The organism is Kitasatospora sp. NPDC101157 (genome assembly GCF_044768255.1).
Lineage (GTDB): Bacteria > Actinomycetota > Actinomycetes > Streptomycetales > Streptomycetaceae > Kitasatospora.
In genome coordinates, this window is sequence record NZ_JBIWPL010000008.1 from 113,727 (window position 1) to 169,933 (window position 56,207).

The window sequence follows — 56,207 nt, forward strand, 5'->3', positions numbered from 1 at the left end:
CGATCACGAGCGTCCTCATGCCCGCACCACCTTGACCAGGGCCGCCCGGGCGCGCTGCAGCGGGGTGGGCGGCAGACCGTCCCGGGTGGCGCCCTTGGCGAAGTGGCGCTCGACGTAGTACTGGCCGACGGACAGCACGGTGGTGACCACCAGGTACCAGAGGGTGGCGACCATCAGCATCGGGATGACCTGGTAGGACTGCAGGTAGACCAGCTGCACCGAGTAGAGCAGGTCGGAGACGGCCAGCACGCTGACGATGCTGGTGCCCTTGAGCGCGCCGATCAGCATGTTCCCGGCGGTCGGCACGATCGCGCGCATCGCCTGCGGCACCACGATCCGGCGCAGCACCCGCCACCGGCCGAGCCCGAGCGCGGCGGCCGCCTCCAGCTGCCCGCGGTCGACGGAGAGGATGCCGCCGCGGATCACCTCGGCGGCGTACGCGGTCTCCAGCAGGGTGAGCCCGATGACGGCGGTCAGGGTGGGGCCGATCAGGTTGACGGTCCTCACCGTGACGAACTCGGGACCGAAGGGGATGCCGAGGCCGAGGGTCGGGTAGAGCGCGCCGATGTTGAAGAAGAAGAGCAGCTGCACCAGCGGCGGGGTGGAACGGAAGATCCAGATGTAGCCCCAGGCGATCGTGCGCAGCACGGGGTTGGCGGACAGCCGCATGGTGGCGAGGACGGTGCCGAACACGAAGCCGAGGGCGAGGGTGGCGGCCGTCAGCCACAGGGTCAGGCTCAGGCCGTCGAGGACGGACCGGGCGGTGAACCAGTCGGCGACCACGCCCCACTGGAAGGCCTTGTTGCGGATCACCGAGCTGACCGCCATCGCGGCCAGCAGCAGGGCGACGGCCGCGGCGACCCACTGGCCGGGCTTTCGGCGGGCGACGATCCGGGCTTCGGGGGCCGGGGCCGGCGGTGGGGCCTTGCTGGGGGAGGGGGCGGGCAGGACGTCCTGCGGGGTGGCCATGGCGGCGGCTCCTGGGCGGAGTGCGGGCGGGGGGAGAGGTACGGGGGTGATCACGTACGGGCCCTCGGGCGCCGGCCCGCGTCCCTCAACACGGCCGGTGCGATGCACTGCACTCCGCGTCGATCGTACGCATGCGCGATCGACGGCTGTCAAGGGCGATCGGGACCGTCAGGGCGCTTCGGAAAAGCGACAGGAGATCGCAACAGTGCGGCAATGATGGGTGGTTGACGTACCGCTCGGCCGACTGCTCAACTTGAGGCCATGTACGCCGAGCAGCCCCTGGTCACCCGCGACCACATCGACTTCGGTCGGGTGTGGTCCGCGGCGTGTCGCGGCTGACCCGACAGCGGGCCGCCCGTCCGGCCTGACCTCCCGGCGGGGAGTCCTCCCTCGGTGCGCCCCCGCCCGCATCGCCCTGACGATGCGTCAGTTCCCCGCTGTCGCCGATGACTTCGCACTGCGCTCCGGCAGTTCCCTCCCTCGTTTCCCGCACCGCCCCCTGCCCTGCGGCCCGCCCGCCGCCGAGGCCGCCTCCGGCCTGCCCGCCGGACCCAGCCCACCCCGAAAGGTTCCGCCATGCCCGTCGAATTCCTCGGCATCGCCGCCACCGCCGACGGTTCGGAGACCCACCCGCGCACCACCGCCGCCTTCGACCGCGACTACACCCTGCGGCTGGCCCGGGCGCACGAGGACCACGGCTGGGACCGGGTGCTCTTCGCGTACGGCTCCGGCGCCCCGGAGCCCGCCGCCGCGGCGGCCTTCCTCGCCTCGCACCTCGACAAGCTGCAGATCCTGCTCGCGCACCGGCCGAACGTCTCCTACCCGACCTTCGCCGCCAAGACCTTCGCGACCCTCGACCGGATCAGCGACGGCCGGCTGACCGTCCACTTCATCACCGGCGGCACCGACCACGAGCAGCAGCGCGAGGGTGACTTCCTCACCAAGGACCAGCGCTACGAGCGTACCCGCGAGTACATCGGCATCGTGAAGAAGGCCTGGACCAGCCGGGAGCCCTTCGACCACGAGGGGGCGCACTACCGCTTCAACGACTTCGTCTCCGACGTCTTCCCCGTCCAGCAGCCGCGTCCGGCGGTCTCCTTCGGCGGCTCCTCGGACGCCGCCTACGCGGCCGGCGGCGCCGAGGCCGACATCTACTGCCTGTGGGGCGAGCCGCTGGCCCGCACCGCCGAGCAGATCGAGCGGGTGAAGGAGGCGGCGCGGGCCGCCGGACGGACCGACGTGCCGCGCATCCAGGTGGCGTTCCGGCCGATCATCGCGCCGACCGAGGAGCTGGCCTGGGAGAAGGCCCACCGCACGGTGGCCACCATCCGGTCCCGCCGGGAGAGCGGGGCGCTCGCACCCCGGCGCCGCCCGGTGACGTCCACCCCTGGGGCTGCGGGACCTGAAAACGTCGGCTCCCAGCGGCTCATCGAGATCGCCGAGGCCGGCGAGCGCTACGACCGCGCGCTGTGGACCCCGACCGCCGCGGCCACCGGCGGGGCGGGCAACTCCAACGCGCTGGTCGGCACCCCGGAGACGGTCGCCCAGGCGCTGCTGGACTACTACGACCTCGGCGTGGACATCCTCTCCGCGCGCGGCTACGACCTGCTGGGCGACGCGATCGACTTCGGTCGCTACGTCATCCCGATCGTCCGCGAGGAGGTCGCCAAGCGGGACGCCGCCAAGGCGGCCGAGCGGGCGGAACAGGACCGCCACCAGCTGATCGCGGTCCAGGCGTGAGGGACGGACGGCCGGGGGAGTTCCGCCGGGTCGCCCTGGACGACCCGCTGGTCGAACCGCTGCTGCGCGAACTCACCCACGAGTACGTCAGCCGCTACGGCCCCGGCGGCCACCAGGAGATGACCCGCTACCCGGCCGAGGCCTTCGCCGAGCCGCACGGCGTGCTGCTCCTCCTGCTGGAGGACGGCGAACCGGTGGCCGGCGGCGCCTACATGCGCCACGACGCGCGCACCGCCGAGGTGAAGCGGATGTGGACGCACTCCGCGCACCGCCGCCGAGGCCTGGCCCGCCGGGTGCTGGCCGAGCTGGAGCGCTCCGCCGCGGCCGCCGGCTACCGCCGGATCTTCCTCACCACCGGCCCCCGCCAGCCCGAGGCCAAGGGCCTCTACCTGGCCGCCGGCTACACCCCGCTGTTCGACGTCACCGCCGATCCGCTGACCATCGGCCCGCTCCCCTTCGAGAAGCCGCTGCCGGTTCTGGCTCCGACCCACTGAAAGGCCCCCCGTGAGAACCACCACCGTCCGCCGCCGCCTCCTCGCGGCCACCGCCCTGCTGCCGGTCCTGGCGCTGGCCGCGTGCGGCTCGGACCCGAAGATCGCGGGCGCGGCCGGGGCGAGCGGGCCCGCCGCCACCGCCACCGAGGACGTCGTCTCCGGTCTGGGCCGGTCGGAGGCGGCGGCCGCGCTGCTGCCCGAGGAGGTCCGCACGTCCGGTGTGCTGAAGTTCGGTTCGTCCATCGGTGCCCCGCCCAGCGCCTTCTACTCGGACCAGGCGAGCAAGAAGGCGGTCGGGGTGGACATCGACTTCACCGATGCCGTCGCCAAGCTGCTCGGCCTGACCGTGCAGCGCGAGGACGCCGCCTTCGAGACCATCCTGCCCGCCCTGGGCAGCGGCAAGTACGACGTCGGCACCGGCAACTTCGGGGTCACCACCGCCCGCCTGAAGACCGTCGACTTCGTCACCTACATCGACGACGGCCAGGGTTTCGCGGTGAAGAAGGACAACACGGCCGTCCAGCCGGTCACCGACCTGGCCCAGCTCTGCGGGCTGACCATCGGCACCGGCGCCGGCACCACCTTCGAGACCACCCTCAACAGCAAGAAGGGCGTCTGCGCCGACGCGGGGAAGAAGCCGTACGAGGTCAAGGCGTTCAGCGAGGGCGGCGCGCTGCTGACCGGCCTCCAGCAGGGCCGGGTGGACGTCGAGATGTCCACCATCAACGGCCTGCGCCACCAGGCCTCGCAGGAGGCCGCCGGGGTGCGCTTCCTCAACGAGTTCCACCGGCTGGACGTCGGCTTCGCCTTCAAGAAGGGCTCCCCGCTCACCCCGGCCTTCCAGGCGGCGGTCAACCAGCTGATCAAGGACGGGACGTACGAGCGGATCCTCCGGAAGTGGGGGCTCACCGACTCGGCGATCAAGGAGTCGCAGATCAGTCCGCCCGAGCACCCGTGAGCGCCGGGCCCGTCGAAGGAGTCCTCCGATGACCGTCAGTACACAAGCACCACCGGTCCCGGCGGGACCGGCCGGGGACCAGGGCCCCGGCCCGGCCCCCGGACCCGCCGCCGGCCTCGACCCCGCCGAGCTGGACGGCCTGCGGACCGTCCGCGCCCGGCACCCGTGGCGCTGGGCGGCCGGGATCGCCGCCCTCGTCGTCCTGGTCCAGTTCCTCCACGGCCTGGCCACCAACCCGGCCTGGGACTGGGCCACCTTCCGGCTCTACTTCACCGCCGACACCATCCTCCAGGCGATCGGCCGCACCCTCGAACTCACCGCCTACGGCACCGTGCTGGGCTTCGCGCTCGGCGCCGTGGTGGCCGCGATGCGGCTGTCCCGCAGCGCGATCCTGCGGACCCTCGCCTGGGCGTACGTCTGGGTGTTCCGCTCGATCCCGCTGATCGTCCAGCTGGTGTTCTGGTTCAACCTCTCCTACCTCTACAAGCGGTTCGGCTTCGGCATCCCGTTCGGCCCGACCTTCGGCGACTTCGAGACGGTCGGGGTGCTGGGCGCGCTCGGCGCCGCGGTGCTCGGCCTCGGGCTGCACCAGGCCGCGTTCGCCGCCGAGATCATCCGCGGCGGCGTCATCGCGGTGGACGCCGGCCAGCGCGAGGCCGCCGCCGCACTGGGCATCCCGCGCGGGCGGCAGGCGTGGCGGATCGTACTGCCGCAGGCGATGCGGAGCATCCTGCCGGCCGCCGCCAACGAGGTGATCTCGCTGCTCAAGGGCACCTCGGTGGTCTACGTGATGGCCATCGGCGAGCTCTTCTACCAGGCCCAGGTGATCTACGGCCGGACCGGCCGGGTGGTGCCGCTGCTGATGGTCGCCACGGTCTGGTACGTGGTGCTGACCACGGTTCTGTCGATCGGCCAGTACTACGTCGAGCGCTACTTCTCCCGCGGCGCCCGGCGCACCCCGCCGCCCACCCCGCTGCAGCGCCTCCGGGCGTTCCTGCGGAGCCTGCCCACCCGTACCTCCGGAGGGACCCCGTGACGACACTCACCGAGCCGCAGACCACCGACGGGCCGCGGACCGCCCCGATGGTGCAGGTCCGTGGCCTGCACAAGAGCTTCGGCCGGCTGGACGTGCTGCGCGGGGTCGACCTGGACGTCCCGGCCGGCTCGGTCACCGTGGTGCTGGGCCCGTCCGGCTCCGGCAAGTCCACCCTGCTGCGGGCGATCAACCACCTGGAGAAGCTCGACCGCGGGTACGTCGCCATCGACGGCGAGCTGATCGGCTACCGGCGCTCCGGCGACCGGCTGTACGAGCTCAGGGAGCGCGAGGTGCTGCGCCAGCGCACCGGTATCGGCTTCGTGTTCCAGAACTTCAACCTCTTCCCGCACCTGACCGTGCTGGAGAACCTGGTCGAGGCGCCGATCGCCGCGCTCGGCCGCCCCCGGGCCGAGGCCAGGGCGACGGCGCTGGCCCTGCTGGAGCGGGTCGGGCTGGCCGACAAGGCCGCCGCCTACCCCCGGCAGCTGTCCGGCGGGCAGCAGCAGCGGGTGGCGATCGCCCGGGCGCTGGCCCTGGAGCCCAAGGTGCTGCTGTTCGACGAGCCCACCTCGGCGCTCGACCCCGAACTGGTCGGCGAGGTGCTGGACGTCATCAAGGACCTCGCCCGCAGCGGCACCACGATGATCGTGGTCACCCACGAGATCGGCTTCGCCCGCGAGGTCGCCGACACCGTGGTCTTCATGGACGGCGGTGTGGTGGTCGAGCAGGGCCCGCCCGCCGAGGTCCTCGACCGCCCCCAGCAGGAGCGCACCCGGTCCTTCCTGGCCAAGGTCCTCTAGCCAGGGCCTGTCCGGCAGGCCCTGGCCCCAACCCCCCTTCACACCGAGCAGGAGTTCCGCCATGTCCCTACCCCGTCGCGCCCTCGTGACCGCCGCCGGCGCGCTCGCCGCCGCCCTCGTCCTGGCCGGCTGCGGCAGCGGGGCCACGGGCGCCTCGGCGGACCTCGCCCCGGCCAAGGGCAGCACCGCGCCGAACGGCACCGTGGTGAACCTGTCGCCCCAGCAGAACCGGGTGACCACCCCCAAGGTCGACGCGATCGCCGCGCTGGTGCCGGAGGAGATCAGGAAGAGAGGCACCCTGAAGGTCGTCGACTCCATCGGCACCACCCCGCCGCTGGACTTCTACGCCAACGACGACAGGACCATCATCGGCGTCGAGCCGGACATCGCCTCGCTGATCGGCAACGTGCTCGGGCTCAAGGTCGAGTTCAACCCGGTGTCCTGGGAGAACATCTTCGTCGGCCTGGACAGCGGCAAGTACGACGCCGGCCTGTCCAACATCACGGTCACCGAGGAGCGCAAGGAGAAGTACGACTTCGCCACCTACCGGCTGGACGTCCTCGGCTTCGAGGCGAAGAAGGGCAGCGGGATCAAGGTGACCGGCCCCAAGGACCTGGCCGGCCGCTCGGTCGGCGTCGCCACCGGGACCAACCAGGAGAAGCTGCTGATCGCCTGGAGCGAGGAGGACGTCCGCAACGGCCTCAAGCCGATCGACATCAAGTACTTCTCCGGCACCGAGTACTACCTGGCGCTCTCCTCCGGCCGGATCGACGTCTACACCGGCCCCAACCCCAGCCTGGCCTTCCACGCCGTGCAGACCGGCGAGACCGAGGTGGTCGGCACCTACTCGGGCGGCGGAGCGGACGTCCTCGGCAAGATCGCGGCGACCACCCACAAGGACAACGGGCTGGTCAAGGCGCTCAACGAGGCCCTCAACGAGGTGATCAGGAACGGGACGTACGGGCAGGTGCTCAAGCGCTGGGGCCTGGAGAGCGAGGCGGTGCAGGCCTCCGAGATCAACCCGGTCGGCCTGCCCAAGCCGAAGCCGTAGCTCTCGTTCACCCGTTCGTCCCCGGCCGCCGCTATGGTGACCCCTCCGACCCTCCGGCGGCGAACGCCGTTCGGGTGCGGTCGAGTTGGGGGAGGGCATGCACAAGGGCGAGGTGCTCGGCGGTCGCTTCCGGCTGGACGAGTGGCTGGGCAGGGGCGGCTTCGGCGTGGTCTGGCGGGCGGTCGACACCGTGCTGGACCGGCCGGTGGCGGTGAAGCTGCTGCTGGCCGAGCACGCCGCCGACCGGGAGGCGGTCGGGCGGTTCGTCCGCGAGGCCAAGCTGGCGGGCAACCTGTCCCACCCGCACATCGTCACGGTGCACGACTACGGCCGGGTCGGCGACGCCACCGGGGAGATCCACTACCTGGTGATGGAGCTGGTCCGCGGCCGCCCGCTGTCCGCGGTCCTCAAGGACGGACTGCCGGACCACGGGCGGGCGCTGGCCTGGATGGCGCAGGTCTGCGAGGCGCTGGACGCCGCGCACCGCAGCGGGGTCGTGCACCGGGACATCAAGCCCGAGAACGTGATGATCACGGACAGCGGGGACCGCGCCAAGGTGCTGGACTTCGGCATCGCCCGGCTGCTCACCCAGTCCACCGGGCTCACCTCGACCGGCAGCGTGGTCGGCACCGTCCCGTACCTGGCACCCGAGTGCTGGTCCGGCGGCACCGTGGACGGCCGGGCCGACCTCTACGCCTTCGGCGTCATGCTGTACGAGGTCAGCACCGGCCGACGCCCGTTCCGCGCGGACTCGCCGTACGAGTACATGCACAAGCACATGGACGAGATCCCGCCCCGGGTGCGCGGCAAGGACCCGCGGCTGGCCGAGCTGGTCGCCCAGCTGCTCGCCAAGCGGCCCGCGGACCGGCCCGCCGACGCCGCGGAGGTGCTGGAGCGGCTGCGCCGGATCCGGCCCGGGATGCTGCGGCCGGACGACCCCAGCCCGGAACAGCTGCGCCGCCGGGCCGACCTGGCCTGGCAGCAGGGCGCCGAGGGCCGGCCCGGGCAGGCCGTGGAGATCCTTACGCAGCTGGTCCCCGACTTCGCCCGGATCTGCGGACCGGCCGACCCGCGCACCCTGCGCACCTGCCACGACCTGGCCCTCTGGCTGGCCCGGGACGGCAGCCGGGCCGCCGCCGTGGCGCTGCTGGAGGCGTTGACCGAGGAGCCCGGCACGGCCGGGGAGGCCCGGGCCGACCTGCGGCGGGACCTCGCGCACTGGCGGCGGGAGGCCGACCGGCTCGGCCCGGGCACGGCGCGGGCGGCGCTAAGCGCCCGGGCGCTGCTCGGCGGCGGCAGTGGCGGGCCCGGCGGGCCCGGCGGCCCCGACGGCGGCCGGGGCGGCAGCGGCGGCGGCGCGCAGCGCGGCTGAGGCGCCCGCGGCGATCGGGTCGCCGTGCCCGAAGACCACCGTCTCCACCGGCAGCGCGGCCAGCCGGTGGAAGGCGGCGAGGGCCCGGGCCGGGTCGGTGTGGAACACCCCGGGCCGGGTCTGCCCCTGGACGTTGGACACGACGTCACCGGTGAACAGCACCCCGGGCCCGGGCAGGTGCAGCGCGATGCTGCCGTCGGTGTGGCCGGGGACGTGCAGGACCACCGCGCCGCCGCCGATGTCCAGCACGTCCCCCTCCTCGACCTCGCGGTGCACCGGGCAGGGCTCGGCGGGCGGGATCGGCGGCAGCCCGTCCCACAGCTGTTGCTCGAAGGGGCTGAGCACCGGCGGCGCCGCCGGCTGCTCGCGCCGGATCACCGGCGCCTCCAGCCGGTGCGCCACCACCTCCGCGCTCCAGCGGCGGGCCAGCTCGGCGGCGGAGCCGGTGTGGTCCTCGTGGTGGTGGGTGAGCACGATCCGGCGCACCGACCCCGGCGCCAGGCCGATGCTGCGGACGGCCTGCTCGATCCAGTCCGCCGATCCGGCCACGCCGGTGTCGATCAGGGTCGGTCCGTGGTCGTCCCGCCAGAGGTAGGCGGTGCCGAACTCCAGGGTGATCATGTGCAATTCGTCGCGTACCCGGGTGATCTCCATGTCCCCGATCCTGCGCACCGCGGCGCCCCGGCACACCGGCGTTCGCCCTGGGCGTGCGGACTTCGCCCCTGGCAGACCGGTCTTGCCGGCGCGCCTGTCAACCGTACGGGCCGCCGATTCGGGGCCCCGCGCCGTTGTGCGATTTGATGGGAATCCGCCCATCGGGACGGTCTGGCCCGCCGGCCGGGCCGTTGATATACCTCGTTGCCAGACTCGGGAGCGGTGTCCGCGCCGCCCCGGTGAGCTGCGACGAAAGGCTGGTGACGGATCGATGAAGCTCCTCCGCGTCGGACCCCCGGGCGCCGAGCGCCCGGTCGTGCTGGACGAGGACGGCACCGCGTACGACCTCTCCGGGCGGGCCCGCGACCTCGACGGGGTCTTCCTGGCCGGGCTGGACACCGCCGCGCTGGCGCGCGAGGTGGCGGCCGGCGTGCTGCCGGTGGTGGACCTGGACGGCCTGCGGGTGGGTGCGCCGGTGCCCCGGCCGGGCAAGGTGGTCGGCATCGGGCTCAACTACCGCGACCACGCGGCCGAGGCCGGGGCCGCGATCCCGGCCGAGCCGGTGATCTTCCTCAAGCCGAGCTCCACCGTGGTCGGCCCGTACGACGAGGTGCTGGTGCCGCGCGGCGGCGAGAAGACCGACTACGAGGCCGAGCTGGCGATCGTGATCGGCCGCACCGCCCGCTACCTGGACTCGCACACCGAGGCCGCCGGGGTGATCGCCGGCTACACGATCGCCAACGACGTCACCGAGCGGGCCTTCCAGTTCGAGCGCGGCGGCCAGTGGGACAAGGGCAAGTCGGCGGAGACCTTCACCCCGCTCGGGCCCTGGCTGGTCACCGCCGACGAGGTGGCCGATCCGCAGGCGCTGGGGCTGCGGCTCTGGGTCAACGGCGAGCAGCGGCAGGACGGGAACACCGCGGAGATGATCTTCCCGGTGCTCGAACTCGTCCGCTACGCCAGTCGGTTCATGGTGCTGGAGCCCGGTGACGTGATCATCACCGGCACCCCGGCCGGGGTCACCCTGGGCCGCCCCGGCACGCCGTTCCTCGCCCCGGGCGACGTCGTCGAGATCGAGATCGACGGCCTCGGCCGCCAGCGCCAGGTGCTGGGCAAGGCGTAGCGGCGCGGGCCCGGCCGTCCGGGCCGCCCCGACCCTTGGCACGGGGGTCGGGAGGGCCGTCAGCGCGCCTCCAGCACCGCCCGCAGCAGCTCGGCCCGGTCCGCCCGGGGCCCCTCCAGGGCGAGCAGCCCCGCCAGCACCTCCGCCGTCTGCGGATCGTGCAGCGCCGTCGCGGCCGCCATCGCCGTGAACTGGTCGACCAGCCAGTCCCGCAGGCCGTCCACCGGCAGCGTGCGCCCCTCGTCCAGCCAGCTCAGCGACGCCCCCTCGACCACCGCGATCCACGAGCGCACCAGCAGCGTCAGCCGCGGTCCGGCCTCCCGCACCCCCAGGTGCCGCAGGGTCCGCTTGAGCGCCGCCCGCCGGACGTCGTCCACGATCGCCGAGGTCCGGGCCGTCTCCACCACCGAACCGCCGCGCAGCAGCGCCGAGTAGCCCGCGTCGTGCTCGGCCACGAAGGCGAAGTAGCCGTCCAGCGCGGCCGCCAGCTGTTCGGACGGCCGCCCGGTCGGCGGTACGGCGAACCGGCTGGTCAGCTCGTCCGCCGCGGTGCGCAGCGCGGCCTCGTACAACTGCTGCTTGCCGCCCGCGAAGTAGCGGTAGACCAGGGGCCGGGAGGCGCCGGCGGCCTCGGCGACGTCGTCCAGGCCGACCTCCTCGGGCGGCCGGGAGGCGAACAGCTCCAGGGCGACCGCGATCAGCTGCTCGCGCCGCTGTTCGACCGGCAGTCGCCGGTAGCCGGCGCGGCGCCGGCGCGGTGCGGGGGCGGTCGCCGCGGGGGCCGGGTCGGCTGCCGTGGTGGGGCGGGCTTCCATGGAGCCTCAGCGTAACGGGCGTCGGACCGATCGGGGCCGTCGCGCACCGGATCTTTCCGAACGGGTGTTTGCGCCGCCCGGCGGGCCGTCCGGCAGGTGCCCACCCGCCGTCAGTTCGCCGACCGCAGCAGGTCAACGCCCGCTGCCGGGGGCTTGCAATCGGCCCGGGCAACGCGATGATGTCCGGATGGCTGAAGAACTGATCAACTCCGGCGGCGACACCCCGCGCCGCATCGCCGACGGTTACGTCCAGGCCCTCGCCGACCTCGACCCGCTGACCGCGGTCTACCTCGGCCTCAACCCGGAGGACGACCGGCTGCCCGACCTGTCCCCGGCCGGGGCCGAGGCGATCGCCGACCTCGCCCGCCGCACCCTGGCCCGGCTGGACGAGGCGGAGCGGGCCGGCACCGCCGAGGACGAGGCCGAGCGCCGCTGCGCCCGGCTGCTGCGCGAGCGGCTGACCGCCGAACTCGCCGTCCACGACGCGGGGGAGGACTACCGCGCGGTGCGCAACCTGGGCTCCCCGGTGCACAACACCCGCGAGGCCTTCACCCTGATGGCGACCGCCACCGAGGAGGACTGGCGGCTGATCGGCCGTCGACTGGCCCGGTTCCCGCTGGCGTTGGAGCAGTACCGGCAGACCCTGGCCGAGGGCGTCGAGCGCGGCCTGCTGTCCGGCCCGCGCCAGGTGGAGACGGTGGTCGGCCAGTTCGGCGAGTGGCTGGCGGGGGAGACCCCCGGCGGCTGGTTCGGCGAGTTCGTCCAGGCCGCGCCGGAGGGCGTGCGCGGAGAGCTGTCCGGGCACGCGGTGGCCGCCGCCGAGGCGCTGGCCGCGCTGCGCGACTGGATGCGCGACGTGTACGGCCCGGCCGCCGCCGGCACCCCGGACACCGCCGGCCGCGAGCGCTACGGCCGCTGGGTGCGCTACTGGACGGGCGCCGACCTGGACCTGGACGAGGCCTACGCATGGGCCTGGACCGAGTTCCACGACCTGTACGCGCAGATGGAGGCCGAGGCCGAGAAGGTCCGCCCGGGCGCCGGCCCGATGGCGGCGATGAAGTGGCTGGAGTCGGACGGCCCGGCGATCGAGGGCGCCGACGCCGCCCGGGAGTACCTCCAGGGCCTGATGGACCAGGCCGTCCGGGACCTCCAGGGCACCCACTTCGACCTGGCCGAGCCGGTCACCCGGGTCGAGTCGCGGCTCGCCCCGCCCGGCAGCGCCGCCGCGCCGTACTACACCCAGCCCTCGCTGGACTTCAGCCGCCCGGGCCGGACCTGGCTGCCGGTGCTCGGCGAGGAGCGCTTCCCGGTCTGGGACCTCGTCTCGACCTGGTACCACGAGGGCGTCCCGGGCCACCACCTGCAGCTCGCGCAGTGGGTGTACGTCGCCGACCGGCTCTCCAGCTACCAGGTCAGCCTCGGTGGGGTGAGCGCCAACATGGAGGGCTGGGCGCTGTACGCCGAGCGCCTGATGGACGAGCTCGGCTACCTGACCGACCCCGGCCACCGGCTGGGCTTCCTGAACGCCCAGATGATGCGGGCGCTGCGGGTCATCGTCGACATCGGCATGCACGTCGGCCTGGACTTCCCGGCGGACTCCCCGTACCGGCCGGGCGAGCCGGTGACCCCGGAGCACGCGCGGGAGTTCTTCGGCCGTTACTGCGGGCTGTCCGCCGACTTCCTGGACAGCGAGCTGGTCCGCTACCTGGGCATGCCCGGCCAGGCGATCGGCTACAAGCTGGGCGAGCGGGCCTGGCTGCGCGGACGGGCGGCGGCGCGGGCGGCGCACGAGGCGCGCGGCGAGGAGTTCGACCTCAAGGCCTGGCACATGGCGGCGCTCTCGCAGGGCTCGCTGGGGCTGGACGACCTGGTCGCGGAGCTGTCGGCGCTCTGACGGGCGGGTGCGGGACCAGGGCTCCGGGACTCGGTCGCGAGTCCCGGAGCCCTGGTCCTTCTGTCCAAGCACTTCTCGCCGGTGGTCTCCGGCATCTCCTTCCTGCCCATGACGGCCGCTGCTGAGTTCGACCGGTGTCGCGGCCCGGCTGACGACCGGGGTGCCGTCCCGGAACCTGATCGCCCCGGGCCTGGTGCTCGCCGCGGGCGGCACGGCCTGGCTGACCCGGATGACGGTGGACAGCCCGTGGGCCGCCATGGTGCTGCCGGCCGTGCTGCTGATCGGCTTCGGCACGGGCCTGGTGTTCATGCCGGCGATGAGCCCGGCCACCCCCAGGGTCGCCCCGACCGAGGCCGGCGCGGCCCCGGCCCGACCGAGGGCAGGTGGTTGAAAGTTTGCAGCAAGGCCTTGCAGTCAACCTCCGGCGCCTGCTTGACTCCTGGCCACCGTCCAGGGATCAAGGAGGCGCCGTCGTGCCGCAGCAGTCCGAGTCAGCGGAAGCGGAGTTCGACCTGCTCGTGGTGGGGGGTGTGGGCGTGGACACCGTCGTCCGGGTGGAACGGCTGGAGGTACCGCCCGGCGACTCGCTGTTCGTCGAGCCGGTGCGCGACTACGTCGGCCACACCGGCTACGGCGTCGCCCTCGGCGCCCACCGCCTCGGGCTGCGCACCGCCCTGCTGGACTTCCTCGGCGACGACCCGCAGGGCGACCTCGTCCGCGCCGCCCACCGCCGCGACGGCCTGCACTTCGCCCACCTGACCAGCCCGTACGGCACCCCTCGCGGGGTCAACCTGGTGGACGCGGCCGGCCGCCGGTTCTCCTTCTACGACGGCCGCCACCCCGCCGACCTGAGGCTGCCGCGCGACTTCCACCTCCCGTACGTCGAGCGCAGCCGGCACGTCCACCTGTCCGTCACCGGCGTCAACCGGGACATGTACGCCGACCTCCACCGGCTCGGCCGCACCTCCTCCACCGACCTGCACGACTGGGACGGCGAGAACCCGCACCACCGCGACTACGCGCTCAACTCCGACCTGGTGTTCCTCTCGGTGGCCGGCTGCCGCGGCCGGCACGAGGCGGTGATGCGCTCGATCCTCGCCGAGGGCCGGGCCGCCGTCGTGGTCGCCACCGCGGGCGCCGAGGGCTGCCACCTGCTCACCCGCGAGGACGGCGTGCCGCACCACCTGCCCGCCGTCGACCCGGGTCGCCCGGTGGTGGACACCAACGGCGCCGGGGACGCCTTCGTCACCGGGTTCCTGTACGCCTGGTTCCGCGGCCACGCGCCGCTGGACTGCGCCCGGGCCGGTTCGGCCGCCGGTGCCTTCGCCTGCACCTCCGCCGGGACGCACACCGCCTTTGTCGAGGCGTCCGTTCTCGATACCCTCCTGGGGCGTGCCTGACAATTCGCGCTCCGGCGGGAAACGGCGGACACGCCCCTGGGACACGTCCGATCCGGTGGGCGCTTTCTCATCGAGCTCCAAGCCTGCGGTCACGACCTTTCCAGGCTGAGGCGTCATAGTCATTGACCGAACGGGACGCCACCGAACACGGCAGGAGACACAGGCATGGGGCAGCACCGCCGCCGGAGTTCACGCCGCCACCGTCTGCTCGCCCCCTCGCTGTTCACCGCGCTGTCCGCGCTCGTGGTGGGCACGGTGGTGGCCGGGACCCACGGGTTCAACCTGTCCGACGCCTCCGCCGCCGGGAAGGAGGCCCGCAGCACCCGGGCCGTCGCCCCGGCGACCTCCCCGGCCGCCACCACGGCGGCGCCCGCCTCGCCCGCCCCGGCCGCGGACACCACCCCGAGCACCACCCCGAGCGCCACTCCGACCCCGGCCCCGACCCCGAGCGCCACCCCGGCCCCCACCGACAGCATCCCGGCCACCGCCCCCGCCGCTCCCGACGCGCACGGCGTCGTCCTGGGCGCGACCGCCCCCGCCCCTGCCGACAACCGGGAGACCGCCACCGTCGGCGCCCTGTTCAGCGGTTCCGTCGGGCCCGGAAACCACTTCTGCACCGCCAGCGTGCTGCACAGCGCCACCGGCAACCTGCTGCTGACCGCCGCGCACTGCCTCACCAGCACCGACGGCGTGACCTTCGCCCCCGGCTACCGGAACGGCTCCGCCCCGTACGGCACCTGGCAGGTGACGGCGATCCACACCGCGTCCGGCTGGTCCCAGAAGGGCGACGTGGACGAGGACTTCGCGATCCTGGAGACCGCCCCCAGCAACGGCCGCAAGGTCGAGGACGTGGTCGGCGGCAACAAGCTGGGCACCGACGAGCCCTTCGGCGCCACCGTCCGGCTCTACGGCTACCCGGCCGACGCCGAGGCGCCCAACCTCTGCACCAACACCACCGCCCAGCAGAGCGCCTACCAGCGCGTCATCCAGTGCCCGTCCTACCCGGCCGGCACCAGCGGCGGCCCGTGGATCAACACCGCCACCGGCGACGTGGTCGGCGCCATCGGCGGCTACCAGCAGGGCGGCGACACCGACGACACCTCGTACAGCGCCTACTTCGACCACACCATCGCCGAGCTCTACGACGAGGCCGAGGCCGCCGCCTCCTGAGCCGCCCGGACCCCGGCCCCGCCCTCTCCCCGGGCGGGGTCCGCCCGACCGGCCCCGCACCGCGCCCGGACATGACGAAGGCCCAGATCCGTGGATCAACTCCACTGATCTGGGCCTCAGTTGCACTTCCTGCGAAGTGCCCCCGGTAGGATTCGAACCTACGCACCCGCCTCCGGAGGGCGGTGCTCTATCCCCTGAGCTACGGGGGCCTGCTGGCCTGTCGGTCACTCGCGCGTTCCGACGTGATGAACACTACCAGGCTTCGAGGGCGGTCCGTGCACGGGTTTCCGGAAAGATCGTCGGGGCGGCCCCCGGCGGCCCGGTGGGCGGAAGTGTCCAAAGGCCGGACGGGGTGGTGGGGCCGCCGATACCCTCGGTGAGGTGTCGGGAGTGTCCGGGCGGGTCCTCGTGGTGGACGACAGCGAGGTGATCCGTCAGCTGATCAGGGTCAACCTGGAGCTCGAAGGCTTCGAGGTGGTGACCGCGGCCGACGGCGCCGAGTGCCTGGAGGTCATCCGCCGGGTGAAGCCCGACGTGGTGACGCTGGACGTGGTGATGCCGCGGCTGGACGGCCTGCGGACGGCGGCCCGGCTGCGCGCGACCCCGGCCACCAGCGGGCTGCCGATCGCGATCGTGAGCGCCTGCACCCCGGCGGACCTCGACCTGGGCGAGGCGGTCGGCGTGGACGGCTACCTCGGCAAGCCCTTCGATCCCGCCGACCTGGTCGCCCTGGTCCGGCGGCTGATGCGGGCGGAGGAGCGGCCCGCCGGGTTTCGCCCTGAGCGAACAGAACGTACGGATCGCGGCTGACACCCCAGGGTGGGCGGTGCCGGGGGCCCTCCGGACGTCTCAACCGGTAAACCGAGTGGCGGGCGGGCACCCCGTCTCGCCTACGCTTGGCGTCGTGACCCCCGCAGACCTTTCCCAGGCAATCCAGGCCGCAGTGAGCTCCGCCGTCGAGGCGGGCGAGCTGGCCGTCGCCGTGCCCGAGCACGTGACGGTCGAGCGGCCCAAGAACCGGGACCACGGCGACTACGCGACGAACGTGGCCCTCCAGCTCGCGAAGGCGGCCGGCAAGCCGCCGCGAGCCGTTGCCGAGGTCCTGGCCGGGCGCCTGCGAGGGATCACCGGCGTCGCCCAGGTCGACATCGCCGGTCCGGGCTTCCTGAACATCACCCTGGACACCGCCACCGCCGGTGCGCTCGCCCGCACCATCGTCGAGGCGGGCGAGGCCTACGGCCGCAACGAGGCCCTCAAGGGCCTGCGGATCAACCTGGAGTTCGTCTCCGCCAACCCGACCGGCCCGATCCACATCGGCGGCGTCCGCTGGGCCGCCGTCGGCGACTCGCTGGCGCGCGTGCTGCGGGCCTCCGGCGCCGACGTCACCACCGAGTACTACCTCAACGACGCCGGCGTGCAGATCACCAAGTTCGCCGCCTCCCTGCAGGCCGCCGCGAACGGCCGCGAGGTGCCCGAGGGCGGCTACGTCGGCGAGTACATCGTCGACATCGCCAAGACGCTCACCGACGCCGTCCCGGGCGTGCTCGACCTGCCCGAGGCCGAGCAGCTGGAGGTCTTCCGCACCGAGGGCCTCAAGCTCATGGTCGCCGAGATCAAGCGCTCGATGGACGAGTTCGGCACCCACTTCGACGTGTGGTTCTCGGAGAAGACGCTGCACGACTCCGGCGCCGTCGAGAAGGCCATCGACCGGCTGCGCGAGCAGGGCCACGTCTTCGAGCAGGACGGCGCGGTCTTCCTGCGCACCACCGACTTCGGCGACGACAAGGACCGCGTCCTGATCAAGGCCGACGGCGACAAGACCTACTTCGCCGCCGACGCCGCGTACTACCTGTCCAAGCGGGACCGCGGCGCCGAGGTCGCGCTGTACATGCTGGGCGCCGACCACCACGGCTACGTCAACCGCCTCAAGGCCATCGCGGCCTGCGCCGGCGACGACATGAACCGCAACATCGAGGTGAAGATCGGCCAGTTCGTGAAGATGCTTCGCGACGGCGAAGAGGTCCGCATGTCCAAGCGGGCCGGCAACATCATCACGATCGACGACGTGGTCGAGTGGATCGGCGTGGACGCCGCCCGCTACACCCTGGCGCGCTCCTCCACGGACTCGACGATCACGCTGGACATCAACATCCTGACCAGCCAGACCAACGAGAACCGGGTCTACTACGTCCAGTACGCCCACTCGCGGATGTGCGCGGTCCAGCGCAACGCCGACGAGCAGGGCATCACGCGCGGTGCGGCCGAGGACTTCAAGCCGGAGCTGCTGGCCACCGAGTGGGAGTCCGACCTGCTCGGCCACCTCGGTGAGTTCCCGCGCGTGCTGGCCGCGGCCGGCGAGCTGCGCGAGCCGCACCGGGTCGCCGTGTACCTGGAGGACCTGGCCGCCAAGTACCACCGCTTCTACGACAACTGCCGCATCCTGCCCCGGGGTGACGAGGACGTCACGGACCTCACGCGCGCCCGGCTGTGGCTGGCCGACGCGACGCGCACGGTCGTCGCCAACGGCCTCACGCTCCTGGGCGTGACGGCGCCCGAGCGGATGTAGGAACCACCCCCAAGCGCACAGCGGGGGGCGGCTGACGGTCAACGGGGACCGTCGCCGCCCCTCGCCATAGGTCTCGAAGGACTGGCACAACGATGAGTCGCTCCGCACATCCCGCAGGCCCCCGCCACGGCGACGTCCTGCCCGAGGGCCACTACCAGGCCCCGCCGGCCGACCTGAACGCGCTCGACCCCAAGGTCTGGTCGCGCACCGTCACCCGTGACGCCGAGGGCGTGGCCACCGTCGGTGGGGTCGACGTCAAGCGGCTGGCGGCCGAGTTCGGCACCCCGGCCTACGTGCTCGACGAGGAGGACTTCCGCGCCCGGGCCCGCGCCTGGCGGGACGCCTTCGGCACCGACGCGGACGTCTACTACGCCGGAAAGGCCTTCCTCTCCAAGGCGATCGTGCGCTGGCTGCACGAGGAGGGCCTCAACCTCGACGTGTGCAGCGTCGGTGAGCTCGCGGTGGCGCTGGCCGCCGGGATGCCGCCGGAGCGGATCGCGCTGCACGGCAACAACAAGTCGGTCGACGAGCTGGAACACGCGGTGAAGACCGGGGTCGGGCACATCGTGGTCGACTCCTACGAGGAGATCGAGCGGCTGGCCGCGATCGCCGCCCGCCAGGGCGTCCGCCAGCAGGTGCTGATCCGGGTCACCGTCGGCGTCGAGGCGCACACCCACGAGTTCATCGCCACGGCGCACGAGGACCAGAAGTTCGGCCTCTCGCTGAACGGCGGGGCCGCCGCCGAGGCGGTGCGCCGGGTGCTCGGCCACGACAGCCTGGAACTGCGCGGCATCCACTCGCACATCGGCTCGCAGATCTTCGACATGGCCGGCTTCGAGGTGGCCGCCCGCCGGGTGGTCGGCCTGCTGGCCGGGATCCGGGACGAGCACGGCGTCGAGCTGCCCGAGATCGACCTCGGCGGCGGCCTCGGCATCGCCTACACCAGCGAGGACGACCCGCGCGAGCCCGCCGAGATCGCCGCGGCGCTGGCCGAGATCGTCCGCCGCGAGTGCGCCGCCGCCGACCTCAGCGCCCCCCGGCTGAGCGTGGAGCCGGGCCGGGCGATCGTCGGCCCGACCGCGTTCACCCTGTACGAGGTCGGCACGGTCAAGCCGCTGGAGGGCCTGCGCACCTACGTCAGCGTGGACGGCGGGATGTCCGACAACATCCGCACCGCGCTGTACGACGCCGAGTACTCGGTGGCCCTGGTGTCGCGCACCAGCGACGCCGAGCCGATGCTGGTCCGGGTCGTCGGCAAGCACTGCGAGTCCGGCGACATCGTCGTCCGGGACGCCTTCCTGCCCTCCGACCTGGCCCCGGGCGACCTGATCGCGGTGCCCGCCACCGGCGCCTACTGCCGCTCGATGGCGAGCAACTACAACCACGCCCTCAGGCCCCCCGTGCTCGCCGTCAGGGAGGGTGCGGCACGGGTGATCGTCCGGCGCGAGACGGAGGAGGATCTCCTGCGCCTGGATATCGGATGACGAAATTCTCGTCTCAGATCATGGAACGACCGTAGATCCGTGCGGAAAGTCCCCGAGACTGGTACGGACCGAAGTTCCCGGCGGCACCGGAAAACCGCCGGAAATACCGAAGCACGAAGAATGCAGAGCGGAGTCGGATGATGCGTACGCGCCCGCTGAAGGTGGCGTTGCTGGGTTGTGGTGTGGTGGGCTCCGAGGTGGCGCGCATCATGACGACGACGGCCGACGACCTCGCCGCTCGCATCGGTGCCCCGGTCGAGCTCGCCGGGATCGCGGTCCGCCGGGCCGGCCGGGTGCGCCCCGGGGTGCCCGAGCACCTGATCACCACCGACGCCGAGGCCCTGGTCAACCGGGGCGACATCGACGTCGTGGTCGAGGTGGTGGGCGGGATCGAGCCCTCCAAATCGCTGCTGCTGTCGGCCTTCAAGCAGGGCGCCTCGGTGGTCAGCGCCAACAAGGCGCTGCTCGCCCAGGACGGCACCGAGCTGCACGCGGCCGCCGCCGCGGCCGGCGTGGACCTGTACTACGAGGCCGCGGTCGCGGGCGCGATCCCGCTGCTGCGCCCGCTGCGCGAATCCCTCGCCGGGGACAAGGTCAACCGGGTGCTGGGCATCGTCAACGGCACCACCAACTTCATCCTCGACAAGATGGACACCACCGGCGCCGGCTACTCGGAGGCGCTGGAGGAGGCCACCGCGCTCGGCTACGCCGAGGCCGACCCGACCGCGGACGTGGAGGGCTTCGACGCCGCCGCCAAGGCCGCGATCCTGGCCGGCATCGCCTTCCACACCAAGGTCACCGCGGCGGACGTCTACCGCGAGGGCATCACCGAGGTCACCGCCGCCGACATCGCCTCCGCGAAGGCGATGGGCTGCGTGGTCAAGCTGCTCGCGATCTGCGAGCGGGCCGCCGACGGCGGGTCCGTCACCGCGCGCGTCCACCCGGCGATGATCCCGCTCTCGCACCCGCTGGCCTCTGTCCGCGAGGCGTACAACGCGGTGTTCGTCGAGGCCGAGGCGGCCGGCCGGCTGATGTTCTACGGCCCGGGTGCGGGCGGCTCGCCGACCGCCTCCGCGGTGCTGGGCGACCTGGTCGCGGTGTGCCGCAACAAGCTGGCCGGGGCCACCGGTCCCGGTGACTCGCTGTACACCCAGCTGCCCGCCAAGCCGATGGACGAGGTCGTCACCCGCTACCACGTCAGCCTGGACGTGGACGACCGGGCCGGCGTGCTCGCCCAGGTCGCGTCCGTCTTCGCCGAGCACGGCGTCTCCATCGACACCGTGCGCCAGCAGGGCCGCGACGGCGACGCCTCGCTCGTCGTGGTCACCCACCGTGCCACCGACGCCGCGCTGTCGGCGACGGTCGACAAGCTCCGCGCGCTGGACAGCGTGCGGGACGTGGCCAGCATCATGCGGGTCGAAGGGGAATAAGGAACCAGCCATGAACGCCGTTGCCGAGAACGTCGTCCGAGGCGCGCACACCCACCAGTGGCGCGGCCTGATCGAGGAGTACCGGGACCGCCTGCCGGTCACCGCGGCCACCCCGGTGGTCACCCTGCTGGAGGGCGGCACGCCCCTGGTACCCGCCCAGGTGCTCTCCGAGCGCACCGGCTGCGAGGTCTACCTCAAGGTCGAGGGCGCCAACCCGACCGGCTCCTTCAAGGACCGCGGGATGACGATGGCCATCTCCAAGGCCAAGGAGGAGGGCGCGCAGGCCGTCATCTGCGCGTCCACCGGCAACACTTCGGCCTCCGCCGCCGCCTACGCGGTGCGGGCCGGGATGGTCTCCGCGGTGCTCGTGCCCCAGGGCAAGATCGCGCTGGGCAAGATGGGCCAGGCACTGGTGCACGGCGCGAAGATCCTGCAGGTCGACGGCAACTTCGACGACTGCCTGACGCTGGCCCGCGAACTGTCCGAGAAGTACCCGGTCGCCCTGGTCAACTCGGTGAACCCGGTGCGGATCGAGGGCCAGAAGACCGCGGCCTTCGAGATCGTCGACATGCTCGGCGACGCCCCGGACATCCACGTCCTGCCGGTCGGCAACGCGGGCAACATCACCGCGTACTGGAAGGGGTACCGGGAGTACGCGACCGACGGGATGGCCGCGCGCACCCCGCGGATGTGGGGCTTCCAGGCCTCCGGCTCGGCCCCGATCGTGGACGGCGCTCCCGTCCTCAAGCCGCAGACCATCGCCACCGCGATCCGCATCGGCAACCCGGCCTCCTGGGACTTCGCGCTCGCCGCGCGGGACGAGTCCGGCGGCCTCATCGACAAGGTGACCGACCGTCAGATCCTCTCCGCCTACCGGCTGTTGGCCGCGCAGGAGGGCGTCTTCGTGGAGCCCGCCTCGGCCGCCTCGGTGGCCGGTCTGCTGGCCAAGGCGGAGGCCGGCCTGGTCGACCCGGGTCAGCGGATCGTCTGCACGGTGACCGGCAACGGCCTCAAGGACCCGGACTGGGCGGTGGCCGGCGCGCCGCAGCCGCAGGTCGTCCCGATCGACCCGGAGGCCGCGGCCCGGCGGCTCGGACTCCTCGACTGACGGCGGGGCCGACGCTCCGACGGGCCGACCCTTTCGGGGGTCGGCCCGTCGAAGTTCTCCGGTGACTCCTTTGTGTCAATTCCGGTTCGCATTCCGATGCGATTCCGCTGCTCCCTTTGACCGGGAGGGGTGCGCATTCCGGCCAGAAGCGGCAACACACCAGATCGAAGGCCCACGGGGTGTACCACTGGGGAACCTCTCTTCGATACTCTGGGTTCGGCCGTGTGGCACATGCCCCGGGCCCGTCCCGCACGGGCCGCGCCGACGACTGTGACCGCCAGGCCCGAGGGGCCCGCGGTCCTTTCCCCCACCTCGCACCGACGACGCGCGACGCGCCGCCCGATTTCCCCAGGAGAGTCCACCGCATGGCCGGTCCCGCGTTCCGTGCCGCCGCCGTCCGGGTCAGGGTTCCCGCGACCAGCGCCAACCTCGGCCCGGGCTTCGACGCCTTCGGGCTCGCGCTGGGTCTGTACGACGACGTGGTCGTCCGGGTCGCCGACTCCGGGCTCGCCGTCGACATCGCCGGCGAGGGCGCCGAGACGCTGCCCCGGGACGAGCGCCACCTGCTGGTCCGCTCGATGAGGGCCGCGTTCGACCGGCTCGGCGGCCAGCCGCGAGGCCTGGAAGTGGTCTGCGCCAACCGGATACCGCACGGCCGCGGCCTGGGTTCCTCCTCGGCCGCCATCTGCGCCGGAATCGTGGCCGCCCGCGCGGTCACCATCGGCGGCCCGTCCGCGCTGGACGACGACGCGCTGCTGGCCCTCGCCTCCGAGCTTGAGGGCCACCCCGACAACGTCGCGGCCTGCCTGCGCGGCAACTTCACCATCGCCTGGACCGACGAGGAGTCGGCCAGGGCCGTCGCCCTGGAGCCGTCCGAGCAGGTCGTCCCGGTGGTGTTCGTCCCGGCCGGCGAGGTGCTCACCGAGACCGCCCGCGGCCTGCTGCCGAAGACCGTCCCGCTGGCCGACGCCGCCGTCAACGCGGGCCGTTCCGCCCTGCTCGTCGAGGCCCTGACCCGGCGCCCCGAACTGCTGCTCGCCGCCACCGAGGACCGGCTGCACCAGGACTACCGTGCCTCCGCGATGCCGGACAGCGCCGCACTGGTCGGCGCGCTGCGCGCGGAGGGCGTTCCCGCGGTCATCTCCGGGGCCGGCCCGACCGTGCTGGCGCTCACCGACGAGGCGGGCGTCGACAAGGTGCTGTCCTTCGCCGGGCACCACGGCCACGGCGGCGACCCGGCGTTCGCCGCGCACCGGCTGGGCGTCGACCGCACCGGGGCCACCGTGCTCCCGCTGGACGTCTGAGCAGCTGGTTTGGCCCTGCGGCGAGCCGGGCCGTCCGGACACGATTGGCAGGCCCGAGGTCGGGGAATGTCTGAGGGGGTCGGTAGTGTTAATCTCATTGCTGCACCATGTGCCCTCCGGGGCTCGGTGCGCCGCGTCCCGATCCCAGCACTCCACTGCCGTGGAGCCGCCGCGATGTCCGGGGCGACGATTCTCCGGGAGCCCACCGCAGCGCGTACGCAGCCTGCCTGCGCGACATGCGGCCGCATCCCGAAGCCGTGACGGCACCTGACTCCCACCCGCGGCCTCCCACCTGGAGGCCAGGACGGGCGGAGCGAAGGTCACCGTCACGCGACGGGGGCCCGGGATTCGCAGGCAGCGTTGGCGGCAACGCCCTCTGGGGAGGTCGACACACGACCGGCCCACGCGCCACTCAGCACCACCGTGCTTCATGCACCGCACCTCGCAGCTCTCCCTCGACCGGCTCCCGCCATTCGAGGGACCACCGCCTCGGACCGACGCAGTCGAGCGTTGGTCAGGACAGCACAACCGGTCGCCGAGCCAGACAGGCCGACGTCCGCTCCAGGGAAGGACCCTTAGTGAGCGACTCCACCGATCTGATGGGCGCGCGCCCGGACGCCGAAGCGTCGGACGCGGCCGCCGCCCCCGCCGCCCCGCGCCGCCGCCGCAATGCCGCCGCGGGCCTGGACGGCATGGTTCTCGCCGAGCTGCAGAAGCTCGCCGCGGACCTGGGCATCACCGGTACCGGGCGCATGCGCAAGAGCCAGCTGATCGAGACCATCAAGGAGAAGAGCGGCGGGGACCCGCTGCTCGCCGCCGGTGGCGCCCCGGCCGCCAAGCGCACCGCCGCCAAGGCCGAGGCCGAGGCCCCGGCCGAGAAGCCGGCCCGTCGCAGCAAGGCCGCCGCCGCCGCTGCCGCGGCCCCGGCCGCCGAGGCCCAGATCGAGATTCCGGTCCAGGCCGCCGCCGAGACCGCCGCGCCGGCCCGTGCCGAGCGCACCCGCCGCCGCGCCACCTCGGCCGCCGGCGCCCCCACCGCCCCGGCCGCCGAGGCCGCCGCCGAGGCCGCCACCGTCGCGGTGGCCGAGCCCAAGCAGGCCGAGCGTCCGGCCGAGACCCGCGGCTTCGAGGGCCGCGAGGAGGGTCGCGAGACCCGTCGTGACCGCCGCGAGCGCCGTGACCGCCGCGAGACGGGCGAGCGCACCGAGCGCACTGAGCGCACCGACCGCCAGGACGGTGCCGAGACCCAGGCCGGGCAGGACGGCGAGGGGCGCGAGTCGCGCCGCGACCGCCGCAACCGCCGCGAGCGCGCCGACCGCCAGGGCGGTCAGCAGGGTCAGCAGCAGGGCCAGGGCGACGGCCAGCAGCGCCGCGAGGGCGGCCAGCAGGCCCAGCAGCCGCAGGCCCAGCAGGGAGGCTACGACGACGACGAGTTCGGCGAGGGCCGTCGGGGCCGTCGGGGCCGCTACCGTGACCGCCGGGGCCGCCGCGGCCGCGAGGGCTTCGAGACCGGCGCCGTCGAGCCGCAGATCGGCGAGGACGACGTCCTCATCCCGGTCGCGGGCATCCTCGACATCCTCGACAACTACGCGTTCGTCCGCACCTCCGGCTACCTGCCGGGCCAGAACGACGTCTACGTCTCGCTCGCCCAGGTCCGCAAGAACGGCCTGCGCAAGGGGGACGCCATCACCGGCGCGGTGCGCCAGCCGCGCGAGGGCGAGCGCCGCGAGAAGTTCAACGCCATGGTGCGGCTGGACTCCGTCAACGGCATGGACCCGGAGACCGGCCGCGGCCGCCCCGAGTTCAACAAGCTCACCCCGCTCTACCCGCAGGAGCGGCTGCGCCTGGAGACCGACCCGGGCGTGCTGACCACCCGGATCATCGACCTGGTGTCGCCGATCGGCAAGGGCCAGCGCGGTCTGATCGTGGCGCCGCCGAAGACCGGCAAGACCATGGTGCTGCAGGCGGTCGCGAACGCGATCACCCACAACAACCCCGAGTGCCACCTGATGGTCGTCCTGGTCGACGAGCGTCCGGAAGAGGTCACCGACATGCAGCGGTCGGTGAAGGGCGAGGTCATCTCCTCGACCTTCGACCGCCCGGCCGAGGACCACACCACCGTCGCGGAGCTGGCCATCGAGCGCGCCAAGCGCCTGGTGGAGCTGGGCCACGACGTGGTCATCCTGCTGGACTCGATCACCCGACTGGGCCGCGCCTACAACCTGGCGGCGCCGGCCTCCGGCCGCATCCTGTCCGGTGGTGTCGACTCGACCGCGCTGTACCCGCCGAAGAAGTTCTTCGGTGCCGCGCGCAACATCGAGAACGGCGGCTCGCTGACCATCCTCGCCACCGCGCTGGTCGAGACCGGCTCGCGCATGGACGAGGTGATCTTCGAGGAGTTCAAGGGCACCGGCAACATGGAGCTCAAGCTCGACCGGAAGCTCTCGGACAAGCGCATCTTCCCGGCCGTCGACGTGGACGCCTCCAGCACCCGCAAGGAGGAGATCCTGCTCGGCAGCGAGGAGTTGGCCATCGTCTGGAAGCTGCGCCGGGTGCTGCACGCGCTCGACTCGCAGCAGGCGATCGAGCTGCTCCTGGACAAGATGAAGCAGACCAAGAGCAACGCCGAGTTCCTGATGCAGATCGCCAAGACCACCCCCGGCTCCGGCGACTGACCGCGGCCCGACGGCTGATCGAGCACGGAACCCCGGATCGCGCGAGCGGTCCGGGGTTCCGTGCGTCCGGGCCGCTTTGTTCCAGAGTTGGGACAACTTGGGAGTATTTGATCTTCTTGTCCGATTTACTCTGGACCGTATGGCCGAGCACAAGAGGGTCCCCAGTCGCCGCCGCAAGGTCCTGCGGGTGGCCGCCTGCGCGTTCGTCGCGCTCGTCGTCCTCGGCGGCGGGGCGGCCGGGTGGGCGTACCTGAAGCTCAACGGCAACATCAAGAGCGTCGACATCGACTCCCGACTCGGCGACGCCCGGCCCCCGGCCGCCACCGACGGCTCCTTCAACATCCTGGTGCTGGGCTCCGACTCGCGCGCCGGCGAGAACGGCGACCTGGCCGGCGGGGCCACCGGCGACACCGCCCGTTCCGACACCGCGATGGTGGTGCACGTCAACCAGGCCCACTCCGGGGCCACGATCGTCTCGATCCCGCGCGACACCCTGGTCGACCGCCCGCAGTGCACCGACGGCGCCGGCAAGGCCGTCCCGGGCGCCAAGCGCGCCATGTACAACAGCGCCTTCGAGAGCGGCGGCGCGGCCTGCGCGGTCAAGGCCACCGAGCAGCTCACCGGGCTGCGGATGGACCACTACCTCCAGGTCGACTTCGCCGGCTTCGCCCGGGTCGTGGACGCGATAGGCGGGGCCACCGTGACCACCGCGGTGGCCATCCACGACAAGGACAGCGGGCTCGACCTGACCGCCGGGGAGCACCACCTCGACGGGCAGCAGGCACTGGCCTTCGTGCGCACCCGGCACGGCGTCGGCGACGGCAGCGACCTCGGCCGCATCGAACTGCAGAAGCAGATGGTCAAGTCGCTGCTCCGGCAGGCCGGCGGGATCGGGCTGTTCTCCGACCCGGTCAGGCTGTGGTCGATCGGCGACACCATGACGAAGAGCGTCACCACCGACTCCGCCCTCGGCTCGGTGAACTCCCTGGTGGGACTGGTGCAGGAACTCAAGGGGATCGGACCGGACCAGCTGACCATGGTCACCCTGCCGGTGACGACGGCCCCCACCGACGCCAACCGGGTGGTCGAGCAGCAGCCGCAGGCCGGAAGCGTCTGGGCGGCGCTCAGGGCCGACCAGCCGGTCCCGCAGGCCGTCCTGTCCGCCCAGCCGGAGAACCCGGCCCAGGCGGCCCCCACGGCGCCCGCCGACACCGCGCCCGCCGCGAAGGCCGCCCCGCGGCCCACCGCCAGGGCCTCCGCCGCCCACTGAACCGCCCACTGAACCGCCCACTGCACCGCCCGCCGGGCGGCACCCGGAATATCCCGGAACGGGACCCGGTTTGGGAAGATGCGGCCGGTCCTGGCAGACTGGTCCGTCGGTCCCGGTTCACGTGCGGCACTCCCAGCCGCCGACCCGGTGCCCTCCCGAAAACTAGGAGAACCCCTTGAAGCCCAACGTTCACCCGGAGTACGTGGTCACGAAGGTGACCTGCACCTGCGGCGCCGAGTTCACCACCCGCTCGACCGAGACCAGTGGCGAGATCCGCGCCGAGGTCTGCTCGCAGTGCCACCCCTTCTACACCGGCAAGCAGAAGATCCTCGACACGGGTGGCCGCGTGGCCCGCTTCGAGAAGCGCTTCGGCAAGCAGCACAGCGCGAAGGCCTAGCGCTCATTCGGCGCCGGTTCCCGGTGCCCCCGTACTCGTTGTCGGGGGCGCCGGGAACCGGCGCCGTTCGCGTCCCAGCGAGCGTTCCGCGGTTCCACCGTTCCGATCCCCCCCACACGTACCGATTCCCCGGGAAGAAGGCCACCCCATGTTCGAGGCAGTCGAAGAGCTCCTCGTCGAGCACGCCGACCTCGAAACGAGGCTGGCCGACCCGTCCGTCCACGCCGACCAGGCCAACGCCCGCAAGCTGGCCAAGCGGTACGCCGAGCTGACCCCGATCACCCGGGTCTACCGGCAGTGGCGACAGGCCGGCGAGGACATCGAGGCCGCGCGCGAACTCGCCGCGGAGGACCCGGAGTTCATCTCCGAGGTGAAGGACTCCGAAGCGCGCCGCGACGAGCTGACCGAGGAACTGCGGCTGCTGCTGGTCCCGCGCGACCCGAGCGACGACAAGGACGTCATCCTGGAGATCAAGGCGGGCGAGGGCGGCGAGGAGTCCGCGCTGTTCGCCGGCGACCTGCTCCGGATGTACCTGCGCTACGCCGAGCGGGTCGGCTGGAAGACCGAGATCATCGACTCCAACGAGTCCGACCTCGGCGGCTACAAGGACGTCTCGGTCGCGGTGAAGACCAAGGGCAACTCGGAGCCCGGCCAGGGCGTCTGGGCCCGGCTGAAGTACGAGGGCGGCGTGCACCGCGTGCAGCGTGTCCCCGCCACCGAGTCGCAGGGCCGCATCCACACCTCCGCGGCGGGCGTGCTGGTCACCCCCGAGGCGGAGGAGGTCGAGGTCGAGATCCTCGCCAACGACCTGCGCATCGACGTCTACCGCTCCTCCGGCCCCGGCGGCCAGTCGGTCAACACCACCGACTCCGCGGTCCGGATCACCCACCTGCCGACCGGTATCGTGGCGTCCTGCCAGAACGAGAAGAGCCAGCTGCAGAACAAGGAGCAGGCGATGCGCATCCTGCGTTCGCGGCTGCTGGCCGCCGCGCAGGAGGAGGCCGAGCGCGAGGCCTCGGACGCGCGTCGCAGCCAGGTCCGCACGGTGGACCGCTCCGAGCGCATCCGGACGTACAACTACCCGGAGAACCGCATCTCGGACCACCGCACGGGGTTCAAGGCGTACAACCTGGACCAGGTCCTGGACGGCGAGCTGAACGCCGTGATCCAGTCCTGCGTCGACAAGGACGCGGCGGCCAAGCTCGCCGCGGCCCAAGAGAACTGAGACCGGCGCGCCCCAGCCCGACGCAAGCCTGAAGCCGGAGCGCAGAAACAAGAGGTCGTACGGATGAACCTGCTGCTCGCCGAGGTGGCGCAGGCCACCCAGCGGTTGGCCGCGGCCGGCGTGCCGTCGCCGCGCTTCGACGCGGAGGAACTCGCCGCCTACGTCCACCACGTCAAGCGCAGCCAGCTGCACACGGTGAAGGACGCCGACTTCGACGCCCGCTACTGGGAGGCGGTCTCCCGCCGCGAGGCGCGCGAGCCGCTGCAGCACATCACCGGGCGGGCGTTCTTCCGCTACCTCGAACTGGAGGTCGGCCCCGGGGTGTTCGTGCCCCGGCCGGAGACCGAGTCGGTCGTCGAGTGGGCGATAGACGCGGTGCGCGACATGGACGTCGCCGAGCCGCTGGTGGTCGACCTGTGCTCCGGCTCCGGCGCCATCGCGCTCGCCCTGGCCCAGGAACTGCCGCGCTCCACCGTGCACGCCTTCGAACTCGACGAGGGGGCGCTGGAGTACACCCGGCGCAACATCGAGGCCAGCCCGGACCGGGCCAGGGTCACCCTGCACGCCGGGGACGCCACCCGGGCCTTCGAGGACGACCGCTCCTGGGACGGCCGCTTCGACCTGGTCATCTCCAACCCGCCGTACATCCCGCTCACCGAGTGGGAGTACGTCGCGCCCGAGGCCCGCGACCACGACCCGCAGATGTCCCTGTTCTCCGGCGAGGACGGCCTGGACACCATCCGCGGCATCGAGCGGGTCGCCGCCCGACTGCTGCGCCCGGGCGGCGCGGTGGTGATCGAGCACGCCGACCAGCAGGGCGGCCAGGTGCCGTGGATCTTCAACGAGGAGCGCGGCTGGACGGACACCGCCGACCACCGCGACCTGAACAACCGGCCGCGCTTCACGACCGCCCGAAGGGTCGGGTCGTGAACATTCGAGCGCAGTACGACCGCCCGAAGGGTCGGGTCGTGAACATTCGAGCGCAGTACGACCGCCCGAAGGGTCGGGTCGTGAGCACCGAGCACCGCACGACCGCCCGAAGGGTCGGGTCGTGAGCACCGAGCACCGCACGACCGCCCGAAGGGTCGGGTCGTGAGCACCGAGCACCGCACGACCGCCCGCCAGGCCGCGCTGTGACGGCCGCCGTGATCGTCATGAGCCATTTCGGAAGGGGACCGTACCGATGAGCCGCCGCTACGACTGTGCCGACGCCGGGGACCGCGCCACCGGCCTGCGGGAGGCCGCCTCGGCCATCCGCCGCGGCGAACTCGTCGTGCTGCCCACCGACACCCTGTACGGCGTCGGCGCGGACGCCTTCTCCCCGGACGCCGTCGGCGAGCTGCTGGCCGCCAAGGGCCGCGGCCGCAACATGCCCTCGCCCGTCCTGGTCGGCTCCCCGACCACCCTGCACGGCCTGGTCACCGACTTCTCCGAGCAGGCCTGGGAACTGGTCGACGCCTTCTGGCCCGGTGGTCTCACCCTGGTCGCCAAGCACCAGCCCTCGCTGCGCTGGGACCTCGGCGAGACCCGCGGCACCGTCGCGGTCCGGATGCCGCTGCACCCGGTTGCCATCGAGCTGCTGAACGCCACCGGCCCGCTCGCCGTCTCCAGCGCCAACCGGACCGGCGGGCCCTCCCCGGCGACCTGCGACGAGGCGCAGGCCCAGCTCGGCGACGCGATCTCGGTCTACCTGGACGGCGGGCAGGCCGACCACGCCACCGCCTCGTCGATCGTCGACGTCACCGGCAAGGTGCCGGTCCTGCTGCGGGCGGGCGCGATCAGCATCGAGCAGCTGAGGGAGGTCGTCCCCGACCTGGAGGCCGGAAGTTGACGCCCACCGCCTCGCTCCACGACGGGCCCGGCATAGCGCCGTACCTGAGCGTGGGCCCCAGGCCGCTGGACCACTTCCGGATCCTGTTCGTCTGCACCGGGAACATCTGCCGCTCGCCGATAGCCGAGCGGCTCACCCGGCGTGAGCTGGACACCCGGCTCAGCCCCCGGGTGGCCGGGCGGATCCTGGTGGAGAGCGCCGGCACCTGGGGCCACGTGGGCGCGCCGATGGAGGACCACGCCGCGACCGTGCTCGACGAGTACGGCGCCGACAGCGGTGGCTTCACCGGCCGGGAGCTGCTGGACGAGCACGTGGTCGAGGCCGACCTGGTGCTCACGGCGACCCTGGACCACCGCGCCCAGGTGATCTCGATGGGCCACGAGGCGGGGCTGCGCACCTTCACGATGAAGGAGTTCACCCGCCTGGTGCGGACGATCGACCCGGGAACCCTGCCCGACCCGCGCCGCGGCGCCGACGTCACCGAGCGGGCCCGCGCCCTGGTCCGGGCGGCCGCCGCGCTGCGCGGCTGGCTGCTGGCCGCGACCCCGGAGTCCGACGAGGTGGACGACCCGTACGGGGCCCCGATCGGCATGTTCCGCAACTGCGGCGAGGAGATATTCCACGCGGTCGACCCGGTGGTCACCGCGCTCACCGGCGTCCAGGCGCCGCGCTGACGGGCGTACCGGGAGCGGCCCTGGGGGCCGAACGGCCCTGCGCCGCCGAGCCGCGCGGCCGAGACGGTCCTACGCTGGGTGCACCGTCCCTGCAGCGCCCGGGAGCCCTGCCATGACCGTCACCGATGCCGCGACCGGCTCGACCGCGACGACCAGGGGACGCCCGTGGGCGCCCGAGGCGCTCCACCGGGCGGATCCGCAGATCGCCGACCTGCTGGCCGCCGAGGCCGAGCGGCGTGCCGAGACGATCCAGCTGCTGGCCGGGGAGAACCTGACCAGCCCGGCCGTCCTGGCGGCGCTGACCGGGCCGCTGATCGACAAGTACGCCGAGGGCTATCCGGGCCGCCGGCACCACACCGGCTGCGCGCTGGCCGACGCCGCGGAGCTGCTGGCGATCGACCGGGCGCGCGAGCTGTTCTCCGCCCCGCACGCCAACGTCCAGCCCAGGTCGGCGACTTCGGCGATGCTGGCGGCCTACGCGGCGATCCTGCGGCCCGGTGACGCGGTACTGGCGATGTCGCTGGAGCACGGCGGCCACCTCAGCTGCGGCTCGCGGGCCAACTTCTCCGGCCGCTGGTTCGACTTCACCGGCTACGGCGTGCGCGAGGCCGACGGCCTGATCGACCTCGACCAGGTGCGCGAGCTGGCCCGGCTGCACCGCCCCAAGGCCATCGTCGCGGGTTCGATCTCCCACCCCCGGCACCCGGACTGGGCGGCCTTCCGGGAGATCGCCGACGAGGTGGATGCCTATCTGATCGCCTCCGTCGCGCAGACCACCGGCCTGGTCGCGGCCCGGGTGGCGCCCTCCCCGGTCCCGTACGCGGACGTCACGGTGGCGGCCACCCACAAGCTGCTGCGCGGCCCGCGCGGGGGCCTGCTGCTGTCCACCGCGGAGCTGGCCGAGCGGATCGACCGGGCGGTCTTCCCGTTCAGCCAGGGCGGCGCGGCGATGAACGAGGTCGCCGGGAAGGCGGTGGCCCTCGCGGAGGCCGGGACGCCCGCCTACCGGGCGTACGCGGAGCGGACGGTGTCCGGGGCGCAGGCACTCGCCAGAGGGCTTGCAGAGGCCGGTATGCGCCCTCTGACGGGCGGTACCGACACCCACCTGGTCACCGCGGACGTGAGTCCGCTCGGCGTGACCGGCGCGGAGGCCGAACGGCGCTGCGCCGCGGCCGGGTTGCTGCTCGGCAAGTGCGCACTGCCGTACGACCCCGCGCCCGCCGCCGAGGCCTCCGGGATCCGGCTGGGCACGGGCACCGTGACCAGCCAGGGGATGGGCACGCCGGAACTCACCGAGATCGCCGGGCTGATCGCCCGGCTGCTGTCCGGGGAGGCGCCGGGACCGGTCGGGGAGCGGGTGCGGGAGCTGGCGGCGGCCTTCGCCCACCGGGGCTGAGGGAGGTCGGCGCCACGGGCATCCGGATCTCTTACCCGGGAGAGCGAACCGCGATGCACGTCCCGGGCGTCCGACTCAATAAGGTGTGTGCCGTGGCGACGCACCTCGAACCCCGGGAAGGCAGGGGAGTACCTTCGGTACCTCCCCGTTCGACAGTGATGCAGGAGGCCAGTGGTGCGTGAGTATCTGCTGGTGCTGTTCTGCACCGCCGCCGTCACCTACCTGCTGACCGGCCCGGTCCGGAAGTTCGCCATCGCGGCGGGCGCGATGCCCCCGGTCCGCGCCCGCGACGTGCACCGCGAGCCCACTCCGCGGCTCGGCGGCATCGCGATGTTCGGCGGGCTGTGCGCGGGCATCCTGGTCGCCTCGCAGCTGGACAACCTGAGCAAGGTGTTCAACGGCGGCAGCGACATCCGCGCGCTGCTGTCCGGCGCCGGGATCATGTTCCTGCTGGGCGTGCTGGACGACAAGTGGGGCGTGGACGCCCTGGTGAAGCTGGGCGGCCAGATGATCGCCGCCGGCGTGATGGTGTGGCAGGGCGTCACGGTGATCAGCCTGCCGGTGCCCGGCGTCGGCTCGGTCGCGGTGAGCCCGACCCAGGGCATGGTCATCTCGGTCACCCTGGTCGTCGTCATGGTCAACGCGGTGAACTTCATCGACGGTCTGGACGGCCTGGCGGGCGGCATGGTCTGCATCGCCGCGATGGCGTTCTTCCTGTACAGCTACCGGCTCTGGTACGGCTACGCGATCACCGACGCGGCCCCCGCCGTGCTGTTCAGCGTGCTGCTGATCGGCATGTGCCTGGGCTTCCTGGCGCACAACATGCACCCCGCGCGGATCTTCATGGGCGACTCCGGCTCGATGATGCTGGGCCTGATGCTGGCCGTCGCCGCGATCTCGATCACCGGCCGGGTCGACCCGGACCTGATCAACAGCGAGACCGGTTCGCAGACCGCCACCGTGCACACCCTGGTGCCGATCTACATCCCGCTGCTGCTGCCGCTGACGGTCATCGCGCTGCCGCTGGCCGACCTGCTGCTCGCGGTGGTGCGCCGCACCTGGGCCGGCCAGTCCCCGTTCGCCGCCGACAAGCGCCACCTGCACCACCGGCTGCTCCAGGTCGGGCACTCGCACAGCCGCGCCGTGCTGATCATGTACTTCTGGGCCGCGCTGATCGCCTTCGGCACGGTCGCCTTCTCGGTGACCAACACCGGCCGCACGGTGGTGCTGACCCTCGCCGGGCTCTGCCTGGTCGGCCTGGTCGTGCTGCTGACCCCGCGGTTCCGGCCGCGGGCCCCGCGGGCGGTGCAGTCCTTCGTCCCGCCGCGGTACCGGCGGCGGTCGGCCACCGCCCCCATGGCCGAACTGTCGGCAAAGGACAAGCAACTTCTCGGTGAAGCCAGCCGGGGCCCGTCCGCGCCCTCCGACCGTCACGGCGCCACCGGCCGTCGCTGACGGGGGAGTTGACGTTGCGTCAAATGGGCTCACCCGTACGGCGCAACGGCTGGGCCGTCAGTGTGACAGGAGCCACACATTCATGGTAAAGCTCTCATCAAATAGTTTGTGATACCGTTCACGAGTACCGAGAACACGCCGAAAGACCTGACAGGTGGAGGACTTCCGTCCCTCGTCGGTCTCCCTCGACGGGCCCGCCGCACTCGCGGGCGGCCCGGCGGCGGCCACTCGGTCCGGTGTCACCCCGCCACCATCTGTGCCCGTCCCCCGCCACATCGACATGCCGCCGGAGCTGCCGACATGCCGTCCACCGACGCCCGGATCCTCCGAGGCGCCGCGATTCCCACTGCGGTCGCCGGGATCATCGCCATGGCGATCTCCTTCGCCGTCGCCGGTGGGAAGGGCCTGCTCGGCGCCCTCTTCGGCGCCCTGCTCGTGATGGCCTTCTTCAGCTTCGGCCAGATCGCGCTCGACCGGCTGACCAGGTCCAATCCGCAGATCATGATGGCTGCGGCGCTGTTGGTGTACACCACCCAGATCCTGCTGGTGGGCATCGTCCTGGCGGTCTTCAAGAACACCGAACTGTTCAACCGGCAGGCCTTCGCGTTCACGCTGCTCGGGTGCGCCCTGATCTGGACGGGCTTCCAGGTGCGCGGCGCGCTCAAGGCCAAGACCTTCTACGTCGACCCCGGTGCCTCGGAAAAAAAGGGCGACAAGCCCTCCGACAAGGGTCGTCAACAGTGACGAGGCCTGACTGTCCCCCCAACGAGGGGGGCGGTGTTTATGCCGCACTGACGGGCTGCTATCGTCCGTCGCAACAACGGAGTACGGGAAGAGGCCAGGTCTGTCCGGACAGTGGACGGATCGCCCCCCGGATCCGCGCAGTCTTCGATGATCCCGCGGTCGCGCAGCAAGCCGTCGCGCGGGGTCGGCGAGATACCCATCAAGTTCCAGTGCCGCTCCGTGGTCGCAGGCCACGCCGACACACCGAGGTTGCCGTAACCATGCGCCACGACGAAGGAGTCCGCGGTGAGTGCTGAACTCACGTCCTCGCTCGCCTCAGGCAGTTGCCACTTCGGGGACGCTGGCTGCGGCTTCCCGGCCCCGGGCCTGAACGAGTTCCAGTTCGAGCCGATCTTCTCGATCGGCGGCATCGACTTCAACAAGCCGATGCTGCTGTCGATCATCGTCGCGCTCCTGGTCGTCGTGTTCTTCTGGGCCTCGTTCGCGAAGCCGCGCCTGGTCCCGGGCAAGCTGCAGCTCGTCGGCGAGATCGGCTACGACTTCGTCAAGCGCTCCATCGTGCTGGAGACGATCGGCAAGAAGGGCGAGAAGTACGTCCCGATGCTGGTCTCGATGTTCTTCTTCATCTGGTTGATGAACATCATGTCGATCATCCCGTTCGCGCAGTACCCCGTGACGGCGACGATCGCGTTCCCGGCCGGCCTCGCGGCCGTCGTGTGGATCACCTACATGACGCTGACCTTCAAGAAGCACGGCTTCGTCGGCGGTTTCAAGAACCTCTGCTGGCCCTCGGGCATCCCCGGCTGGGTCATGTTCATCCTGGTGCCGATCGAGTTCTTCTCGAACATCTTCGTGCGCCCGTTCACGCTCGCGGTCCGAGCCTTCGCGAACATGTTCGCCGGCCACCTGCTGATCGTGATGTTCTCCATCGCCTCCTGGTACCTGCTCAGCCCGACCCTGGGCGCGCTGTACGGCTCGGCCTCGTTCGTCGTCGCCGTCGGCCTGACCGCCTTCGAGCTGCTGGTCCAGTTCCTGCAGGCCTACATCTTCGTGATGCTGGCCAGCAGCTACATCGCCGGTGCCCTGGAAGAGGCGCACTGAGCCACGGGGCCCCGGCCCCGCCCAAGAACCAACCTCCCGGATCGCCCGGTGGCCAATCACCACCGGTTCACCACCCTGCAAAGGACAACGTCAATGAGCATCCTCGCTGAGGGCACTGTCTACGGTTCCGTCGCCTCCATCGGCTACGGCCTCGCCGCCATCGGCCCCGGCATCGGCGTCGGTCTGATCTTCGGTAACGGTGTCCAGGCCATGGCCCGCCAGCCCGAGGCTGCCGGTCTCATCCGTTCCAACATGTTCATCGGCTTCGCGCTGACCGAGGCGCTCGCCCTCATCGGCATCGTCATGCCGTTCGTCTTCGGCAACAAGTAATCCTGCCGCAGACCCTTTCGAGGAAGGTCCAGAAATGAGCATCGTGGCTCAGCTCGCGGCTGAGGAGAAGATGAACCCTCTTCTCCCGAACACGCCCGAGATCGTTATCGGCCTGCTCTGCTTCTTCATCGTCTTCGGTCTGCTCGGCAAGAAGCTCCTCCCCAGCATCGAGAAGGTGCTGTCGGAGCGCCGGGACGCCATCGAAGGCGGCATGGAGCGCGCCGAGGCCGCTCAGGCCGAGGCCCAGGCCCTGCTTGAGCAGTACCGCGCCGAGCTTGCCGAGGCGCGCCACGAGGCTGCCCGGATCGTCGAGCAGGCTCGCGAGCAGGGCGCTGCCCAGCTCGCCGAGATGCGCGAGGAGGGCCAGCGTCAGCGCGAGGCCATCGTCGCCGCCGGTCACGCGCAGATCGAAGCCGACAAGAAGCAGGCGACTGCCGCCCTGCGCCAGGACGTGGGTTCGCTGGCCACCCAGCTGGCTTCCCGCATCGTGGGTGAGTCCCTTGAGGACCACACCCGGCAGAGCGGCGTGATCGACCGCTTCCTGGACGAGCTGGAGGCCAAGGCCGCCGTTGCTCAGGGTGCGGCCAAGTGATCGGCGCCAGCCGCGAGGCGCTCGCCGCCGGCCGGCAGAACCTCGACAGCCTGACCGACTCCACCACGGTGGACGCGGCCAAGCTCGCCGAGGAGCTCACCGCCGTCACGGCCGTACTGGACCGTGAGGTGTCGCTGCGCCGAGTCCTGACCGACCCGTCCCGGTCGGGCCAGGACAAGGCCCAGCTGATCACCTCGCTGCTCACCGGTCAGGTCTCCGGCGAGGCCGTGGACCTGGTCTCCGGCCTGGTCCGCTCCCGCTGGTCGGGTTCGCGTGACCTGGTGGACGCGATCGAGGAACTCGCCGCGTACGCCGAGGTCATCGCCGCGGACAAGGCGGGCGTCCTGGACGACGTCGAGGACGAGCTGTTCCGCTTCGGCCGGGTGGTGAGCGGTTCGCACGAGCTGCGCGCCGCGCTGAGCGAGCCGAAGGCCGGCGCTGCCGCGAAGGCCCAGCTGGTCGGCAAGCTGCTCGGCGGCCGTGCCAACGCCGGCACCGTCCGGCTGGTCACCGCCCTCGTGAACGTGCCGCGTGGCCGTAGCCTGGAGCAGGGCCTTGAGTCCTACTCGAAGCTCGCCGCCGCGCGTCGTGGCCGCATGGTGGCCCTGGTCACCAGCGCGGTGCCGCTGTCGGACGCCCAGAAGGAGCGCCTGTCCGGTGCTCTGGGCCGGATGTACGGCCGCCAGGTCCACCTGAACATCGACGTCGACCCCGAGGTCGTCGGTGGTGTCCGGGTGCAGATCGGCGACGAGATCATCGACGGCACCGTGTCGAGCCGCCTCGAAGGCGCTCGCCAGTCGCTCGAAGGCTGAGCAACCAGCAGCACATCCGACCCTCGGTCGGGAAACCGGTTCCCCAAGGAGCCGGCAAATCGTACGGCCGGTTCATACGACCCGGCCGAGAGTCGAGTACTTGCGGCCCTCAATGGCGGGCCGAGGATCGCAAACTAGGAGAGCAGGGAAGCCTGATGGCGGAGCTTACGATCCGTCCGGAGGAGATCCGGGACGCGCTGGCCGACTTTGTCCAGTCGTACCAGCCGGACGCCGCTTCTGTGGAAGAGGTCGGTACGGTCACTGACGCGGCGGACGGCATCGCGCATGTCGAGGGCCTGCCCTCGGTCATGGCGAACGAGCTGCTGAAGTTCGAGGACGGCACGCTCGGCCTCGCGCTGAACCTCGACACCCGCGAGATCGGTGTCGTCGTCCTCGGTGAGTTCGGCGGCATCGAAGAGGGCCAGACCGTGCGCCGCACGGGCGAGGTCCTGTCGGTGCCGGTCGGCGACGGCTACCTCGGCCGCGTCGTGGACCCGCTGGGCAACCCGATCGACGGCCTCGGCGAGATCGCCGCCAGCGGCCGTCGCGCCCTGGAGCTGCAGGCCCCCGGCGTCATGGCCCGCAAGTCGGTCAAGCAGCCGCTGCAGACCGGCATCAAGGCCATCGACGCGATGACCCCGATCGGCCGCGGCCAGCGCCAGCTGATCATCGGTGACCGCCAGACCGGCAAGACCGCGGTGGCCGTCGACACGATCATCAACCAGCGCGACAACTGGCGCTCGGGCGACCCGGAGAAGCAGGTCCGCTGCATCTACGTCGCCGTGGGCCAGAAGGGCTCCACCATCGCGTCCGTCCGCGGCGCCCTGGAGGAGGCCGGCGCGCTGGAGTACACCACCATCGTGGCCGCTCCCGCCTCCGACCCGGCCGGCTTCAAGTACCTCGCCCCGTACACCGGTTCGGCCATCGGCCAGGAGTGGATGTACGACGGCAAGCACGTCCTGATCATCTTCGACGACCTGTCGAAGCAGGCCGAGGCCTACCGCTCCGTCTCCCTGCTGCTGCGCCGCCCGCCGGGCCGCGAGGCCTACCCGGGTGACGTCTTCTACCTGCACTCCCGCCTGCTGGAGCGCTGCGCCAAGCTGAACGACGCCCTCGGCGGCGGCTCGATGACCGGTCTGCCGATCATCGAGACCAAGGCCAACGACGTCTCGGCGTACATCCCGACCAACGTCATCTCCATCACCGACGGCCAGTGCTTCCTGGAGTCCGACCTGTTCAACGCCGGCATCCGCCCGGCCGTGAACGTCGGTATCTCGGTCTCCCGCGTCGGTGGCTCCGCCCAGATCAAGGCCATGCGCTCGGTCGCCGGCCGTCTGCGCCTGGACCTCGCCCAGTACCGTGAGCTGGAGGCCTTCGCCGGCTTCGGTTCCGACCTGGACGCGGCCTCCAAGGCCCAGCTGGAGCGCGGTGCGCGCATGGTCGAGCTGCTGAAGCAGGGCCAGTACCAGCCGTTCCCGGTCGAGGAGCAGGTCGTCTCCATCTGGGCCGGCACCACCGGCAAGCTGGACGACGTCCCGGTCGCCGAGATCCGCCGCTTCGAGCGCGAGTTCCTGGACTTCGTGCGCCTGCAGCACAAGGACCTGCTGGCCGGCATCGTCGAGACCGGTGTGCTGGCCGACGGCACGATCGACGCCCTGACCGGCGCGATCGAGTCCTTCAAGCAGGGTTACCAGACCGCCGACGGCAAGCTGCTCTCCGAGCAGGCCTGAGTCCGGTAGCGAGGGAAAGGACGTAACGACCCATGGGAGCACAGCTTCGGGTCTACAAGCGCCGGATCCGCTCTGTCACCGCGACGAAGAAGATCACCAAGGCGATGGAGATGATCTCCGCGGCGCGCATCGGTAAGGCGCAGCGCGCGGTGGCGGCCTCCGCTCCGTACGCCGACGAGCTCACCCGGGCGGTGACGGCGGTGGCCACCCGGTCCAACGCCAAGCACCCGCTCACCACCGAGAACCCGGACGCCAAGCGCGCGGCCGTCCTGCTGATCACGGCGGACCGCGGCCTGGCCGGCGGTTACTCGTCCAACGCCATCAAGGCCTCGCTGACGCTCACCGAGCGCCTGCGCGGCGAGGGCAAGGACGTCGTGACCTACATCGTCGGTCGGAAGGGTCTGTCGTACTACACCTTCCGCAACCTGGCGGTGGGGAACTCGTGGACGGGCTTCTCGGACAAGCCGACCTACGGTGACGCGAAGACGGTGGCGGCCGAGCTGATCGAGGCCTTCACGACCGAGGACGGCGGCGTGGACGAACTCCACGTGGTCTCGACCGAGTTCGTGTCCATGCTGACGCAGGACGCGGTGGAGGCGCGGCTGCTGCCGCTGAAGCTGGACGAGGTCCAGCTCAGCGACCAGTCGCCGGCCAAGTCGGAGATCTTCCCGCTGTACGACTTCGAACCGTCGGCGGAGGGCGTCCTGGACGCGCTGCTGCCGCGGTACGTCGAGAGCAGGATCTACAACGCGCTGCTGCAGTCGGCCGCTTCCGAGCACGCCGCCCGCCGCCGCGCGATGAAGAGCGCGACGGACAACGCCGGCGAGCTCATCAAGTCGCTCACGCGGCTTGCCAACTCGGCCCGTCAGGCCGAGATCACCCAGGAAATCAGCGAGATCGTCGGTGGGGCCAACGCGCTCGCTGACGCCAGCCGCGGGAGCGAATGAGTATGACCACCACTGTTGAGCCGACCACGGCGACGGGCCGCGTCGCGCGGGTCATCGGCCCGGTCGTCGACGTGGAGTTCCCCGTCGACGCGATCCCGGACATGTACAACGCCCTGCACGTCGAGGTGGACAACCCCGACGGCTCGGGCAAGAAGACCCTGACCCTTGAGGTCGCCCAGCACCTCGGCGACGGCCTGGTCCGCGGCATCTCGATGCAGCCGACCGACGGCCTGGTCCGCGGTTCGCAGGTCACCGACACCGGTGCCGCGATCTCCGTGCCGGTCGGCCAGATCACCAAGGGCAAGGTCTTCAACGCCCTCGGTGACGTGCTGAACGTCGACCAGGCGGAGTTCGACTCCCAGGTCGAGGTCCGGTGGCCGATCCACCGCAAGGCCCCCGACTTCAAGGACCTTGAGTCCAAGACCGAGATGTTCGAGACCGGCATCAAGGTCATCGACCTGCTCACCCCGTACGTCCAGGGTGGCAAGATCGGTCTGTTCGGTGGTGCCGGTGTCGGCAAGACCGTTCTGATCCAGGAGATGATCTACCGCGTCGCCGAGAACTTCGGTGGTGTGTCGGTGTTCGCCGGCGTCGGCGAGCGCACCCGTGAGGGCAACGACCTCATCGACGAGATGGTCGACTCGGGCGTTCTGGACAAGACCGCGCTGGTCTTCGGTCAGATGGACGAGCCGCCGGGCACCCGTCTGCGCGTCGCGCTGTCCGCGCTGACCATGGCGGAGTACTTCCGTGACGTCGAGAAGCAGGACGTGCTCCTCTTCATCGACAACATCTTCCGGTTCACCCAGGCCGGTTCCGAGGTGTCGACCCTGCTCGGCCGCATGCCCTCCGCGGTGGGCTACCAGCCGAACCTGGCCGACGAGATGGGCCTCCTGCAGGAGCGCATCACCTCGACCCGCGGTCACTCGATCACCTCGATGCAGGCGATCTACGTCCCCGCGGACGACCTGACCGACCCGGCCCCGGCCACCACCTTCGCCCACCTGGACGCGACCACCGTTCTGTCGCGCCCGATCTCGGAGAAGGGCATCTACCCGGCCGTCGACCCGCTGGACTCCACGTCCCGCATCCTCGACCCGCGGTACATCGCGCAGAACCACTACGACACGGCCGTCCGCGTCAAGGGGATCCTGCAGAAGTACAAGGACCTCCAGGACATCATCGCCATCCTCGGTATGGACGAGCTGTCCGAAGAGGACAAGATCACGGTTCACCGTGCCCGCCGCATCGAGCGCTTCCTCTCGCAGAACACCTACGTGGCGAAGCAGTTCACCGGTGTCGAGGGCTCGACCGTGCCGCTGTCGGAGACCATCGAGGCCTTCAACTCGATCGCCGACGGCAAGTACGACTCCGTCCCGGAGCAGGCCTTCTTCATGTGCGGTGGCATCGAGGACCTGGAGAAGAACGCCGCCGAGCTGGCGAAGAAGTAATCGCGGCCGGTAGCAGCTGAGTGACCGTGAGGGGTGGCCCCCGAGCCTGGGGACCACCCCTCACGTCGCATCGGCTGTGATTCCGGTCAAATCCGTGCCGCCGGTTTCATGCCGGAGGCGCGGGGCCGTTATTCTTACCGAAACTCCCGAGTAATCGGGGGTTGCATGAGCCTAGGAGCCCACGTTGGCTGAGCTGCACGTCGAGCTGGTCGCAGCCGACCGCAAGGTGTGGTCCGGTGCGGCCACCATCGTCGTCGCCCGTACGGCCTCCGGTGACACCGGCATCATGCCGGGCCACACCCCGGTGCTGAGCGTGCTGGAGACCGGTCCGGTCACCATCCGCACGGTGGACGGCGGCACCGTCATCGCCGCGGTACACGGCGGCTTCATCTCCTTCGCCGACAACAAGCTGTCTCTGCTCGCGGAGATCGCCGAGCTGGCGGACGAGATCGACGTCGCGCGTGCCGAGCGCGCACTGGAGCAGGCCAAGTCCGACCTGGACGCGCACGCCGAGCGTCGCGCCGAGGTCCGACTGTTCGCGGCGCGCGGCCTCAAGGCCCACGCCTGAGTGTGCCGGACCCCGGCTTCGCGGGGTCGACCGACGGTCCCGGGGACGCGCGAGCGTGACCCCGGGACTGTCGTCGTAGTTGGTAGGTCAGCGCGGTCGTCCGGGACGGCCGCAACGGGGAACGCGGGTAGCGAGGAGGTAGGTGAGCATGGTCCTCGCGCTTGTGGTGTGTGCGGTGGTCGTGGCGCTGGGAGTGATCGGCCTGATGGCCTTCGCGGTACGCCGCCGCCTGATCCAGCGGGTCGGCGGCACGTTCGACTGCAGCTACCGGCTCAAAATGCCCGCCGACGCCTCCACGCAGCCCGACCTCGACGAGAACGGCAAACCCACCTCAGCCCCGGTCCCCCCGACCGACGGCAAGGGGTGGGTTTTTGGTATCGGCCGCTACAGCGGTGACTCGATCGAGTGGTTCCGGGTCTTCTCGTACGCCCCGCGCCCGCGCAAGGTGCTGCCCCGCCGGGAGATCGAGGTGCTCGGCCGGCGCTACCCGGAGGGCCAGGAGGAGCTGGCGCTGCTCTCCGGCTCGGTGGTGCTGCGCTGCCTGCACAACGGGGCGCCGCTGGAGCTGGCGATGAGCGAGGACGCGCTCACCGGCTTCCTGGCCTGGCTGGAGGCGGCCCCGCCCGGGCAGAGGGTCAACGTCGCCTGACCTCCCGGGCTAGGGTGGCGGCATGGTCAATCTGACGCGCATCTACACCCGTACCGGGGACGACGGCACCACCGCGCTCGGCGACATGAGCCGGACCACCAAGACCGACCCGCGGCTGATCGCCTACGCCGACGCCAACGAGGCGAACGCGGCGATCGGGGTGGCCCTCGCGGTCGGGGCACTGCCGGAGGACATCGCGGCCGTCCTCGTCCGGGTCCAGAACGACCTGTTCGACGTCGGCGCCGACCTCTCCACCCCGGTGGTCGAGGACCCGAAGTACCCGCCGCTGCGGGTGCTGCAGTCCTACATCGACCGGCTGGAGGGGGACTGCGACCACTACCTGGAGCAGGTGGAGAAGCTGCGCAGCTTCATCCTGCCCGGCGGCACGCCCGGCGCGGCCCACCTGCACCTGGCCTGCACGGTGGTGCGGCGGGCCGAGCGCTCCACCTGGGCGGCGATCGCCGAGCACGGGGACACCGTCAACCCGCTGACCGCGAAGTACCTCAACCGGCTGTCCGACCTGCTGTTCATCCTGGCCCGGGTGGCCAACAAGGAGCGCGGCGACGTCCTCTGGGTGCCGGGGGAGAACCGCTAGGCCCGGTCGGAGCCGGTCCCGACCTTCCCGGCCGGTTCCCCGGGCTCGACCACCCGGCCCTGCTCGATCCGCACGCCGGCCGGCGGCTCCTTGGGCCAGAGCGAGTAGCAGCCGGCCACGATCAGGTTGACGACGGACAGGATGCCGAGCCTGATGTACCACTCCGTGAAGGTGCCGACGTGGGCGGCACCGTTCGAGAGCGGGACGAGCAGGGTGATCAGGGCCAGGGTGATCACGGCCGAGACGACGGTCCGGGTGGCGATCCGCCACTCGTGGCGGGTCCGCTCCGGGCCGTACTTCGGCGCGGGCAGCGGCTTGGGGCCGCCGGCGAAGCGGTACAGGAAGTGCCGGTCGGCCCAGGCCACCAGCGAGGGGCCGTAGCCGACCGAGAAGCCCGCGTAGCTCGCGGCCAGGGCGTGCATCCAGTTCGCCTCGGCGCCGCCGCGCAGGTTGAGCACGGTCAGCGCGTACAGCACCAGGTCCACCACCGGCAGGCCGACCAGCAGGGCGGTGCTGGTGCGGCGCCACCGCAGCAGGTAGCGGGTGGAGAGCGCGAGGCCGAGCACGATCCACCAGGAGATCTCGGCCGCGACGATGAGGGTGACGATCACGTTCTGCTCCCGGTCGTTCGGCGGTGCTTCCAGCCTCGTGCGCGGGTGCGCCGGTGTCGTCGTCGTGCGGTGCCGTCCGGCCCTGCACCTTTCGATGTAGCGGGCTCCTCCGTGGTCCGGAGCCGGGCGGGCCGCCGGGGATGGTGAGATGGGGTCGTGCTCGTACCGCCCCTCCCCCCGCGCCGACTGGACCGGCTGATCGCCCTGTGCGGGCTGCTGGGCGGGGTGGTGCTGATCGTCTTCAGGGTGTACGAGAACGCCGAGCGGGTGCCGCGCTGGGCGGTGCTGCTGCCGCTGCTGGTGATGGCCGGGCTGGAACTGGTCCGGCGCACCCGGCCGGTGCTCGCGGTGTCGCTGGGCGGGCTGGCCTTCGCGGGGAGCGTGGTCGCCGGGAGCCTGCTGGCGACGACGATCATGTACACCGATCTGCTGTACGCGGCGGTCCTGTACGGCACCGCCCGGATGTCGCGGGTGCTGCACCTGACCGGCGGGGCGACCGTTCTGGTGCTCTCCAGCCTGGTCTGGTACGCGGTCGGGACGTCCGAGGGGCTGCTGATCGTGGTGCTCAGCTCACTGGTGTTCCTGGCTCCGGTGTGGACCGGGGACCTGGTGCGCAAGCACCGGCAGGAGGCGGAGGCCGAGCGGCTGCGGGCCGAACAGACCGCGCTGCTCTCGGAGATGGACCGGCGTGAGGCGGTCGTCGCCGAACGGGCGCGGATGGCAAGGGAGTTGCACGACGTGGTGGCCAACCACCTGTCGGCGATCGCGATCCACGCCACCGGGGCGCAGTCGGTCGCCCGGCGGCGGCAGCTGGCGGCGGACGATCCGCTGGTCGAGGTGCTGGCGGTGATCCGGGAGAACAGCGTCCAGGGATTGGCCGAAATGCGTCGCATGATCGGACTGCTCCGCGACAGCGGCGGGGGAGAGGCCGACGAGTCCTACGCGGCGCCCGACCTGGCCGCGGTGGACGCCCTGTTGGCCAAGGCCCGGGCGGCCGGGCAGGACGTCGGGCTGGAGTTCGAGCTGACCGAGCTGGGCGAGCGCGGCGCCGTCCCGGTGCCGGTCGGGCTGGCCGCGTACCGGATCGTGCAGGAGTCGCTGACCAACGCGCTCAAGCACGCCGGGCCCGGACTGGTCGCGGTGCGGCTGGAGTTCGGCACCCAGGAGCTGCGGATCGGTGTCGACAGCCCGTACCGGGGCGAGCCGGGCCGTGAACTGCCCGGCGCCCGGGCCGGACTGGTGGGGATGTCGGAGCGGGCCGGGCTGCTCGGCGGCAGCTTCGAGGCGGGGCCGCGGGACGGGTGCTGGAGCGTGCGCGCGGTGCTGCCGCGCGGCCGGGAGAGCGAGGGACGGGCATGACGATCCGGGTGCTGGTGGCCGAGGACCAGGCCGCGGTACGGGCGGCGCTGGTGATGATCCTGCGCGCCGAGCCGGAGTTCGAGGTGGTCGGGCAGGCCGCGGACGGGGAGGAGGCCGTCCGGCTGGCACTGGAGCTGCGGCCCGACGTGGTGCTGATGGACGTGCAGATGCCCCGGCTGGACGGCGTTTCGGCGACCCGTCAGGTGGTCGCCGCCGGGGCCTCCCAGGTGCTCGTCCTGACCACCTTCGACCTGGACGAGTACGTCTACGGCGCGCTGCGGGCCGGCGCGGCCGGGTTCCTGCTCAAGGACCTGGAGGCGGACACCCTGGTCGAGGGCATCCGGACGGTGGCGCGCGGGGACGGCATGCTGGCGCCCTCGGTGACCAGGCGGCTGATCGGCGCCTTCGCCCGCCCGGAGCGGCCGGTCGGTCCGGAGGCCCGGGCGGCGGTCGCCGGGCTGACCGGGCGCGAGCGGGAGGTGCTGGCCTGCGTCGGGGCCGGGATGTCCAACGGGGAGATCGCGGCCCGGCTGGAGATGGCGGAGGCGACCACCAAGACCCACGTCAGCCGGATCCTGGCGAAGCTGCGGCTGCGCAGCCGGGTGCAGGCGGCGATCCTGGCCCAGGACCTCGGTCTGACCATCTGACGACCATCCTGATCAGCTGACCACGTCGGTTGCAGATCACACTCCCGATTGCTATTGCCCGGCGGATCCGGGCACTAAAGTCCGGCGCAGAGCAATGCGGCTCCTTGGCGGCGATCCCTGCCCTGAGCCGCCTTCAGGCCCCGCCCGCAGGGCGGCGACGGCACCGGGAGACCCAGCCATGAGCAATGCGTCCAGCAAGCAGATCGCCGTGATCGGTGCCGGCCTGATGGGCGCCGGCATCGCCCAGGTGTCCGCGCAGGCCGGCCACCCGGTGGTGCTGCGGGACGTGACCGAGGAGGCGCTGCAGCGCGGCCTCGCGGGCATCCGCGCCTCGTACGAGAAGTTCGTCTCCAAGGGCAAGCTGAGCGCCGAGGACGCCGAGGCCGCGCTGGGCCGGATCACCACCACCACCGACCTGGGCGCCGTCGCCGAGGCCGACATCGTGGTCGAGGCGGTGTTCGAGAATCTGGAGGTCAAGGAGGGCGTCTTCCGCGAGCTGGACAAGCTCGCCAAGGACGGCGCCGTGCTGGCCTCCAACACCTCCGCCATCCCGATCACCCGGATCGCCGCCGTCACCCAGCGGCCCGAGTCGGTCGTCGGCGTCCACTTCTTCTCGCCGGTCCCGATGATGAAGCTGGTCGAGCTGGTCCGCGGCTACAAGACCGGCGACGAGGCGATGGCCGCCGCCCGCGCCTACGCCGAGGGCGTCGGCAAGGAGGTCGTGGTGGTCAACCGCGACGTGGCCGGCTTCATCACCACCCGCCTGATCACCGCCCTGGTCGTCGAGGCCGCCCGGCTGTACGAGTCGGGCGTGGCCACCGCCGAGGACATCGACACCGCCTGCCGCCTCGGCTTCGGCCACGCGATGGGGCCGCTGCAGACCGCCGACCTCACCGGGGTGGACATCCTGCTGCACGCCGCCCGCAACATCTACACCGAGACCCAGGACGAGAAGTTCGCCGCCCCGGAGATCATGGCCCGGATGGTCACCGCCGGCGACCTCGGCCGCAAGAGCGGCCGCGGCTTCTACCCGTACGAGTCCAAGTGACCCGGAGGGGCTGAACGACCTGGTGGGCCGTGCGATCGGAGCATCGTACGGCCCGCTGTGCCGGGGCGGGTGAGTTTCCTCACGCCGGGTGCCGCAGACGGGTGATTTGGGCGGTAATCGAGCGTAGGTGTGGAGAGTTCCTGCGTATATTCCCTCGGACGAGTGAAGTTGCTTCGGAGCAGGGCGGAAACCAGCAACCTGCGGCGCTGCTTCACCGTCAGATGAGGGAACCCGGCACGGCGACCGGGACCGGCCGCGGGCCGAGCCGTCACCGGCGTTCCGCCCGGGCCGCCCACCCGATCCACCCGAGCCGGGGGCCACTCCGCCTCCCGGCGCGGCCGGGGCCGGACCACCCCCGACCAGGCCACCCAGGCGAAGGAGGAGAGCATGCGCATCACCGGCGACCACACGGCGCTGGCCATCGAAGGCCGCCTCGACGTGCGCACCGCCGCCGACGCGCGGGCCCTGCTGCACCAGGCCGTGGACGGCGGTCTCGGCGACCTCGTGCTCGACCTCGCCCGACTGGAGTTCTGGGACGCCACCGGACTCGGCGTGATCATGGGCACCCACCGGCGGGCCGGCCGGATCGGCCGCCGGCTCGTGCTGCGCTCCGTCCCCGCGCAGCTCCAGCGGCTGCTGGTGGCCACCAAGCTGCACCGCATCCTGGCCGTCGACGGCGGCATCGCCGAGGCGCACGTCAGCTAGGACGTCCGGAGCGTCCGGGACATCCAGGACGTACAGGACGTACAGGAGTCCAGACGTCCGGAACCTTCAGAGCGTCCAGGTCCGTCGGCCCGAGCAGGCCTCTCGGTTCCGAGCGCCCGTCAGGCCCCCTGCCTGCGGCGATACCGCCGCCGGCCGCCCCGCACCCGGACCGCGCTGCACGGGCGGCCCCGGATGTGCAAGAGTCTGCCCGTCAGATGACGGCCGCGCGGGGCCGGCTGCCCACAGCCCGCCCGCGGCCGCGACCCAGACGTGTGCCGGCCGGCGCGGGGCGCCGGCGGCCGACCTCGATGCGGAGCAGAACGTGGCACAGCCATCCGGGGAGTTCCGGCAGGAGGCCGCCCGCACCCGCGGCGGCGAACTGGTCTCCGGCGGCCTGCTGGTCGGCGTCGGCGCCCCGGACGGCTCCGAGGCCCGGCCCTGCCCGGAGGAGTGGCGGCCCCGCCCGCGCCGGATCGAACGCAGCGAGCCCGCCCGCGGCCCGGTCGGCGGCGTCGGCCGTGCCGTCGGCCCGCTCGCCCTCGGCGCCGGGCCCACCGACCTGCCGCTGCTCGACCGCGAGGCCGACATCGCCGAACTGCTCGGCCTGCTCGCCGAGGGCCGCTCGATACGCCTGGTCGGCCAGGCCGGCTCGGGCCGCAGCACCCTGCTGTCGGCCGTCGCCGAGGCCGCCGCCGACCTCGCCCCGGGCGGTGTCGTCCAGCTCTGCGGACACCGCCGCACCGCCGCCGACCTGCTCCAGGACCTCTTCGCGGCCACCCACCACGCCCCCGGCTTCCGGCCCGACCCGGGCCAACTGGCCGCCCACCTCGCCGGGGTCGGCGCGGTCGTCGTGATCGACGAGGCCGAGCCGACCGGCGCCGAGCTGGAGGAACTGCTCGCCGCCGCCCCGGGCTGCGCCTTCCTGATCTCGGTCGCCCCCGACAGCCCGCCGCTGCCCGCCGACTCCCGGCTGCGGGACCACCTCGTCCCCGGACTGTCCCGGGCCGCCTGCCTCGCCCTCACCGCCCGGCTGGCCGGGCGGCCCCTCGACGTCGCCGAGAAGGCCTGGGCGGTCGATCTCTGGTTCGAGTCCGAGGGCCTGCCGCTGCGCTTCGTCCAGGCCGCCGCGCTGCTGCGCCAGCGGGACGTCGCCGTGGACGCGCTGGTCGCCGCCGAGGAGGACCGGCGGGACGTCTTCGGCGCGGTCGAGGAGCCCGTCCGGGATCCCGACCCGGCGATCCGGGAGGACGCGCTGCGGCGCACCGTGCCGCTGCCCTCCGTCGCCGAGACGGCCTCGCCCGCGGTCCGGCTCGCCGAGGGGCTCAGCGAGCCCGCGCAGGCCGTGCTGCGGCTGGCCGTCGCGCTCGGCGGGGAGTGCCCCACCGCGCCGCACCTGCCCGCGCTGATCGACGTCGGCCAGGGCGAGAGCGCGCTGGCCGAACTCGCCGACGCCGGGCTCGCGGTGTCCATCGGCGGCCACCACCGGCTCACCGCCGGCGCGCTCGAACTGCTCGCCCCGCACTGGCCCGCGCGCGGCTGCGTCGACGGTGCCGCCCAGCACTTCGCCTGGTGGGTCGGGCACAGTTCGGTGTCGCTGGAGCAGATCGCCGCCGAGGCCGAGGTGCTGGTCGGGGTGCTGCTCGCGGACCGGACCGCCGGGCGGCACGAGGCGGTGGTCCGGCTGGCCCGGGCGGCGGCGCCCGCACTGGCGCTGTCGCTGCGCTGGGGAGCCTGGGAGCGGGTGCTGGAGCTCGGCCTGGAGGCGGCCCGGCGGACCGGCTCGACGGTCGACCAGGCCTGGTTCCACCACGAGGCGGGCGTGCACGCGATCTGCCTCCGGCAGCCCTCCCGGGCGCTCGCCGAACTGGAGACGGCGCTCACCCTGCGGGTCACCGCCGGGGAACAGCGAGGGGTCGCCGCGGCGCGCCGGATGCTCGACCTGCTGCGCGCCGACGGCCGACAGCTGCCGGCCGCCGCGCCCGCCGCGGCGGCGCCGGGCCGCGCGCCGGTGATCCGCAAGATCGCGGCCCGGATGCCGGCCAAACTGAAGGCCCGTACCGGGAAGCGGCGCCGGGTGGTGGTGGCCTCGGCGGTCGTGCTCACCTTCGGGGTGCTCGGGACCGCGGTGGCGATGAGCGTCACCGGGCCCGAGGAGCACAAGGCGAACGACCCGCACGCGCGGCTGGACGAGGTCGGCGACACCGGCAACGCGCCGATGCCGCAGCCCTCCGCCGACCACAGCCAGGGCGCGGCAGGTGCCGCCGGTGCCGCCGGTACCGAGCCGGGGAGCCCGGCCGGGACGGAGACCGGTCCGGAGCCCTCGGCGAGCGGCAGCGCGTCGCGTCCGCCGAGCGCCTCGCCGTCGAAGCGGCCGAGCTCATCGCCGGGGGCCACCGAGTCGCAGGCCCCGCAGCAGTCCCAGTCGCCGGTCCCGGGCCAGCCGCAGCCGCCGGAGCAGCCGCCGGGGCAGAAGCCCGGCGGCTCGGGTGGGGGCGGCAACGGTGGGGGAGGCACTCAGCCGGGTGGCGGCGGGGGCGGCACCTCAGCGTCGCCGAGCCCGTCCGCGACGTCCGCCAAGCCGAGCCCGTCGCCGACCGGGTCGGCCACTCAGACCGCCCCGACCACCCCGTCGCCCTCGCTCTGACCGGTCAGAACAGCTTCAGCTTGTCGTCGTCGATGCCGCGCAGCTCGTCGTAGTCCAGCACCACGCAGCCGATGCCCCGGTCGGTGGCCAGGACGCGGGCCTGGGGCTTGATCTCCTGCGCGGCGAAGACGCCCTTGACCGGGGCCAACAGCGGGTCCCGGTTGAGGAGTTCGAGGTAGCGGGTGAGCTGTTCGACGCCGTCGATCTCGCCGCGGCGCTTGATCTCGACGGCGACGGTGGCGCCGTCGGCGTCGCGGCAGAGGATGTCGACCGGGCCGATCGCGGTCGGGTACTCGCGGCGGATCAGCGACCAGCCGGCACCGAGCACCTCCATCCGGTCCGCGAGCAGCTCCTGGAGGTGCGCCTCGACGCCGTCCTTGATCAGGCCCGGGTCCACCCCGAGTTCGTGGGAGGAGTCGTGCAGCACCTCCTCCAGCGTGATGATGAGCTTCTCGCCGGCCTTGTTCTCCACCGTCCAGACCCCGTCGGCCTCCTTGAGGGCGCACGGCGGGGACATCCAGTTGAGCGGCTTGTAGGCGCGGTCGTCGGCGTGGATGCTGACGCTGCCGTCGGCCTTGACCAGGATCAGCCTGGTGGCGGAGGGCAGATGGGCGGAGAGCCGACCGGCATAGTCGACTGAGCAGCGGGCAATTACGAGACGCACGGTCGACCACGCTAGCCCACCGGGGCCAGTTGATGCGATTCCGAGACGACCGGGTGAAGAAACCGCGAACCCCGCGAACATGGAGGTTCGGCGGGCCCGCCGCCGCTCCCCGCGCTCTGGCGTACGCCCCCCCAAGGCCGCTACGGTGTGTGACGGTACGGATGCGGGGTCGCTGTCAACGGGGATGGAGACTTCAGATGAACGATCCGACGGGATCCGGCCAATCTGGTGCACCACGGCGTATTTCCGGAGCAATCCCTAGGAATGACCAGCCTGCTCCTCCGTTGACTGCCACGCTGTTCTGACGCGGTCGGTGTTCAGGACGTCACGTCCCGTGGCGCCGCCGCCTTCGCAAAGGTGCCGGAAACCCCCCGTCCCACGGTGTTCCGGACACCGCCTGCGATTTCGCCCACCCCACTGTGAGCTTGGACTACGCATGACCACCCGGGCGCCGCGCGGGTGGACCGCGAGAGGAGAATCCATGTCGCTCGACGTCTCACCGGCCCTGCTGGAGAAGGCCGAGCGGGGCGAGGTCGACGAGCGGGAATTCGTCGACTGCGTCCGCGTCTCGCTGCCGTACGCCTGGGACCTGATCAGCTCGTTGGTCGCCCAGGCGAAAGTCGACGGCACCGACTTCGCCGACAACCAGGTGCCGCCGCCCAGCGAGCAGGCCCGCGGCCAGCTGCTGCGCGCCCTCGCCAGCGATGCCATCCGGGGCGCCCTGCAGCGCCACTTCGGTGTCCGGCTGGCGTTCCAGAACTGTCACCGGGTGGCGGTGTTCCTGCCGTCGGAGGCCAACGGTGCGCGGTTCGACCGCTTCACCTCCGTCCGGGAGCAGCTGCTCAACCAGTCCGAGGAGCTGCGGGACTGCTGACCCGGCCGTGCCGGCCGTCCCGTCCCCGCCGATGCGGGGGAGGGGCGGCGGCCCGGCACCGGGGCGGTCGTGTCAACTCAGCTGCGGCAGCACCTCGGAGCCCAGCCGGGCGATGTTGTGCAGGGTCGCCTCGCGGTCGCCGCTGCCCTCCGCGAGCAGGGCGAACCGCCGGATGCCGGTGCGCTCGGCGGTGGCCAGCAGACGGTCGGCGCACTGCTTCGGGGTGCCCACCGCGTGCAGGTCGCAGAGGAGTTCGGTGTACTGGTGCGGGTCGCGCATCTTGCGCTCGCGGCCGTCCACGGTGCGGTGGGCGCCCAGCCCGTACTCGAACCAGCCGGGCATCGCGTTCAGCAGGGTGGCCCGGGCGGCCGCAGTGCGGTCGTCCACCTGGGCCACCCCGGCCGCGACGTGCTGGCGGGTCACCCGGCGCAGCTGCTCCTCGCCGCGCCCGGCGGCCAGCCAGGCGGTGCGGTAGAGCTCCAGCATCCGCAGCTTGTCGTCGTCGCCGGAGTGCATCCCGAGCAGCATCGGCAGCCCGCGCTCGGCGGCCAGCTTCACCCCGCCCGGGGAGGTGCAGGCGACCACCACCGGCGGGCCGGCCACCGGCCGTCCGGCGGTGGTGAGTTGCTCGCCCAGGCCCTCGGTGTCCTGGCGCTGGCGGGGGAAGCGCACCGGGCCGGACGGGTCGTCCAGGCCGAGCCAGCTGCCCAGGCCCGGGCGGCGCGGCGCCTCGGTGGCCTGCGGCACCACCGCCACCTCGGGGAAGCTGAACTGGGGGCCGTCCGCGCCCACCCGGGAGCCGCGCAGCCAGCGCAGCAGCAGGTCCAGCCGCTCCGGGAAGCCGTTCTCGTAGGCGTCCACGCCACTGCCGAACACGTCCAGGTCGATCCACGGCCCGCCGCGGCCCACCCCGAGCGTGAAGCGCCCGCCGGAGGTGAGGTGCAGCAGCGCGGCCTGTTCGCCGAGCGCCACCGGGTGGCAGGTGGAGAGCACGCTGACGGCCGTGCCGATGCCGATCCGGCGGGTGCGGCCGAGCAGCAGGGCGGCGAGGGTCGCGGCGTTCGGGCAGACCCCGTACGGGACGAAGTGGTGCTCGGCCAGCCAGACGCTGTCCAGTCCCACGCGTTCGGCCTCGACGGTGGCCCGGACGGTGCGCTCCAGCACCTCGCCGTGGCTCTGGCCGGGGAACTGGGCGGACAGCAGGAACGCGCCGACCCGTACCGGGGCGGTGTCCGGCGGCAGTGCGCCGGCGCGCTGGGCGGCGGTCAGCGGCTCGCCCGCGACGGCGGTCAGCGGTGGGACGGAGGTCAGCGTCGGGGCGGGGGCGGGTGGCCGTACGCCGACGGGGCGGCGGGTCTCGGCGCGCGGGCTGGTCTTGGTCATCCTGGGGCCTCCTCGGGTGCACGCAGGGTCTGCGGGCCCCGCCTGTCCCCTCGTGGGTATCCGATGTCATGTGCCAATGGCACGCTGAACCCCGGATTTCCCCGATGATCGGGTGGATCTCGGCAAAAACGCCGGACGACCGGCCGAAGCCGTGATAGAGGGCGGGCGGGGGCTGGACACCGGACAGTCCCGAGGGACAGGCCCTAGGCTGGAACGACTCAGAGCCCCCGGAAGAGAGGCAGTCCGCCGTGCCCCGCCGCAACCGGATCAAGAGCGCCGCCCCCCGCGAGAGCGCCGAGCCGGCCGCCGCCCCGCTCGGCGGATCGCTGCGCCGTACCGAGAACTACCAGGGCGACGACTGGGTGGTGCAGACGGTCGCGGGCACTTCGGGGCGCTTCTACCGCTGCCCGGGCTGCGACCAGGAGATCCCGCCCGGGGTGGGCCACGTGGTGGCCTGGCCGGTGCACGGCGCCGGGGTGGACGACCGGCGGCACTGGCACCGGGCGTGCTGGGGAGCGCGGGAGCGCCGGGCCTCCAACATCCTGCGAGGCCGCGGCGCTCCGCGGTACTGACCCGGTACTGACCCGGTATTCCTCGGGTTCCGAGCTGCTCGAACCCCGAACTGCGGGAACTCCCTCAGGCGTCGCGGCTCTTGAGCACCAGCGCGCCGCCGACCAGGGCCGCCGCGGTCCAGGCCAGGCAGATGGTGAAGCCCGCCCACGGCCCGTACGGCTGGCCGGTCTGCTCGTACACCAGCAGCACCCGCGAGCCGGCGTAGTCGGGGAAGTAGTGGGCCAGGGTCTTGACCTTCGGCACCGCCGAGAGGATCGGCGAGAGCAGGAAGAAGAACGGCACCAGCACGCCCAGCGCGAGCGTCTGGTTGTGCAGCATGGCGGTGACGCCGGCCGAGAACAGGCAGATCATCGTCAGGTACAGCGCCGCTCCGAGCACCGCGCGCAGCACGTTCGGCTCGCTCAGGCTGGTGGAGTGCGAGCCCAGCAGTGCCTGGCCGACGAAGAAGGTGACGAAGGCCGTCACCAGCGAGACCGCGAGGGCCAGCGTGCCGAGCACCATCGCCTTGCCGGCCAGCAGGGTGCCGCGCTGGGGGACGGCGGCCAGGGTGACCCGGATCATGCCGCTGCTGTACTCGTTGCCGATCGCCAGCACGCCGAAGACGATGATGGCCAGTTCGCCGAGCATGATGCCGGAGAAGGCCGTGCCGGTGGCGTCGAACGGGCTCTGGTCGTGCCGCCGGAACTCGGTGAAGTTGTTGTTGGTGAGCAGGGACAGCAGCGCGCCGATGCCCACGGTGACCACGAAGGCCAGCGCGAGGGTCCAGACCGTCGAGCGGACGCTGCGGATCTTCGTCCACTCGGAGCGCAGGATCGCCGGGAAGGACGCCATCTCAGTTCTCCTCCTGCCGCACCGCCGCGGTCGGCCGGTTGCCGTCCGCCTTCCAGCCCGCGCCCCAGCCGCCGGACGTGCCGGTCGTGCCGGCCGCCTCCCGGTCGGGGCCGCGGCCCGCGTGGTACTCCACCGAGTCCGCCGTCATCTGCATGAACGCCTCCTCCAACGAGGCCTGCTGCGGGCTGAGTTCGTGCAGGACCACACCGTGGGAGGCGGCCAGCTCGCCGAGGTGCGCGAGGTCGCCGTTGACCACCTCGTAGGAGCCGTCCGGCCCCGGCTCGTGCCGCAGGCCGGCCCCGGCCAGGACGTCGAGCAGGCGCTCGGGCTGGGGGCTGCGCAGCCGTACGGCGGAGCGGGAGTTGCGCCGGATGAACTCCGGCATCGGCAGGTCGGCGAGCAGCCGGCCCTTGCCGATGACCACCAGGTGGTCGGCGGTGACGGCCATCTCGCTCATCAGGTGGGAGGAGACGAAGACCGTCCTGCCCTCGCCGGCGAGGCGCTTCATCAGGTTGCGGATCCAGAGGATGCCCTCCGGGTCCAGGCCGTTGACCGGCTCGTCGAACATGACGATCTCCGGGTCGCCGAGCAGCGCCGAGGCGATGCCCAGGCGCTGGCCCATGCCGAGCGAGAAGCCGCGGGCCCGCTTGCGGGCGACCGGGGTCAGACCGACCAGGGCGAGCACCTCGTCCACCCGGCGCACGGGGATCCGGTTGCTCTGGGCGAGCCAGAGCAGGTGGTCGCGGGCGGTGCGGCCGGGGTGCACGGCCTTGGCCTCCAGCAGGGCGCCGATCTTCTTGAGCGGTTCGCTGAGCTGTCCGTAGCGTCTGCCGTCGATGGTGACGCTGCCCCCGGTCGGGCGGTCCAGGTCGAGGATCATGCGCATGGTGGTGGACTTGCCCGCGCCGTTGGGGCCGAGGAAGCCGGTGACCACCCCCGGGGGGACCGTGAAGCTGAGCCGGTCCACCGCGAGCGTCTTGCCATAACGTTTTGTCAGGTCGTGCAACTCGATCATTGGTGCTCCCTTACTCTCTGTCAGGCTAGGACAAAGCGGATAGGGC

Annotated in this window: 54 protein-coding genes and 1 tRNA gene (1 of these 55 only partly in view); 45 read left to right on the forward strand and 10 right to left on the reverse strand. The window is 72.2% G+C overall.

The window, feature by feature from the left end:
* Together ACIRVF_RS19240 and ACIRVF_RS19245 are read right to left on the reverse strand one after the other, a co-directional pair.
* Positions 1-19: the 5' end (the start) of an FAD/NAD(P)-binding protein gene (locus ACIRVF_RS19240; protein WP_402818770.1), read on the reverse strand. Its footprint begins 1,907 nt before the window's first position; only the first 19 of its 1,926 coding nucleotides appear in the window; it begins with the start codon at positions 17-19; the stop codon falls past the left edge of the window.
* Positions 16-969: an amino acid ABC transporter permease gene (locus tag ACIRVF_RS19245; RefSeq protein WP_402818773.1), complete on the reverse strand. Its 954-nt coding sequence runs from the start codon at positions 967-969 to the stop codon at positions 16-18. Before ACIRVF_RS19245 ends, ACIRVF_RS19240 begins: the two co-directional genes overlap by 4 nt.
* 576 nt (positions 970-1,545) lie before the next feature.
* Here ACIRVF_RS19245 and ACIRVF_RS19250 point away from each other — a divergent pair.
* From ACIRVF_RS19250 to ACIRVF_RS19280, 7 genes are all read left to right on the forward strand, one after another.
* Positions 1,546-2,709, forward strand: coding sequence for an LLM class flavin-dependent oxidoreductase (locus tag ACIRVF_RS19250; protein WP_402818776.1), 1,164 nt, complete (start codon positions 1,546-1,548; stop codon positions 2,707-2,709).
* Positions 2,706-3,203, forward strand: coding sequence for a GNAT family N-acetyltransferase (locus tag ACIRVF_RS19255; RefSeq protein ID WP_402818779.1), 498 nt, complete (start codon positions 2,706-2,708; stop codon positions 3,201-3,203). The genes ACIRVF_RS19250 and ACIRVF_RS19255 overlap by 4 nt, the downstream gene beginning before the upstream one ends.
* A gap of 10 nt (positions 3,204-3,213) precedes the next feature.
* A complete protein-coding gene (locus ACIRVF_RS19260; RefSeq protein ID WP_402818781.1) occupies positions 3,214-4,161 on the forward strand; it encodes an ABC transporter substrate-binding protein in 948 nt (315 codons plus the stop codon).
* Between the two features lie 28 nt (positions 4,162-4,189).
* Positions 4,190-5,197 (forward strand): amino acid ABC transporter permease, encoded by a 1,008-nt coding sequence (locus ACIRVF_RS19265; protein WP_402818784.1) that lies wholly within the window; start codon positions 4,190-4,192, stop codon positions 5,195-5,197.
* Positions 5,198-5,244: 47 nt separating this feature from the next.
* Positions 5,245-5,997 (forward strand): amino acid ABC transporter ATP-binding protein, encoded by a 753-nt coding sequence (locus tag ACIRVF_RS19270; RefSeq protein ID WP_402819145.1) that lies wholly within the window; start codon positions 5,245-5,247, stop codon positions 5,995-5,997.
* Positions 5,998-6,058: 61 nt separating this feature from the next.
* A complete protein-coding gene (locus tag ACIRVF_RS19275; protein WP_402818786.1) occupies positions 6,059-7,048 on the forward strand; it encodes an ABC transporter substrate-binding protein in 990 nt (329 codons plus the stop codon).
* Positions 7,049-7,145: 97 nt separating this feature from the next.
* A complete protein-coding gene (locus ACIRVF_RS19280) occupies positions 7,146-8,420 on the forward strand; it encodes a serine/threonine-protein kinase (RefSeq protein ID WP_402818789.1) in 1,275 nt (424 codons plus the stop codon).
* On the opposite strand, the gene ACIRVF_RS19285 is transcribed toward ACIRVF_RS19280, so the two are convergent.
* Positions 8,316-9,074, reverse strand: coding sequence for an MBL fold metallo-hydrolase (locus ACIRVF_RS19285; protein WP_402818792.1), 759 nt, complete (start codon positions 9,072-9,074; stop codon positions 8,316-8,318). The two genes, ACIRVF_RS19280 and ACIRVF_RS19285, sit on opposite strands and share 105 nt — an antisense overlap.
* Positions 9,075-9,345: 271 nt before the next feature.
* Here ACIRVF_RS19285 and ACIRVF_RS19290 point away from each other — a divergent pair, with 271 nt between their 5' ends.
* Complete coding sequence (locus ACIRVF_RS19290; RefSeq protein ID WP_402818795.1) at positions 9,346-10,197, forward strand: fumarylacetoacetate hydrolase family protein; 852 nt, start codon at positions 9,346-9,348, stop codon at positions 10,195-10,197.
* A gap of 59 nt (positions 10,198-10,256) precedes the next feature.
* On the opposite strand, the gene ACIRVF_RS19295 is transcribed toward ACIRVF_RS19290, so the two are convergent.
* Entirely contained in the window at positions 10,257-11,012 is a 756-nt protein-coding gene (locus ACIRVF_RS19295) for a TetR/AcrR family transcriptional regulator (protein ID WP_402818798.1), read from the reverse strand.
* Positions 11,013-11,199: 187 nt separating this feature from the next.
* Between ACIRVF_RS19295 and ACIRVF_RS19300 the strand changes: the two genes are divergently transcribed.
* The 4 genes from ACIRVF_RS19300 (at position 11,200) to ACIRVF_RS19315 (ending at position 15,476) form a co-directional block, all read left to right on the forward strand.
* Positions 11,200-12,906 (forward strand): DUF885 domain-containing protein, encoded by a 1,707-nt coding sequence (locus ACIRVF_RS19300; protein ID WP_402818801.1) that lies wholly within the window; start codon positions 11,200-11,202, stop codon positions 12,904-12,906.
* Between the two features lie 160 nt (positions 12,907-13,066).
* Positions 13,067-13,297 carry a hypothetical protein gene (locus ACIRVF_RS19305; protein ID WP_402818804.1) on the forward strand — a complete coding sequence of 77 codons (231 nt, stop codon included), beginning with the start codon at positions 13,067-13,069 and terminating at the stop codon, positions 13,295-13,297.
* Positions 13,298-13,379: 82 nt separating this feature from the next.
* On the forward strand, positions 13,380-14,306 hold the full coding sequence (locus tag ACIRVF_RS19310; RefSeq protein WP_402818807.1) for a carbohydrate kinase family protein: 927 nt from the start codon (positions 13,380-13,382) through the stop codon (positions 14,304-14,306).
* 165 nt (positions 14,307-14,471) lie between these two features.
* Positions 14,472-15,476 (forward strand): trypsin-like serine peptidase, encoded by a 1,005-nt coding sequence (locus ACIRVF_RS19315; RefSeq protein ID WP_402818810.1) that lies wholly within the window; start codon positions 14,472-14,474, stop codon positions 15,474-15,476.
* Between the two features lie 137 nt (positions 15,477-15,613).
* Here ACIRVF_RS19315 and ACIRVF_RS19320 read toward each other — a convergent pair.
* Positions 15,614-15,685 (reverse strand) — tRNA-Arg (locus tag ACIRVF_RS19320).
* A 181-nt stretch (positions 15,686-15,866) separates the two neighbouring features.
* Between ACIRVF_RS19320 and ACIRVF_RS19325 the strand changes: the two genes are divergently transcribed.
* From ACIRVF_RS19325 to ACIRVF_RS19450, 26 genes are all read left to right on the forward strand, one after another.
* The gene (locus tag ACIRVF_RS19325) at positions 15,867-16,286 is read left to right on the forward strand and encodes a response regulator (protein WP_402819147.1); all 420 of its coding nucleotides are present in this window, start codon (positions 15,867-15,869) and stop codon (positions 16,284-16,286) included.
* Positions 16,287-16,380: 94 nt separating this feature from the next.
* A complete protein-coding gene (gene argS, locus ACIRVF_RS19330) occupies positions 16,381-18,042 on the forward strand; it encodes an arginine--tRNA ligase (RefSeq protein WP_402818813.1) in 1,662 nt (553 codons plus the stop codon).
* A 92-nt stretch (positions 18,043-18,134) separates the two neighbouring features.
* Complete coding sequence (gene lysA, locus ACIRVF_RS19335) at positions 18,135-19,526, forward strand: diaminopimelate decarboxylase (protein ID WP_402818816.1); 1,392 nt, start codon at positions 18,135-18,137, stop codon at positions 19,524-19,526.
* Positions 19,527-19,663: 137 nt separating this feature from the next.
* Entirely contained in the window at positions 19,664-20,956 is a 1,293-nt protein-coding gene (locus ACIRVF_RS19340) for a homoserine dehydrogenase (protein ID WP_402818819.1), read from the forward strand.
* Between the two features lie 10 nt (positions 20,957-20,966).
* Positions 20,967-22,064 carry a threonine synthase gene (gene thrC, locus ACIRVF_RS19345; RefSeq protein WP_402818821.1) on the forward strand — a complete coding sequence of 366 codons (1,098 nt, stop codon included), beginning with the start codon at positions 20,967-20,969 and terminating at the stop codon, positions 22,062-22,064.
* A 365-nt stretch (positions 22,065-22,429) separates the two neighbouring features.
* Positions 22,430-23,368, forward strand: coding sequence for a homoserine kinase (gene thrB / locus ACIRVF_RS19350; RefSeq protein WP_402818824.1), 939 nt, complete (start codon positions 22,430-22,432; stop codon positions 23,366-23,368).
* A gap of 578 nt (positions 23,369-23,946) precedes the next feature.
* Complete coding sequence (gene rho, locus ACIRVF_RS19355; protein ID WP_402818827.1) at positions 23,947-26,043, forward strand: transcription termination factor Rho; 2,097 nt, start codon at positions 23,947-23,949, stop codon at positions 26,041-26,043.
* 139 nt (positions 26,044-26,182) lie between these two features.
* Positions 26,183-27,313, forward strand: coding sequence for an LCP family protein (locus ACIRVF_RS19360; RefSeq protein ID WP_402818830.1), 1,131 nt, complete (start codon positions 26,183-26,185; stop codon positions 27,311-27,313).
* A gap of 175 nt (positions 27,314-27,488) precedes the next feature.
* Positions 27,489-27,710: a 50S ribosomal protein L31 gene (rpmE, locus tag ACIRVF_RS19365; RefSeq protein ID WP_316526281.1), complete on the forward strand. Its 222-nt coding sequence runs from the start codon at positions 27,489-27,491 to the stop codon at positions 27,708-27,710.
* Positions 27,711-27,858: 148 nt separating this feature from the next.
* Positions 27,859-28,935 (forward strand): peptide chain release factor 1, encoded by a 1,077-nt coding sequence (gene prfA / locus ACIRVF_RS19370; protein WP_402818834.1) that lies wholly within the window; start codon positions 27,859-27,861, stop codon positions 28,933-28,935.
* A 63-nt stretch (positions 28,936-28,998) separates the two neighbouring features.
* Entirely contained in the window at positions 28,999-29,865 is an 867-nt protein-coding gene (prmC, locus tag ACIRVF_RS19375) for a peptide chain release factor N(5)-glutamine methyltransferase (RefSeq protein WP_402818837.1), read from the forward strand.
* Positions 29,866-30,118: 253 nt separating this feature from the next.
* On the forward strand, positions 30,119-30,766 hold the full coding sequence (locus tag ACIRVF_RS19380; RefSeq protein WP_402818840.1) for an L-threonylcarbamoyladenylate synthase: 648 nt from the start codon (positions 30,119-30,121) through the stop codon (positions 30,764-30,766).
* 32 nt (positions 30,767-30,798) lie between these two features.
* Positions 30,799-31,440, forward strand: coding sequence for a protein-tyrosine-phosphatase (locus ACIRVF_RS19385; RefSeq protein WP_402819150.1), 642 nt, complete (start codon positions 30,799-30,801; stop codon positions 31,438-31,440).
* A gap of 112 nt (positions 31,441-31,552) precedes the next feature.
* A complete protein-coding gene (gene glyA, locus ACIRVF_RS19390) occupies positions 31,553-32,836 on the forward strand; it encodes a serine hydroxymethyltransferase (protein ID WP_402818843.1) in 1,284 nt (427 codons plus the stop codon).
* A 174-nt stretch (positions 32,837-33,010) separates the two neighbouring features.
* Positions 33,011-34,291: an MraY family glycosyltransferase gene (locus tag ACIRVF_RS19395; protein ID WP_402818846.1), complete on the forward strand. Its 1,281-nt coding sequence runs from the start codon at positions 33,011-33,013 to the stop codon at positions 34,289-34,291.
* A 300-nt stretch (positions 34,292-34,591) separates the two neighbouring features.
* The gene (locus ACIRVF_RS19400) at positions 34,592-35,035 is read left to right on the forward strand and encodes a hypothetical protein (RefSeq protein ID WP_402818848.1); all 444 of its coding nucleotides are present in this window, start codon (positions 34,592-34,594) and stop codon (positions 35,033-35,035) included.
* A 285-nt stretch (positions 35,036-35,320) separates the two neighbouring features.
* Positions 35,321-36,136, forward strand: a complete 816-nt coding sequence (atpB, locus tag ACIRVF_RS19405; protein ID WP_402818851.1) for a F0F1 ATP synthase subunit A — start codon at positions 35,321-35,323, stop codon at positions 36,134-36,136.
* A gap of 93 nt (positions 36,137-36,229) precedes the next feature.
* On the forward strand, positions 36,230-36,466 hold the full coding sequence (gene atpE / locus ACIRVF_RS19410; RefSeq protein ID WP_030282059.1) for an ATP synthase F0 subunit C: 237 nt from the start codon (positions 36,230-36,232) through the stop codon (positions 36,464-36,466).
* A gap of 34 nt (positions 36,467-36,500) precedes the next feature.
* The gene (locus ACIRVF_RS19415) at positions 36,501-37,058 is read left to right on the forward strand and encodes a F0F1 ATP synthase subunit B (protein ID WP_380414814.1); all 558 of its coding nucleotides are present in this window, start codon (positions 36,501-36,503) and stop codon (positions 37,056-37,058) included.
* Complete coding sequence (locus tag ACIRVF_RS19420; protein WP_380414812.1) at positions 37,055-37,870, forward strand: F0F1 ATP synthase subunit delta; 816 nt, start codon at positions 37,055-37,057, stop codon at positions 37,868-37,870. The genes ACIRVF_RS19415 and ACIRVF_RS19420 overlap by 4 nt, the downstream gene beginning before the upstream one ends.
* 155 nt (positions 37,871-38,025) lie before the next feature.
* Positions 38,026-39,600 carry a F0F1 ATP synthase subunit alpha gene (gene atpA / locus ACIRVF_RS19425; RefSeq protein WP_402818856.1) on the forward strand — a complete coding sequence of 525 codons (1,575 nt, stop codon included), beginning with the start codon at positions 38,026-38,028 and terminating at the stop codon, positions 39,598-39,600.
* Between the two features lie 32 nt (positions 39,601-39,632).
* Positions 39,633-40,547: a F0F1 ATP synthase subunit gamma gene (locus tag ACIRVF_RS19430; RefSeq protein WP_402818859.1), complete on the forward strand. Its 915-nt coding sequence runs from the start codon at positions 39,633-39,635 to the stop codon at positions 40,545-40,547.
* A gap of 2 nt (positions 40,548-40,549) precedes the next feature.
* Entirely contained in the window at positions 40,550-41,995 is a 1,446-nt protein-coding gene (gene atpD / locus ACIRVF_RS19435) for a F0F1 ATP synthase subunit beta (protein ID WP_402818861.1), read from the forward strand.
* 184 nt (positions 41,996-42,179) lie between these two features.
* Complete coding sequence (locus ACIRVF_RS19440) at positions 42,180-42,563, forward strand: F0F1 ATP synthase subunit epsilon (RefSeq protein ID WP_030282045.1); 384 nt, start codon at positions 42,180-42,182, stop codon at positions 42,561-42,563.
* 148 nt (positions 42,564-42,711) lie between these two features.
* Positions 42,712-43,212 (forward strand): DUF2550 domain-containing protein, encoded by a 501-nt coding sequence (locus ACIRVF_RS19445; protein WP_363569351.1) that lies wholly within the window; start codon positions 42,712-42,714, stop codon positions 43,210-43,212.
* Between the two features lie 22 nt (positions 43,213-43,234).
* Positions 43,235-43,807 carry a cob(I)yrinic acid a,c-diamide adenosyltransferase gene (locus tag ACIRVF_RS19450; RefSeq protein ID WP_402818865.1) on the forward strand — a complete coding sequence of 191 codons (573 nt, stop codon included), beginning with the start codon at positions 43,235-43,237 and terminating at the stop codon, positions 43,805-43,807.
* On the opposite strand, the gene ACIRVF_RS19455 is transcribed toward ACIRVF_RS19450, so the two are convergent.
* Complete coding sequence (locus ACIRVF_RS19455) at positions 43,804-44,418, reverse strand: hypothetical protein (RefSeq protein ID WP_402818867.1); 615 nt, start codon at positions 44,416-44,418, stop codon at positions 43,804-43,806. The genes ACIRVF_RS19450 and ACIRVF_RS19455 overlap by 4 nt on opposite strands.
* 156 nt (positions 44,419-44,574) lie before the next feature.
* Between ACIRVF_RS19455 and ACIRVF_RS19460 the strand changes: the two genes are divergently transcribed.
* The 5 genes from ACIRVF_RS19460 (at position 44,575) to ACIRVF_RS19480 (ending at position 50,821) form a co-directional block, all read left to right on the forward strand.
* A complete protein-coding gene (locus ACIRVF_RS19460) occupies positions 44,575-45,777 on the forward strand; it encodes a sensor histidine kinase (protein ID WP_402818870.1) in 1,203 nt (400 codons plus the stop codon).
* Entirely contained in the window at positions 45,774-46,424 is a 651-nt protein-coding gene (locus tag ACIRVF_RS19465) for a response regulator (RefSeq protein ID WP_402818873.1), read from the forward strand. Before ACIRVF_RS19460 ends, ACIRVF_RS19465 begins: the two co-directional genes overlap by 4 nt.
* Positions 46,425-46,602: 178 nt before the next feature.
* Positions 46,603-47,472: a 3-hydroxyacyl-CoA dehydrogenase family protein gene (locus tag ACIRVF_RS19470; protein ID WP_402818876.1), complete on the forward strand. Its 870-nt coding sequence runs from the start codon at positions 46,603-46,605 to the stop codon at positions 47,470-47,472.
* A gap of 387 nt (positions 47,473-47,859) precedes the next feature.
* Positions 47,860-48,177: an STAS domain-containing protein gene (locus tag ACIRVF_RS19475; RefSeq protein ID WP_402818878.1), complete on the forward strand. Its 318-nt coding sequence runs from the start codon at positions 47,860-47,862 to the stop codon at positions 48,175-48,177.
* 322 nt (positions 48,178-48,499) lie between these two features.
* Positions 48,500-50,821, forward strand: a complete 2,322-nt coding sequence (locus tag ACIRVF_RS19480) for an ATP-binding protein (protein ID WP_402818881.1) — start codon at positions 48,500-48,502, stop codon at positions 50,819-50,821.
* A 4-nt stretch (positions 50,822-50,825) separates the two neighbouring features.
* On the opposite strand, the gene nucS is transcribed toward ACIRVF_RS19480, so the two are convergent.
* Positions 50,826-51,485, reverse strand: coding sequence for an endonuclease NucS (gene nucS, locus ACIRVF_RS19485; protein WP_359828612.1), 660 nt, complete (start codon positions 51,483-51,485; stop codon positions 50,826-50,828).
* A gap of 481 nt (positions 51,486-51,966) precedes the next feature.
* Here nucS and ACIRVF_RS19490 point away from each other — a divergent pair, with 481 nt between their 5' ends.
* Positions 51,967-52,359 carry an SCO5389 family protein gene (locus ACIRVF_RS19490; RefSeq protein WP_402818884.1) on the forward strand — a complete coding sequence of 131 codons (393 nt, stop codon included), beginning with the start codon at positions 51,967-51,969 and terminating at the stop codon, positions 52,357-52,359.
* Between the two features lie 72 nt (positions 52,360-52,431).
* Here ACIRVF_RS19490 and ACIRVF_RS19495 read toward each other — a convergent pair whose 3' ends face one another.
* Complete coding sequence (locus ACIRVF_RS19495) at positions 52,432-53,742, reverse strand: LLM class flavin-dependent oxidoreductase (RefSeq protein ID WP_402818887.1); 1,311 nt, start codon at positions 53,740-53,742, stop codon at positions 52,432-52,434.
* Positions 53,743-53,990: 248 nt separating this feature from the next.
* Between ACIRVF_RS19495 and ACIRVF_RS19500 the strand changes: the two genes are divergently transcribed.
* Positions 53,991-54,314: an ATP/GTP-binding protein gene (locus ACIRVF_RS19500; protein WP_402818890.1), complete on the forward strand. Its 324-nt coding sequence runs from the start codon at positions 53,991-53,993 to the stop codon at positions 54,312-54,314.
* A gap of 64 nt (positions 54,315-54,378) precedes the next feature.
* Here the strand turns inward: ACIRVF_RS19500 and ACIRVF_RS19505 are convergent, their stop codons facing one another.
* Entirely contained in the window at positions 54,379-55,146 is a 768-nt protein-coding gene (locus ACIRVF_RS19505; protein ID WP_402818893.1) for an ABC transporter permease subunit, read from the reverse strand.
* Between the two features lies 1 nt (position 55,147).
* Positions 55,148-56,161 (reverse strand): ABC transporter ATP-binding protein, encoded by a 1,014-nt coding sequence (locus tag ACIRVF_RS19510; RefSeq protein WP_402818896.1) that lies wholly within the window; start codon positions 56,159-56,161, stop codon positions 55,148-55,150.
* Between the last annotated feature and the right edge of the window lie 46 nt (positions 56,162-56,207).

Bases quoted from the DNA above. Each gene is read 5' to 3' on its own strand.
- ACIRVF_RS19340 (WP_402818819.1), top strand. From the start codon at position 19,664: ATGATGCGTACGCGCCCGCTGAAGGTGGCGTTGCTGGGTTGTGGTGTG.
- prfA (WP_402818834.1), top strand. From the start codon at position 27,859: ATGTTCGAGGCAGTCGAAGAGCTCCTCGTCGAGCACGCCGACCTCGAA.
- prmC (WP_402818837.1), top strand. From the start codon at position 28,999: ATGAACCTGCTGCTCGCCGAGGTGGCGCAGGCCACCCAGCGGTTGGCC.
- ACIRVF_RS19415 (WP_380414814.1), top strand. From the start codon at position 36,501: ATGAGCATCGTGGCTCAGCTCGCGGCTGAGGAGAAGATGAACCCTCTT.
- ACIRVF_RS19450 (WP_402818865.1), top strand. From the start codon at position 43,235: ATGGTCAATCTGACGCGCATCTACACCCGTACCGGGGACGACGGCACC.
- ACIRVF_RS19295 (WP_402818798.1), bottom strand. From the start codon at position 11,012: ATGGAAGCCCGCCCCACCACGGCAGCCGACCCGGCCCCCGCGGCGACC.
- ACIRVF_RS19380 (WP_402818840.1), top strand. From the start codon at position 30,119: ATGAGCCGCCGCTACGACTGTGCCGACGCCGGGGACCGCGCCACCGGC.
- ACIRVF_RS19400 (WP_402818848.1), top strand. From the start codon at position 34,592: ATGCCGTCCACCGACGCCCGGATCCTCCGAGGCGCCGCGATTCCCACT.
- atpA (WP_402818856.1), top strand. From the start codon at position 38,026: ATGGCGGAGCTTACGATCCGTCCGGAGGAGATCCGGGACGCGCTGGCC.
- ACIRVF_RS19275 (WP_402818786.1), top strand. From the start codon at position 6,059: ATGTCCCTACCCCGTCGCGCCCTCGTGACCGCCGCCGGCGCGCTCGCC.
- ACIRVF_RS19280 (WP_402818789.1), top strand. From the start codon at position 7,146: ATGCACAAGGGCGAGGTGCTCGGCGGTCGCTTCCGGCTGGACGAGTGG.
- thrB (WP_402818824.1), top strand. From the start codon at position 22,430: ATGGCCGGTCCCGCGTTCCGTGCCGCCGCCGTCCGGGTCAGGGTTCCC.
- lysA (WP_402818816.1), top strand. From the start codon at position 18,135: ATGAGTCGCTCCGCACATCCCGCAGGCCCCCGCCACGGCGACGTCCTG.
- ACIRVF_RS19360 (WP_402818830.1), top strand. From the start codon at position 26,183: ATGGCCGAGCACAAGAGGGTCCCCAGTCGCCGCCGCAAGGTCCTGCGG.
- ACIRVF_RS19285 (WP_402818792.1), bottom strand. From the start codon at position 9,074: ATGGAGATCACCCGGGTACGCGACGAATTGCACATGATCACCCTGGAG.
- ACIRVF_RS19270 (WP_402819145.1), top strand. From the start codon at position 5,245: ATGGTGCAGGTCCGTGGCCTGCACAAGAGCTTCGGCCGGCTGGACGTG.
- ACIRVF_RS19290 (WP_402818795.1), top strand. From the start codon at position 9,346: ATGAAGCTCCTCCGCGTCGGACCCCCGGGCGCCGAGCGCCCGGTCGTG.
- ACIRVF_RS19490 (WP_402818884.1), top strand. From the start codon at position 51,967: ATGTCGCTCGACGTCTCACCGGCCCTGCTGGAGAAGGCCGAGCGGGGC.
- thrC (WP_402818821.1), top strand. From the start codon at position 20,967: ATGAACGCCGTTGCCGAGAACGTCGTCCGAGGCGCGCACACCCACCAG.
- ACIRVF_RS19505 (WP_402818893.1), bottom strand. From the start codon at position 55,146: ATGGCGTCCTTCCCGGCGATCCTGCGCTCCGAGTGGACGAAGATCCGC.
- ACIRVF_RS19510 (WP_402818896.1), bottom strand. From the start codon at position 56,161: ATGATCGAGTTGCACGACCTGACAAAACGTTATGGCAAGACGCTCGCG.
- atpD (WP_402818861.1), top strand. From the start codon at position 40,550: ATGACCACCACTGTTGAGCCGACCACGGCGACGGGCCGCGTCGCGCGG.
- ACIRVF_RS19495 (WP_402818887.1), bottom strand. From the start codon at position 53,742: ATGACCAAGACCAGCCCGCGCGCCGAGACCCGCCGCCCCGTCGGCGTA.
- ACIRVF_RS19315 (WP_402818810.1), top strand. From the start codon at position 14,472: ATGGGGCAGCACCGCCGCCGGAGTTCACGCCGCCACCGTCTGCTCGCC.
- ACIRVF_RS19300 (WP_402818801.1), top strand. From the start codon at position 11,200: ATGGCTGAAGAACTGATCAACTCCGGCGGCGACACCCCGCGCCGCATC.
- ACIRVF_RS19430 (WP_402818859.1), top strand. From the start codon at position 39,633: ATGGGAGCACAGCTTCGGGTCTACAAGCGCCGGATCCGCTCTGTCACC.
- ACIRVF_RS19470 (WP_402818876.1), top strand. From the start codon at position 46,603: ATGAGCAATGCGTCCAGCAAGCAGATCGCCGTGATCGGTGCCGGCCTG.
- atpE (WP_030282059.1), top strand. From the start codon at position 36,230: ATGAGCATCCTCGCTGAGGGCACTGTCTACGGTTCCGTCGCCTCCATC.
- ACIRVF_RS19265 (WP_402818784.1), top strand. From the start codon at position 4,190: ATGACCGTCAGTACACAAGCACCACCGGTCCCGGCGGGACCGGCCGGG.
- ACIRVF_RS19475 (WP_402818878.1), top strand. From the start codon at position 47,860: ATGCGCATCACCGGCGACCACACGGCGCTGGCCATCGAAGGCCGCCTC.
- ACIRVF_RS19250 (WP_402818776.1), top strand. From the start codon at position 1,546: ATGCCCGTCGAATTCCTCGGCATCGCCGCCACCGCCGACGGTTCGGAG.
- ACIRVF_RS19445 (WP_363569351.1), top strand. From the start codon at position 42,712: ATGGTCCTCGCGCTTGTGGTGTGTGCGGTGGTCGTGGCGCTGGGAGTG.
- ACIRVF_RS19465 (WP_402818873.1), top strand. From the start codon at position 45,774: ATGACGATCCGGGTGCTGGTGGCCGAGGACCAGGCCGCGGTACGGGCG.
- glyA (WP_402818843.1), top strand. From the start codon at position 31,553: ATGACCGTCACCGATGCCGCGACCGGCTCGACCGCGACGACCAGGGGA.
- ACIRVF_RS19245 (WP_402818773.1), bottom strand. From the start codon at position 969: ATGGCCACCCCGCAGGACGTCCTGCCCGCCCCCTCCCCCAGCAAGGCC.